The organism is Bacillus sp. JJ664 (genome assembly GCF_036962205.1).
Taxonomy (GTDB): domain Bacteria; phylum Bacillota; class Bacilli; order Bacillales; family Bacillaceae_G; genus Gottfriedia.
The window spans coordinates 1-46,014 of sequence record NZ_JBALMS010000027.1; the positions used below are offsets into that span (position 1 = coordinate 1).

Sequence of the window (46,014 nt, forward strand, 5' to 3'; positions counted from 1 at the left end):
GTGCATTAGTATTATCAGTAGGATATGCAAAAGACTTTGAAAATACAAAGGTATAACAGACAAATGGAGATCAATACAAACTGAAAGTAATGTAGTAGAAGCTAAAGATATCACCACTGTTATAACAGTAGAAGAACAAAATACGGTGGAAAAAAGTTCAGCAAAACAAGCTTATGTTGTACAAGAAAATGGGACAGGTTTTATTTTGAAAAGAATTAAGAATAAATTATTCGGTTCAACTAATACATGCATTAGTTGTTCAACAAATGATCGACTATTTGGTCATTTTTTTTTCGTTAAATTCCAGTTTAGTTTAAGAAGGACCAAATAGAACTAGCAAATCAAGCTCACATATTGCAACATCTAGTTTCATTATCTACACAACACATTACTTTAAAATTTCTCTCACCTCAAGTATCGGACAAACATAAAATGAGTAGACAAGCGACACCAACAAATCAATAATTCAGAGGGGAGACGATTAAACGTAACCGTTATCTTCTTTGGGAAAGCACTCGATATGAACTATCAATAGGGGGAAGTAAATGAAAATTACAATTGATCCAGGGCATGGAGGTAGTGATTCGGGAGCAGCGGCGAACGGATTAAAGGAAAAAGATATTGTTTTAAATGTAGCAAAGAAATTAAAGTCTATCCTGATAAACGACTATGAAAATGTAAGTATTCAAATGACAAGAGACTCGGACGTTTTTGTTGAATTAAATAAAAGAGCGGACTTAGCGAATGATTGGGGTTCGAATTATTTTGTTTCAATTCATGTAAATGCAGGTGGTGGACATGGCTTCGAAAGTTATATTTACAATGGGAATGTCTCAAGCAATACGATTAATTATCGTTCTATCATTCACGATGAAATTATTTCACAGTTAGGATTTTATGACCGAGGAAAGAAAGAAGCTAATTTTGCGGTACTTAGAGAAACAAATATGCCCGCAGTCTTACTTGAAAACTTATTCATTGATAACAAAGAAGATGCGAATTGGTTAAAAAGTGATGAGAATTTAAAAAGATTAGCGATCGCAACAGCGGAAGGCATTGCAAAAGCATTAAAATTAAAAAAGAAAACATCAACTGACATAAAAACTGGTTATTATCAAGTTGTTACAGGCTCATTTGAAGAAAAAACAAACGCGGAAAAAAGAGTAGAGGAATTAAAAAAAGCAGGTTTTGATTCTTTCATAGAGTTTGAAGAAAAATAAGTAGTTGAATGACAAAAAGATAATTATTTATATCAAAAGCCGCTCCACAATAATATTTGGATTAGAGCGGCTTTTTGTATAGTATTTGCTATTGTTAATATAAATAACATAAACACAATTTAATCATTACTTCAAGTAAGCAGGAAGTAATGATTTTTTTATTGAATAAGTGATATATAAAACTTCAGTAAAATAATGGAATTGATTAGTTCAATTTTACTCCCATTTTTTGTTTCCCCACATTCTTCACAAATAAAATAATAGTTTAATAGGTTTTATTAAAGATGTATCACGTCATATATTTACAATGAAGATAAACACCATGAGGATGTGTTTAGTATGAATCCTATTAAATTACTTAAACCAGTTTCTAATCGTTGGACGGTTTTATTGGCATTTGCTTCACTTGCTGGAATTAGTCAAATGCTTTGGCTTAATTTTGCTCCTTTAATATCTTATTTAAAGTCTCATTTTAATGTTTCAGAATCAGATATTAATTGGCTCTTAACAGTGTTTCCTCTAATTTATATTTTACTCTCGATACATTCTGGTAAAGTAATTGATCGTAGGGGATATAGGTACAGTATATTAATTGGTGGAATCTTTATGTCGGTTTTTGCATGTCTACGAGTTTTCGATTCTAGTTTTTCAATTTTGCTTATAAGTCAAATCGGTATTGCGATTGGACAGCCTTATATACTTAATGCAATTTCGAGGTTAGTTGTTGATTGGTTTCCTAAAAATCAACAGGCTACTGCTACAGGGATAGGGACTGTAGGAATGTTTATTGGAATGGCATTCGCATTAGCTACTACGCCTTATTTTGTAGATCATTTTGGATTTCAACAAACTTTAATGATAATGGCACTTCTGACAATCATTTCAACACTCATTTTCTTCCTTATTGGCATTCCAAATCAAACTACCGTCCAAGAAACTGAAAGCATTCCTAGTTTTCGCAATCAATTTACATTATTTAAGAATAAGCAATTTATTCTACTAAATATCATCTCGTTTTTGGGATTAGGTGTTTTTAATGGATTAACCTCGTGGATTGAACAAATATTAAAACCATACGGTGTTACATCCGAACAAGCTGGTTTAGTAGGTGGTTCATTAATTATTGGTGGAATCATTGGATCAATTATTATACCGGTACTCTCAGATTTAGTTGGGAAGAGAAAACCATTTATATTAATAACAATCATTTTTCCATTACTTCTAACTTATCCCCTTTGTACAAGTGGTCATTTAACGGTTCTTCTGATACTTGGTAGTTTGCTAGGATTCTTTTTCTTACCTGCTTTTGCATTATTACTTTCAGTTACAGAAGAATTAGTTGGTGAAAAACAATCAGGTGCAGCGACAAGTCTTTTATTAATGGCTGGGAATCTCGGAGCCGTCATTGTCATTGCAGCAATGCAAATTGTGAAAGGGGATCACTCTACTTGGATTCATTCAGTATATTTTGTTTTGATTCTGCTATTCATGTGTTGCGGCCTTACATTTTACTTTAAAGAAAAGCCCATTATATTTGATGATAATCATATTGAAATATAAAATTTATAAAATATGAACATCTACGTAATATCTCTTTAAGCTAAAGCTCTACTTAAATCAAATCAACTAAACTAATTTTCTCATTTTCCTTAAAAAATGATAAACTATCCTAAGCATAAACTATCTTCGAAAACATAATAAGGAATGAACTGATAATGAATATTTATAATATGATTGAAAACATGGCCAATAATAGACAAGCTAAAAATATTGCATATGTGTATGAAGGCGAGAGTTCAACTTATGATGAATTAATATTGCAAACGAATCGTTTTGCTAACGAATTAATCAATAGAAATATTAAAAAAGATGACAAGGTTGCTATTTTACTTGGAAACTCACCAGAGTTTATTCAGGCTTATTTAGCAGTTTTAAAGCTTGGAGCAATTGCGGTACCTTTAAATCCTGCATTTACTGAGCATGAATTAATATATATTATAAATGATGCGAATGTTAAGCTTGTTTTTGCAAAACAAGAACAACAAGATAAATTATTGAGTGTAAAGAGTTCTTGTCCAAAATGTGGGCATGTCATTTCAATTGAACAAGTAAACCAACAAATAATTAGTCATGATTCATATATCATGCCAGAATTAAGTGAAAATGATCCTGCAGTTATTTTGTATACTTCAGGGACAACTGGAAATCCGAAGGGGGCGGTTATTACCCATCATAATATTATAGAAAATGTGAATGATTTTTCTTCGATGATCGAGTTACATGAATCTGATAAAATGATAGCGGTATTGCCTATGTTTCACTCTTTTTGTTTAACAATTTGTGTAAACATGATTTTGTTAAATGGAGCGACAACAATTATCGTACCAAAATTCAATCCAATTGAATTAGTTGACATCACTAAAAATGAAAAAGCAACATTAATTGCAGCTGTTCCAACAATTTATAATGTTTTAGATCAATTAGCTAATGTCACACCTGAAGATTTTACAAGTTTAAGAGCTTGTATTTCGGGTGGTTCATCTATTCCGATTGAACTACTTGAATCTTTACAAGAAAAGTTTAAGATAAATATGTTAGAAGGATATGGTTTATCAGAAACATCACCAGTTTTAACATTTAATCCTTATGGTGGACTTTGTAAGCCTGGATCAGTTGGTGTTGATTTACCTAGTGTAAAAACAAAAATCTTCAACGAAAAAGGCGAGGAAGCTTTAGTTGGTGAAATAGGAGAAGTAGTAGCAAAAGGACCAAATGTAATGAAGGGTTATTACAATAAGGTAGAAGAAACTGAAAAAGCATTTAATAATGGCTGGTTCAAAACAGGCGACCTCGGTAAGAAAGATGAAGATGGTTATTTATTTTTATTAGATCGAAAAAAAGACGTAATTATAACGAATGGATATAATGTGTATCCAAGAGAAATTGAAGAACAATTATATAAGCATCCAAATATTATTGAAGCAGCCGTTGTGGGCAAGCCTGATATAGTAGTAGGGGAAATTGTTTGCGCGTATCTTGTAGTGAATCAAGATCTAAAAGAAGAAGAAATCAAAAACTTTTGTCATAAATATTTGATCCATTATAAAGTTCCAAAGCAAATTTATTTTATGAATGAGTTACCTAAAAATAGTACAGGGAAAATTTTAAAAAGAAACCTTCGATAAACTGATTGAAAACCGCAGTTATGATCTAGCTGCGATTTTTTTTTAGAATAATAATCTGAAAATATTGAAGTTTAGTAATTATTAGCATATAATTGAAATAGATACTAGTTTATTAGAGATTAAGCATAAGAGGTAATAGTACATGGCAGAGCAAAGTCTACGAATTGGTCGAACAGCAATGATGCTTGCTTTGACTGAAGAAGAAGAACTAATTAATCTTAATGAAAATGTCGTTTGGTGTGTTGGTAAAGTTGGTACAATGGATTCTCAAAAAATTGTAGCTGCAATTGAAACCGCTGCCAAACAAAATGGTGTAATAAATGGAGCTTTGTATAGGGAAGTTCATTCATTATATCATGCAATTTTAGAAGCTATTCAAGGTGTCACAAGAGGTCATTTGCAATTAGGTGGTGTACTCAGAACAGTTGGTCTTAGATTTGCTGTTGTTAGAGGAAAACCTTATAAAAATGCGAATGAAGGTGACTGGATTGCTGTAGCATTATACGGTACAATCGGTGCGCCGATAAAAGGATCTGAGCATGAATCTGCTGGTCTTGGTATCAATCATATTTAAATGCCCATAGTGTAGTAGAGATTATAGGGGGCTATGTTTCGTAAATTTTTATTTACGTTGCATAGCCTCTTTCTGTGTTTTTAACCAAATTTGGAGGTGCTGGAATGGTTACGTTAACAGGTAATAGTTTAACAATGGATCAAATGAAACGAATTTTATTTGAGAATGTTTATGTGCAAGCAAGTGATGACAGCTTACATGCTGTTAAAAAATGCAGAGAAAAAGTAGAGCAAATCGTTGATAATGGCGAGGTTGTTTATGGAATAACAACTGGATTCGGTAAATTTAGTGATGTATTTATTGCAAAGGAAAATGTTTCTGCTCTTCAATATAATTTGATTGCTTCTCATGCTTGTGGAGTAGGAGAACCATTCCCTGAGTTAGTTTCAAGAGCGATGTTAGTCCTTCGTGCAAACACAATGTTAAAAGGTCATTCTGGTGTTCGTTTAATTGTTGTTGAAAAATTACTTTCATTAATTAATGCACATATTCATCCTGTGATTCCATCTCAAGGATCACTTGGAGCTAGTGGAGATTTAGCACCATTATCGCACTTAGCATTAGTTTTACTTGGTGAAGGTGAGGTTTACTATAAAGGTAACAGAATGGACACAAAAGAAGCTCTAGCAAAAGAAGGAATTTCACCGATTACTTTAGAAGCTAAAGAAGGGTTAGCTCTAATTAATGGTACGCAAGCAATGACAGCGATGGGCATTTTAACGTATATCGAAGGTGAGGAACTTGCTTATCAAAGTGAATTAATTTCTTCGATTACATTTGAAGCTCTACAAGGAATTACAGATGTATTTGATGAAAGAATTCATTTTGCTCGTGGATTTAAGGAGCAAATCCAAGTAGCTGAGCGCTATCGAAACATTTTATCGACGAGTCAATTAACAACTAAACAAGGTGAAATTCGTGTGCAAGATGCGTATACATTAAGATGTATTCCTCAAGTTCATGGAGCAAGCTGGCAAGTACTTAATTATGTGAAAGAAAAATTAGAAATAGAAATGAATGCGGCAACAGATAATCCATTATTATTTGGTGATGATGTGTTTTCAGGTGGGAACTTCCATGGTCAGCCGATCGCATTTGCGATGGACTTCATTAAATTAGGTATCGCAGAATTAGCCAATATTTCTGAGCGTAGAATTGAGAGATTAGTTAATCCTCAATTAAATGATTTACCTGCATTTTTAAGTCCAGAGCCTGGTTTACAATCTGGTGCGATGATCATGCAGTATGTAGCAGCGGCGTTAGTTTCTGAAAATAAAACGTTAGCTCATCCTGCAAGTGTAGATTCAATTCCTTCATCAGCTAACCAAGAAGACCATGTAAGTATGGGAACAATTGGGGCGCGTCATGCTTATCAAATACTGCAAAATGCAAGAAGAGTATTAGCAATTGAATGTATTTGTGCAATGCAAGGTGTTGAGTATAAAGGTGTTGAAAAAATGTCTGTCATCACACGTAGATTTATGGAGGATGCACGTAAAACTGTACCTTCAATTACAAAGGATCGCGTGTTTTCAACTGATATTGAAAAATTAACTAGTTATTTAAAAGAGAATTTCGTCTCAGATCGTTTTGTCGGACAAAAACAAATATAAAAAAAGGTGGGTAATCAAATGGAACTGATTAAAGGAGCACTTAAAGCACCAACGGGAACTGAATTAAATACAAAAGGTTGGGTTCAAGAAGCAGCACTTCGTATGTTATTAAATAACTTAGACGAAGAGGTAGCAGAAAGACCTGAAGATTTAGTTGTGTATGGTGGTATTGGGAAAGCAGCAAGAAACTGGGAAAGCTTCGATGCAATTGTTGAGTCTTTAAAAAAGTTAGAAAATGATGAGACTTTATTAGTTCAATCTGGTAAACCGGTCGCAATTTTTAAATCACATGAAGATGCACCACGAGTATTATTAGCTAACTCGAATTTAGTTCCAAAATGGGCTACTTGGGAGCATTTCCGCGAATTAGATGAAAAAGGATTAATGATGTATGGTCAAATGACAGCAGGAAGCTGGATTTATATTGGAACGCAAGGTATTCTTCAAGGAACTTACGAGACATTTGGAGAAGCGGCAAAACAACATTTCGGTGGCAGTTTAAAAGGAACGATTACATTAACTGCTGGACTTGGTGGTATGGGCGGAGCGCAGCCATTAGCAGTAACAATGAATGGTGGAGTTGTAATCGGTATTGATGTTGATGAAACAAGAATTCAACGTCGTATCGATACAAGATATTGTGATGTTCTAACTCATTCATTAGAAGAAGCATTACAACTTGCAACGGAAGCTAAAAATGAAGGCAAAGCGCTTGCAATCGGGTTAGTTGGTAATGCAGCAGAAATTTTACCTGAATTAGTAGCAAGTAACTTTGTTCCAGATTTAATTACTGACCAAACTTCAGCTCATGATCCATTAAATGGTTACTTACCAATTGGAATGACGATGGAAGAAGCAAAAACACTTCGTAAGGAAAATCCAGATGAAATGATCAAACAAGCTAAACACAGTATGGCTGTACATGTTGAAGCGATGTTAGCAATGCAGCAACGTGGAGCAATTACTTTTGATTACGGTAATAATATCCGTCAGGTTGCATTTGATGAAGGCGTTAAAAATGCATTTGATTTCCCAGGCTTTGTACCAGCATTTATTCGTCCATTATTCTGTGAAGGAAAAGGACCTTTCCGTTGGGTAGCTCTTTCTGGAGATCCAGAAGATATTTACAAAACAGATGAAGTTATTCTTCGTGAGTTTGCAGATAACGAGCATTTATGTAACTGGATTCGTATGGCTCGTGAAAAGGTTGCATTCCAAGGCTTACCATCACGTATTTGTTGGTTAGGATACGGTGAGCGTGCTAAATTCGGAAGAATCATTAACGAAATGGTTAAAAATGGGGAATTAAAAGCGCCAATCGTAATTGGTCGTGATCACTTAGACTGTGGTTCAGTAGCATCTCCTAACCGTGAAACTGAAAGCATGAAAGATGGCAGTGATGCTGTTGCTGACTGGCCAATTCTAAATGCACTAATTAATGGAGTGAATGGCGCAAGTTGGGTAAGTGTACATCACGGTGGTGGTGTTGGAATGGGCTACTCTTTACATGCTGGTATGGTTATTGTTGCAGATGGGACAGATGCAGCAGCAAAACGTATCGAAAGAGTATTAACATCAGATCCTGGAATGGGTGTTGTTCGTCACGTTGATGCTGGTTATGATTTAGCAGTTGAAACGGCGAAAGAAAAAGGCGTAAATATTCCAATGATGAAGTAGGTGTAAATGATGAAAGCAGATATATTATTAACAAATATTGGCCAGCTTGTGACAATGGATCACGGTGACGGTCCAGTTCGTGGTAAAGAGATGAATGTTTTACCAGTAATAGAGAACGCAGAAATTGCTTGGAAAGATGGCCAAATTATTTATATTGGTCAAATGAATGAAAGTAAAATTGAAGCAAATGAAGTAATTGATTGCCAAGGTAAATTAGTGACACCTGGATTAGTTGATCCTCATACTCACGTGGTCTATGGAGGATCACGTGAGCATGAAGTAAGCTTGAAGTTACAAGGTGCATCATACTTAGAAATATTAGAAATGGGTGGAGGTATTCACTCTACTGTTAGTCAAACAAAATTGGCAACTCATGAAGAACTGAAACAAAAAACAATTCAACATCTAAATCGTATGCTTTCCTATGGTGTAACGACTGTTGAAGCTAAAAGTGGATATGGACTTGATGAGGAAACGGAATTTAAACAATTAAAAGTTGCGAAAGAGTTACAATCTGAGCACGTGATTGATATTGTTTCTACATTTTTAGGCGCACATGCTGTACCTAAGGATTATAAAGGTAACGAAGAAGCATTTTTAGAGAAAATGCTTTCGTTACTAGATCAAATTAAAGAAGAAGAACTGGCAGAGTTTGTTGATATTTTCGCAGAAACGGGCGTATTTTCAGTTGAACAATCAAGAGAATTTCTTTTAAAAGCGAAAGAAAAAGGATTTCTAGTTAAAATTCATGCAGACGAAATTGACCCGCTTGGCGGAACAGAAATGGCAACAGAAATTGGGGCTACTTCAGCTGATCATTTATGTGGCGCTTCATCTAAAGGTGTAGAAATGCTTGGTGATAGCAATACAATTGCTGTTATTTTACCGGGTACAACTTTCTATTTAAATAAACCTGAATTTGCACCAGCTCGAGAAATGATAGATCAAAATGCAGCAGTTTCATTGGCTACTGATTTTAATCCAGGAAGCTGTCCGACAGAGAATATACAATTAATCATGACCATTGCTATGTTAAAGTTAAAGATGACACCTGAAGAAATTTGGAATGCTGTAACGATTAACTCTTCCTATGCAATTAATCGCGGCGAACAAGCGGGTAAACTAAAAGTTGGACGTATGGCGGATGTTGTGATTTGGAATGCACCTAATTATACGTATGTACCATATCATTTTGGTGTAAATCATGTTCAAACAGTCTTTAAGAATGGAAACTTAGTTGTAAATAGAGGTGTATATGATGTCTCTATCACATCTTAAAAAAGCAGGAGATGCAGTTTTCGTTGATTCATCAGTTACAAAAGCTAATGAAATAGTTACTGCTTGGGATGGAAAAGATGCATCTAATTTTTCAATCATAGGCGTTCCATTATCTAAAACATCTATTAGTCACTCAGGAGCTAGCTTTGCACCTGCATCTATACGTAAAATGCTAAGTAGCTATAGTACGTATCATATTGAAGATGGAATAGACTTGAAAACGTTACGTGTTACAGATTTTGGTGATATCACGATGCATGTCACTGATTTTGAGGAGTCTAGAAATCGTATTAAATCGACGATTGCTGAACTATTGAACCAATTTACAGATACGATGCCGATTATTTTGGGTGGGGATCACGGGATTAGTTTTCCAAGTATCTCTGCATTTGCAGAAGCAAGAGGGAAAGTTGGGGTCATTCAATTTGATGCACATCACGATTTAAGAAATACAAATGACGGTGGCAGGTCAAACGGAACGCCATTTCGTAGTTTAATAGATGAAGGTATTTTAAATGGAGAACATTTAATTCAAATTGGTTTGCGTAATTTTTCCAATAGTGCACCTTATACTGAGTTTGGAATCAGTCATGGTGTCACTATTTATACAATGCGTGATGTGCGTGAATTAGGTATTCAAAAAATTATCCTTGATAGTTTAAATCAATTATCTCAGGAAGTTGATGCTATTTATATTAGTCTCGATATGGATGTGTTAGACCAAGCTTTTGCACCAGGATGTCCTGCAATTGGCCCCGGTGGAATGGATAGTCAAACATTGATTGACGGAATATGTTATCTAGCATCACATCCAAAAGTTTGTGGAATGGATATCGTTGAATTAGATCCTACAATTGATTTCCGTGATATGACTAGTAGAATTGCTGCTCATGTCATATTGAATTTTCTTGTTGAAAAAGTAAAATTGAACCGATAAAAAAAGCTCGTAAACAATAAAAATTGTTTACGAGTTTTTTATTATGTCTTACAAACGTTCACATATTCCTAACAAAAATGGTTTTTACATTCATGATTTTCTTATGATCAACATAGATTTGTAATGGAGTGTGATCATTTTGAAGTATTCAATTAACTTAAACTCAGCATTTAAAGCTTTACTCACTGTAATTGGGGTTAATATATTACTAGTCATTGTTTTATTTTCCTTAGGTTATTTTCTAGATATTCTTCCTGCTTTTACATTGTTTGGCTATAAAATCATTGTGTTCCCTTTGAGTCTATTTGTATTTGTTTTAAGCTTAATTTCTGAAATTAAAGTGAAGAATAAGAGATTGGTTGACATTGAAGGTGAATCAAGTGAAAAGAAAAGTAGAATGGATAAATACCATCAAACTTAAATATGTAAAGATTTGAGGTGAAACTGATGAACCTCGATAAAGAAGTTATTCAAAATGTAAATGAGCGCATTAATATATTAAGAAAAGATCAGAAAGCAGATGGGTCTTGGGAATATTGTTTTGAAGGTTCAATTATGACAGATTGCTTTATGCTCATTCTATTAAATGATTTGGCATTATTAGATAAAGAAAAAGTGTTATGTGAAAAAATTGCAAAAAGGTTAATCAAGTTACAAGAAGAAAATGGCTCTTGGAAATTATATGAAGATGAAAAAAGTGGCAATCTATCCGCGACAGTTCAAGCATATGTTGCATTATTAGTTTCTAAAACATTTGAAAAAGACCATCCAAATATGAAGAAGGCAGAAAAATTTATAATTTCTAACGGTGGACTGGGAAAAGTACATTTCATGACAAAAATGATACTAGCCATACATGGATTCATTGAATATCCATCATTCTTTCATTTTCCGATGAGTTACTTTCTACTCCCAGACAGTTTTCCTCTCAGTTTATTTGAACTAAGTAGTTATGCCCGAGTTCATTTAACCCCAATGATAATATGTATTAACAAACGATATATAATGAAATCAAATCAGCCAATTAATCTAGATTATCTAAATGCTACTAAAGAGATAGAGTGGTTTGATGATGAGAGAGATACATTTTTTCATTTTTTAGTAGAAGAGGGTAAGAAGCTTGCCTCATATCCGCTATATTTTCATGATAAAGGATATGAGAAAGCAGAAAAATTTATATTAGAAAGAATCGAAACAAACGGTACATTTTATAGCTACGCTAGTTCAACATTTTATCTAATTTATGCATTATTAGCACTTGGATACAAAATTAGTTCAATTGAAATCCAACAAGCATTAAGTGGTTTAATCTCATATTCATTTGAAACAGAAGATGGTATTCATATTCAAAATTCTCCCTCACAGGTTTGGGATACAGCGCTACTTTCCTATGCATTACAAGAAGCAGGTGTTCCCACGACAGATACATCAATTAAAAAGTCCGTTGATTACTTAAATAAAAAACAGCAAGTCTTAAAAGGTGATTGGTCGAAGCATGCAAAAAAAATCAGCCCTGGGGGTTGGGGATTTTCGGAAGTTAATTCATTTATTCCAGATAATGATGATACAAGTGCAGCACTAAGAGCATTAACAAGAAGTGCTATGTTAGACCCAACACAACTTGAAAAATGGCAAAAAGGGATTCAGTTTTTATTAGGCTTGCAAAATCATGATGGTGGATGGGGCGCATTTGAAAAAAATGTAACAAATAAATGGTTAACATATTTGCCAATAGAAAATGCCAAGGATGCCATCATTGATCCATCGACCGCAGATTTGACGGGTCGTGTTTTAGAATTTATTGGGAACTATACAACAGTTGAGCCAGAAGATGAACAGGTTAAAAAGACGATAAAGTGGATTTTAAATAATCAAGAAAAAAATGGTAGCTGGTATGGTAGATGGGGAATTTGCTATATTTATGGAACTTGGGCGGCTATTACTGGTTTAAGATCAATTGGCGTTTCCAAAAATCATGAAGCACTTCAAAAGGCAACTAAATGGCTCTTAAGTGTGCAAAATGATGATGGAGGATGGGGAGAGTCAGGTTTTTCAGCTATAAAAAAATGTTATGTACCGTTAAAATATAGTACACCTAGTCAAACGGCATGGGCAGTTGATGCATTATTAACGATTTTAGATAAAGATAATGATGTGATTAAAAGAGGTATTCAATATTTACTGTCACAAAAAAATAAAACCGCAAAAGAACTAAACTATCCAACAGGTCTAGGCTTACCAGGTGGTTTTGATATTCATTACCATAGTTATCAACATATATATCCTCTACTTGCATTGGCACATTATTATTACAAATAATATTATTATGTAAACTAGATAAATCGAAAAATAGTAAATTGTGTCCATTTTTCAAATTTTCATAAAATATGTTTCTTTAATTGGTTAAGTATAGTAAACTAGTCATATTAAAAATAACTGAATATTCCTTATCGAGAGTGGTGGAGGGACTGGCCCTTTGAAACCCGGCAACTTTAGCTTTAGCTAAAAAGTGCTAAATCCAGCATGTTTTTAACATGAGAGATAAGGCGTGGATTGTAGATAACGTCATTCTTTCATTTAGAAAGAATGGCGTTTTTATTTTTGTATGTAAGGGAAGTGATCGAGTGGGACTGTTGGAAAAATTAAGTAACGGAATTGTATTAGGTGATGGAGCTATGGGGACTCTGTTATATTCTGGTGGATTACATAGTTGTTTTGAAGAACTAAACATTACTGAACGAGATCGAATTATCCATATTCATGAACAATATATTAATGCTGGTGCAGAGGTCATTCAAACAAATTCATATGGAGCAAATGCTGGGAAACTAAGACAGCATGGATTGGAAAAATTAGTTAAACAAATCAATCAAATGGCTGTCAGAAATGCCAGAGAAGCATCTAAAGGAAGAGCACTAATTCTAGGTGGAATTGGTGGTATGAAATACATCGGGTCAACTTTTGCAACACCGTTAGAAAGAGAAATCATGTTGTTAGAACAAGCATCTGCCTTACTTGAAGAAGGTGTAGATGGCATCATGCTTGAGACCTTTTATGATGAACATGAATTATATGATGCTGTTACCTTACTTAGAGAACGCACGGACATTCCAATCATTGCCCAAGTGACATTACAAGAAATCGGTGTTATGCAAAGTGGCCAATATATAGAAAGAATTCTCCCGAAATTAGTAGATTTAGGAGCGGATGTAGTCGGAATCAATTGTCATTTAGGTCCACTGCATATGATTGAATCATTAAATACGGTTGCTTTACCGAAAAAAGGATTTTTATCGGCTTTTCCAAACTCAGGTCTTCCTTTGTATGAAGAAGGGAAATACGTATATAAATCAAATCCAGAATATTTTGAAGATATGGCAAAACCTTTTATTGAACAAGGCGTTCGTTTGATTGGTGGTTGTTGTGGTACAACACCCGCACACATTGCCGCATTACGCAATAAAATAGATAATTTAAAGCCTGTCACAAAAAAAGTAGTCAACAATCGAACGATTACAATTAAAATACCAAAGCAACCTGAACAAAAAAATGAAACGCTAGCTGAAAAAGCAAAACAGAGAACTACTATCATCGCTGAGCTAGATCCACCAAAAACGTTACAAACTAGACGATTTTTTGAAGGGGCAAAGGCTTTAAATAATGCAGGAGCAGATGCGATTACATTAGCAGATAACCCGTTAGCTTCACCAAGGATTTCTAATGTAGCCATTGCGTCCATGTTACAACGTTTAAATATTCCAGTACTAACTCATTTAACTTGCCGAGATCGAAATATGATTGGTCTTCAATCACATTTAATGGGGTTATCGACTTTAGGTTTAAATGAAGTATTAGCAATTACTGGTGACCCGGCAAGAGTAGGAGACTTCCCAGGTGCTACATCGGTATATGATGTTGCTTCGTTTGAACTTATTCGCATGATCAAAGAAATGAATGAAGGTAGATTGTATTCTGGAAAAAGCTTAGGAAACGGAACAAGATTTTCAGTCGCTGCTGCATTTAATCCAAATGTAAGAAAAATGGATGCAGCTATTAAAAGACTAGAAAAGAAGGTTGAAGCAGGTGCAGATTACTTTTTAACTCAGCCTGTTTATGATTTAGAAACAATCGATCGTTTGTATGAATCTACAAAACATATCAATCAACCAATATTTATTGGCATCATGCCATTAATTAGTAAAAAGAATGCAGATTTTATTCATTATGAAGTACCGGGAATTACCTTAACAGATGAAGTTAGAAATCGAATTGACATCAATGATCCTACATTAGCAATTGAAGAAGGTAAAAACATTGCAAAAGAACTTGTAGATTATGCAATTGATAAATTTAATGGAATCTACTTGATTACTCCATTCTTAAAATATGAAATTACTGAAGAATTAATCCAATACACTAAAACTCGTAAAAAAGAGGAGATTCAATTATGAAAGCATTAGAGGCAGCATTAAACGAACGCATTCTACTCCTAGATGGAGCAATGGGAACGATGATTCAACAACGAAATTTACAAGCCGAAGATTTTGGTGGTGAAGAATTAGAAGGATGTAATGAATACTTAGTTGTCACTCGTCCAGATATCATTCAAGAAATCCATAAAGAATATATATTAGCAGGTTCTGATATTATCGAAACAAACACATTTGGTGCTACAAATATCGTTTTATCTGATTACAATTTACAACACTTAGATATCGAATTAAATGAAAAAGCAGCAAAAATTGCGAAAGCCGCAGTAAATTCTTCCGGAAAAGATGTATTTGTAGCTGGAGCAATGGGGCCAACTACAAAAGCGATTAGTGTCACTGGTGGTGTAACGTTTGAGGAATTAATTACTGCATATTTCCGTCAGGCTATTGGACTGTTAAATGGTGGTGTCGACTTATTATTAGTTGAAACATGTCAGGATATGAGAAATGTTAAAGCCGCGTGTATCGGAATTAGTAATGCGTTTAAAGAGTTAAACAAAACAATTCCAGTGATGATTTCAGGCACAATCGAACCGATGGGTACTACACTTGCTGGTCAAACAATCGATGCATTTTATTTAGCAATCGAGCATATTTCGCCAATTTCTATTGGCTTAAACTGTGCAACAGGTCCTGAATTTATGCGAGACCATGTGAGGTCATTATCCGAGCTGTCTGAAACATATGTTTCTTGTTATCCTAATGCTGGTCTACCTGATGAGGATGGACATTATCATGAGTCGCCGGAATCATTAGCATACAAAGTACGTGATTTTGCCGAACAAGGTTGGGTCAATATATTAGGTGGTTGTTGTGGCACAACACCAGATCATATTAAAGCAATGAAAGAAGCGATTTCAGGAATCAAACCTCGTCAATTAAAAAAGAGAACAGATCATGCAGTAAGTGGATTAGAATCTCTTATTTATGATGATAGTATGAGACCATTATTCGTTGGTGAAAGAACGAATGTTATTGGTTCTAGAAAATTTAAGAATTTAATTGCTGATGGTAAATATGAGGAAGCAGCTGAAATCGCTAGAGCGCAAGTTAAAAAAGGTGCACATGTTATCGATGTTTGTATGGCTGATCCTGACCGGGAAGAATTAGCTGATATTGAAAATTTCTTGAAACAACTGGTGAATAAAATAAAGGTTCCAATTATGATTGATTCTACTGATGAAAAAGTCATTGAACTCGCATTAACATATATACAAGGTAAAGCAATTATAAACTCTATTAATCTAGAAGATGCAGAAGAACGATTTGAAAAAATCTGTCCCTTAATTCATAAGTATGGTGCTGCAGTTGTCGTCGGAACGATTGATGAAGACGGAATGGCAGTGACTGCGGAACGTAAATTAGAAATCGCAAAACGTAGTTATCAATTATTAACTGAAAAGTATCATATTCGACCTTCCGATATCATTTTTGATCCACTTGTATTTCCAGTAGGAACTGGGGATGTACAATACATTGGTTCTGCAAAAGCGACAATTGAAGGGATACGACTGATTAAAGAAGCACTACCTGAGTGTTTAACAATCCTAGGATTAAGTAATATTTCATTCGGTCTTCCAAATAGTGGACGTGAAGTCTTAAATGCAGTCTTTCTATACCATTCAACAAAAGCTGGTTTAGACTATGCGATTGTGAACACAGAAAAATTAGAAAGATTTGCATCAATACCGCAAGTCGAACGTGAATTAGCAGAAGAATTACTATTTAATACTTCTCAAGAAACATTAGATCGATTTGTAGAACATTTTCGTCTTTCAGTAAAGAAGGAAGACAAACCAAAGGAACAATTACCTATTGAAGAAAGACTTGCAGCATGTATTATAGAAGGTTCGAAGCAAGGGCTAATTGATGATTTGCAAATTTGCATTGATCGTGGTGATTCACCATTAAATATTATCAATGGACCTTTAATGAAAGGTATGGACGAAGTTGGAAGACTATTTAACAATAATGAACTAATCGTTGCTGAAGTACTTCAAAGTGCTGAAGTAATGAAGGCTTCTGTAACATTTCTGGAGCAATTTATGGAAGTAACAGAGAGTTCTCGAAAAGGTAAAGTGATTTTGGCTACTGTTAAAGGTGATGTTCATGATATAGGGAAAAATTTAGTTGATATTATCTTAACGAACAATGGGTTTGACGTCATCAATTTAGGAATCAATATTCGACCTGATGATTTAATTACCCAAATTCGTAAAAATGAACCAGATATTATCGGCTTATCAGGTTTATTAGTCAAATCTGCTCAACAAATGGTTATTACAGCAGGAGATTTAAAAAATGCCGGTATTGATACACCAATTCTTGTAGGCGGAGCAGCACTAACTAGAAAGTTTACAGATAATCGTATTCAACCAATCTATGATGGTTTAGTTGTTTATTCAAATGATGCGATGACTGGATTAGATTTAGCAAATAAAATCGTGAATCCAATTGAGCGTCAAAGTTTAATAGATCAAAAGAAGGTAATTAGTAATGAAAATCAATTCATTGAACTACCGCAAGCAGAAATTAATACGACTAGATCGAATATCCAACCATCTGATTGTCTAGTTCCTTCTTCATTAAAGAAGACTGTCATTAAAAATATTCCTGTGTCACAAGTTGCTCCATTTATTAACTATCAAATGTTGATTGGTCACCATTTAGGTGTCAAAGGTAAATGGGAGAAACAAGAAAGAGGTCAGGAATTATATGAATTAGTGCAGTTATTATTAAGAGATGGAAATGAATATTTTGACTGTCAAGTAATCTATCAATTCTTCCCTGCACAAAGTGAAGGGAATGACGTGGTTATTTATGATTCTATTACTTCAAAACCTATTGAACGTTTTCAATTCCCACGACAAAGAAAAGAGCCTGGTCTTTGTATTAGTGACTTCTTAAACCCTATTGGTGAGAAAATGGACTATGTTGGATTTTTCTCTGTTACTTCAGGACCGAGGGTAAGAAATATTGCTGAAAGATGGAAAGAAGAAGGAGAATATTTAAAAAGTCATGTTTTATTTTCCCTAGCATTAGAGCTAGCAGAAGGACTTGCAGAAAAAACGCATATGCTCATGAGAGAAAAATGGGGATTCCCAGACGCAGCTGATTTTACAATGCAGCAACGTTTTAAAGCGAAATATCAAGGGATCAGAGTTTCGTTTGGATATCCAGCATGTCCAAATTTAGAGGATCAAGAGAAATTATTTAAGTTAATTAATCCGAATGAAATCGGTATTAATCTGACGGAAGGTTTTATGATGCTACCTGAAGCATCAGTAACAGCAATGGTATTCTCACATAAAGACGGAAGATACTTCTCAGTGTAACAAATTAAAATACAGTAATACGCAGCATAAACCATCATTATTTGGCAGTTAATAGAATTGATGTAATGTCTATTTCTGCCAATTATGTATTCTACAATAGGAGAGATGATAAATGCCAATTATTATAAATAAGGATTTACCTGCCACTGAAGTGTTATCTAAAGAGAATGTATTTTATATGACGAAAGAACGCGCTGAAACTCAAGATATCCGTCCTTTAAATATTGGTATCTTAAACTTAATGCCAACAAAAATAGAAACTGAAACGCAAATATTACGATTAATCGCAAATTCCCCATTACAAGTAGATGTTGAATTAATTGGTACAGAATCATACAAGCCTAAAAATATTTCAGAGGAACATGTCACAAGTTTTTATAAAACACTTACACAAGTTCAAGATATGAAATATGACGGGTTTATCATAACCGGTGCCCCAGTTGAAACGTTAGAATTTGAAGATGTTGATTATTGGTCTGAATTAAAAGAAATTATGGATTATACGAAGGAAAATGTCACCTCAACTTTACATATATGTTGGGGCGCACAAGCCGGTTTGTATCATCATTTTGGTATACCTAAATACGATTTAGATCAGAAGATGTTTGGTGTATTTCCACATACTTTAGAAGACCGATTTGTAAAACTTGTACGAGGGTTTGATGATCAGTACTATGTTCCACATTCTCGTCATACTGAAATTAAAAGAGAAGATATTGATAAAGTAAGTGGTTTAAAGATTTTAAGTATGTCTAAAGAAGCTGGCGTACATTTAGTTTCAAGTGAGGATGGGAAACAAATATTTGCAACTGGACATAGTGAATACTGTGAGAACACATTAAAGAATGAGTATGAAAGAGATCGACAAAGAGGGTTAGCAATTCAAGTCCCTAAAAATTATTATGAAAATGACGATCCTACAAACTCACCAATTGTCCGTTGGAGAAGTCATGGTAATCTATTATTCTCAAATTGGTTAAATTATTATGTATATCAGGAAACGCCATATTCATTGTAATTCAATTAAATCTTTCACAAAAATTTCAAATAAAAAGTAAAATTGTTAGAAAATTTGAAATTATCATTGCTATTTTCATAAAACATTACCATAATGGTAATTATATCTAAAATTAAAACGGAGGAGTTATCATGAAGAACTGTATTTCTATCGGATTATTAGGACTAGGAACTGTTGGTAGTGGGGTTGTCAAAATTGTTGAAGCCCACCAAGATCGCTTAGCTCATCAAATTGGTTGTTCTGTCGAGGTTAAAAAAGTACTTGTAAAGAATCTTGAGAAGGAACGCGCAATTACGATTCATAAAGACTTACTAACGACAGATGCGACAGAAATATTAGATGATGCTGATGTTGATGTTGTCGTTGAAGTAATGGGTGGAATCGAAGACGCTAGAAGATACATTCTCCATGCTCTTCGAAATAAAAAACATGTAGTAACGGCAAATAAAGACTTGATGGCATTATATGGCACTGAGTTATTACGTGTAGCAAGTGAAAATAAATGTGATCTATTTTATGAAGCAAGTGTAGCAGGTGGCATTCCGATTATTCGTAGTTTAGTAGATGGATTAGCAGCGGACCGCGTGACGAAGCTAATGGGTATCGTAAATGGTACGACTAACTTCATTTTAACAAAAATGAGTAATGAAGGTAGACCTTATGAAGATGTATTAAAAGAAGCACAAGAACTTGGCTTTGCAGAATCAGATCCAACTTCTGATGTTGAAGGACTTGATGCAGCAAGGAAAATGACTATTCTTTCGAAACTCGGTTTCTCAATGGATGTTGAGCTTGAAGATGTTCAAGTTAGAGGTATTAGTTCAGTATCTGCAGAGGATATTGATTATGCAAGATACTTTGGTTATACAATGAAACTAATCGGATATGCAAAAAGAAGTGAAAATAGAATTGAAGTAAGTGTTGGACCTACTTTAATCTCTCATAGTCATCCACTTGCATCAGTTAGTAATGAATTTAATGCAGTTTATGTATACGGGGAAGCTGTAGGAGAAACGATGTTTTACGGACCAGGCGCAGGAAGCTTACCAACTGCTACTGCAATCGTATCTGACTTAGTTGCTGTTATGAAAAATATGCGTTTAGGTGTAAATGGAACAAGTGCTGTTTTACCGCAATACCCTAAAGAGCTGAAAGATGATCATGAAATTCATTTTAAATCATTTTTCCGATTTACAGTTCAAGATCAGTTAGGATCGTTTGCAAAAATAACGTCACTATTTACTGAGTGTGATATTAGTTTTGAGAAAATCATTCAAGTTCCTTTAAAACATCAAGGATTAGCTGAAATTATTTTAGTAACTCACCAAGCTTCAAGCGCTGCATTCAAGAACGTAATTCATGCTTTAGAAACATCAGATGTAGTAGATGAAGTTCGAAGTTATTATCGAATTGCAGGTGAAGAATGAGATGTATAAGGGGTTAATCAATCGATATACAGATTTTTTACCAGTTAGTGAAAATACACCACAATTAACTTTAAATGAAGGAAATACGCCATTACTTTATTTACCTACTTTATCAAATGAATGGGGTATTGAACTCTATGTGAAATTAGAAGGGCTAAATCCAACTGGATCATTCAAAGATCGCGGAATGGTGATGGCAGTCGCAAAAGCAAAGGAAGAAGGTAGTACTGCAATCATTTGTGCGTCGACTGGTAATACTTCAGCAGCAGCTGCAGCATATGCAGCAAGAGCGGGTATGAAATGTATCGTTATAATTCCGAATGGCAAAATTGCTTATGGAAAATTAGCGCAAGCTGTCATGTATGGTGCACATATTATTAGTATCGATGGAAACTTTGACCATGCATTACAAATGGTCCGAAAAATAAGTGAAACTGAACCAATTACATTAGTTAATTCTGTAAACCCTTATCGTATTGAAGGACAAAAAACGGCAGCATTTGAATTATGTGAACAATTAGAGGATGCGCCAGATGTTTTAGCTATACCAGTTGGAAATGCGGGGAATATTACTGCTTATTGGAAAGGATTCCTAGAATACAATCAAGCAAAAGGTTACTCTTTACCAAAAATGCATGGGTTCCAAGCTGAAGGCGCTGCTCCAATCGTCAATAATCAAAAAGTTGAAAATCCTGAAACTATCGCTACTGCAATCCGAATTGGAAACCCAGCGAGTTGGGATCAAGCTGTCAATGCAATCAATCAGTCGGATGGAAAAATCGATAGTGTATCAGATGATGAAATACTTGAAGCGTATAAATTAATCGCGTCAAAAGAAGGTGTCTTTGCAGAGCCAGGTTCGTGTGCAAGTATAGCTGGTGTTTATAAACACCTTCAAAATGGATTGATTAAGCGTGGATCAAAAGTAGTTGCTATTTTAACAGGAAATGGATTAAAAGATCCTGATATCGCGATCCAATCGAATCAAATTGAACCAATTTTATTACCAAATGATCAAAAAATAGTAGCAGAGCATTTACAAGGTGTGGTAACAGTATGAAAAAACTTTTTGACATCACAGTCCCCGCAAGTACAGCGAATGTAGGGCCTGGATTTGATTCAATTGGAATAGCGTTGGGTAGATTTTTAAATATTGAAGTTTTTAAACATGATTCATTCAGCTGTGAGGCGATTGGTGACTATTTAACAGGTATTCCGACTGATGAATCCAATTTAATTTTTCAGACGGCCCTTGATGTTGCAAAACAATATCATCAAGATTTACCTGCCTGCCATTTGAAGCTTAGGAGTAATATTCCACTAACAAGAGGTCTTGGGAGTAGTGCTTCAGCAATTGTTGGTGGTATTTTATTAGCGAATGAATTATGTCATCTAAACTTAGTTTTAGAGGACCAACTTTCGATTGCAACTTCGATGGAAGGGCATATGGACAATGTTGGCGCATCAATTTATGGTGGATTGGTAATTGGAACTTATATTGATGAAAAAGCTTATATTCAACATTCAACAATCAAAAATGTTTCAGTCATTGCCATCATTCCAACATATGAGTTAGAAACTAAACATGCTAGAAATATTTTACCGAAAGAAATTCTTCATAAAGATGCAATTTTATCAAGTAGCTTCAGTAATTTACTCGTTGCTGCATTGTTAAGTGAAAATTGGAAACTTGCAGGAGATATGATGAAACGAGATTTATTTCACGAACCATATCGAAGTAAAGTCGTAAATGAATTAGAAATATTAAAAAAACATAAACTCCCACGATATGTTTATGGTCATGTATTAAGTGGTGCTGGACCGACAATCCTAGCTTTTGTAGATAAAGAATATTGTCAAAATGCCAAAGAATTCTTTGGGAATTTATTCCCAAACTATGAAGTAAGCGATATAACTGTTGAAAATACTGGTGCAAAAGTAGAACATACTATCCATGTGAAATAATAAAACCACTCATTTATGCATTGCAACCAACTGTAGTCTGCTAACAGTAAGGTGCAGTACATATGAATGAGTGGTTTTATTTTTTTTGCTTCTTATTATATTGATCAGCTAGTAATTGTTTCACTTGATTATATGTTAATCCTGAATCTGCATTTTGTTTTTTTACCTCTTCAATATCAGTTCCAGCTATCGTTAATTTTTTCTCATCCACTAAAATCAACTCCAAACATTTGATGTATTCAGTTTATTATGTAGTATAGTTTGTTTAATTATTCTGATACTATAGGTGATTAATACATCGGAGGTAGAAAATTGTCTTTTTTATTTAGTGATCATTCTTTAACTTTTCTTGACTGGATGTTAAGAGCAACTGTAGGATTTATTTTTATGTTAATTAGTGTGAAAATATTAGGGCAAAGAACTATTTCACAAATGAGATTGCTGGATTTTGTTGTTGTCCTCATCGTAGGCAATATCATTGCACATCCTTTATCAGATGAACAATTATCATTAACAGATTCCTTTATTTCAATAGGTGTTTTAGTCATCTTATATTTAATTTGTAATTATTTAACGTTTAGATCAAATAAGTTTAAACATTTTGTGAATCCACATCCATTGCATCTAATCTCTAATGGAAAGATACAATATCAGAATTTAAAAAAAGCACGAATTACCATCGATGAATTACTTTCAGAGCTCAGAAAGGAAAAAATTGATGATCCGAAGAAGGTTGCTTTGGCATGTTGGGAAGCTGGTGGTTTTATTTCAACATTTTTATATCCGAAATATGAGCACCCAACAAAAGAAGATCTTCAAATAAAAGAGAAACCATTTCATTTTAATCAACCGATTATTAAAGATGGAACAATTGAACAAGAAGTTTTGACGAAAATGAATAAGGATTCAAGTTGGTTAATCGAAGAATTAAAACAGACATATCATGTTCAAATCAATGAAATATTACTAGCAACTTTAAATGAAAATGATAAGATAGATATATATTTATATAAATAAAATCGAGGTTGTTTTCATGTTTGAAGTACTACTTAGAGTTTGCGGATTTGTAATGGGAATGATTTTTAGATTCATAGCAGAGATACTAGTTGAAGTCATTTTCCATTTTTTATTTGAAAAACTGTTTGGAAAATTATTTGAGAAGCTAGGCTTTCCAATACAAAATAAAAATGAAGAGTTAGTGTTAGGACGAATAGCAGTACTTGAAGCCGAACCATGGTTTGACTCTTATAAAATTTATACGATGGAAATGTTGCAAAGAAACAGTATTCGAAAATACATTTTAAAATGTAATATGAATGAAATTCTTACAAATGAAGAAAAACGCATCGAATTCTTAAATGAATTAGATCGCAAGCTTTTTGATTTGAATAAAAATGGATTAAGAACAAAAAAAACGAGCCAGTATTAATGGCTCGTTTTTTATTATTTCTTATATACTTTTACCGTTACCGTTTTAACTCCCCAATTAAGGGCTTTTTTCTGATTTGGGATAAATACGTCGATTTTATTTCCTTTAAGTGCGCCACCAGTATCGCCTGCAATAGCGTAACCGTAGCCTTCAACATAAACCTTCGAGCCTAATGGAATAACCTTAGGATCAACAGATATAACTTTTAAATCAGGATTCTTTTTTAAGTTTAATCCTGTTGCTGTTTTACCACTGCAACCTTTACAGCTGCCTGTATAAGCAGACGCTTTCATTTTTAACACTTTAACAGGTTTTGCAGTTGTTGAAGTTGTTTTCGTAGTTGTGCTTTTCTTAGCTGGTTTAATTTGTAGTACCTGATTAATATTTATACGGTCTGATTTTAACTTGTTCCAATATTTTAATTGAGAAACAGTTACCTTATGTTTTTTTGAAATTTGCGATAAAGTATCACCAGACTTAACCTTGTAAGAGTAAGCATATGTATGATTTGTAAATCCCATTGTTAGAAAAACAGTAGTAACAAAACATGTTATCATTTTTTTCATATTTTTCGCTCCTGTCTCTTTCTATGTTTCATACTTTACCATGGAAATGTGACAGTGAGATTTCAAGAGTTTTTAGATTATATTACAATTATATTACTTTTGACATATTAGAAATATATGGAAGGGAGTGTAAATAGCCTTACAGTTTCGACATAAAGTAAAATAGTAAACAATTATTCTGTTCAAGTCAGATAATTAGACTAAATATTTAGAATAATGTATAATGTAGAATGTAAATACATAATCAATAAAGGTGGGATAGTATGTCAACGAATACGTATTCATTAACGTGGGATTTAGATGTGTTTTTTAAAGGCGGGAGCGAGTCTCCAGAATTTGCACAATACATAGAAGAGATTAGTAGTCTATTAGAAAATCTTGAACACCAAGTGTCACAATTTAAAGCACCAAACAGTAGTAATGAAGTAGAAGAATTACATAATGTTATTGTTAATATTCAAGCGGTTGGAAAAAAATTATCACAAGCCAGTGGTTTTGTAAGTTGCTTACAAGCTCAAGACATGGCCGATCAAAAAGCGAATTTGCTTCGTGGAACTTTAACAGCATTATATGCGAAATTCTCGACGACATTAACTACGTTCCATGATCAATTAACAAAGGTAAATGATAGTGTATGGACTGAAATTTTGGAAAGTGACGATTTTAAAGAAATTTCATTTGTATTAAATGAACGTCGTCAAAACGCAAAAGAATTATTATCAGTAGAACAGGAGTCGTTAATTACAGCACTTTCAGTAGATGGATACCATGGTTGGGGTCAAATGTACGACACTGTAGTTGGAAAAATGCAAATCGAGCATGATGGAAAAACATTATCTGTTGGTCAAGCATCGAATCTGTTTTCAGCTAAAGAGCGAAATGTACGTCAGGAGATTTTTGGTAAATGGGAAGAAACATGGGGTAGTGAAGCAGATTACTTTGCAAAAATCTTAAACCATTTAGCAGGATACCGTTTAAGCGTTTACAAACAAAGAGGATGGGATAATGTTTTAAGAGAGCCGCTTTCAATTAATCGAATGAGCCAGGATACACTTGATGCAATGTGGGGAGCCATTACTGACAATAAAGCTCCATTTGTTGAATATTTAGAACGAAAAGCAAAAATATTAGGTGTTGAGAAATTAAGCTGGTATGATTTAGATGCTCCAGTAGCAGATACAGATTCTAGCGTTTCTTATTCTGAAGGTGCAGAATTCATTTTAGATCAATTTAAACATTTCGGTGATGAATTAACTGATTTTACGAAAATGGCTTTTGAAGATTCATGGATCGAAGCTGAAGACCGTTCTGGAAAACGTCCAGGCGGATTCTGTACTGGATTCCCTGAGAGCAGTCAATCTCGTATTTTTATGACGTTCTCTGGTACTGCTTCAAATGTTTCAACTTTAGCACATGAACTTGGTCACGCCTTCCATTCATATGCAATGAGGGACGTTCATACACTTAATAGATATTATGCGATGAATGTAGCAGAAACAGCGTCAACTTTTGCAGAGATGATTGTTGCTGATGCAGCAGTTAAAAATGCAAGTACAGATGAAGAACGCTTAGCACTATTAGAAGATAAAGTACAACGTAGTGTTGCATTCTATATGAATATTCACGCACGTTTCTTATTTGAAACACGATTCTATGAAGAACGTAAAAATGGCATTGTTAGCAAAAATAGAATCAATGAATTAATGGAAGAAGCACAAAAAGAGGCATATTGCGGAGCTTTAGAAGAATACCATCCACATTTCTGGGCATCAAAGCTTCATTTCTATATTACTGGCGTACCTTTCTATAACTTCCCTTATACGTTTGGATACTTATTCTCATTAGGTATTTACGCGAAGGCGTTAGAAGAAGGTAAAAGCTACGAACAGAAATATATTGCTCTTTTAAAAGATACAGCTTCTATGACAGTTGAAGAATTAGCACAAAGACATTTAGGTGTGGATTTAACAAAACGCGATTTCTGGGAAAGTGCAGTAAAACTTTCATTGAAAGACGTTGAAGAATTCTTATCCCTTACTTAAATGATAACTTTTTGGAGAAGAGGACTCGTTTCATTGCGAGTTCTTTTCCTATTTGTATTACTTTTATTAAAAATAGATAAGAAAACACGGAGGGGTTTTAATGTTTGCCTCTTTAGTCAGGGAGTGACTAAATGATGAAAAGTTTATCGTTTTTAAAACCATATCGCTTAACAATGGGTGCTGCGATATTTTTTTTACTAGTCGAATTAGTAGTAGAACTATATCAACCATATATTCTATCGAAAATTATTGATAAAGGGATTTTAAACAATGACTTGGCCTACGTAACGAAGTGGGGAATTGTCATGCTGATTCTATCTATCGTCGCGTTTATAGGTGGAGTATTGAATACATTTTATTCAACCCATGTTAGTCAAAGCTTTGCGTTTGGAATACGTAAGTCATTATTTGAAAAGGTCCAAACTTTTTCATTTACAACCTTTAATTTTTTACCGACATCTTCCTTAATTACAAGACTCACAAATGATGTAACACAATTACAGAATACTGTGTTTATGAGTTTGAGAATTATCCTAAGAGCCCCGCTCATGGTAGTGGGTAGTGTAATCATGGCACTTATTTTAGATTGGAAACTTTCGTTTATTTTATTCTTTATATTGCCATTATTATTTTTCTTTTTAAATTGGATGGTTCAAAAAGGAAGAGAACTGTTTAAGAGGGTACAAGAAAACGTAGATTCAGTGAATAGTGTTCTTCGAGAAAATTTAATGGGAATGAAATTAATTAAAGCATTTGTGCGAAATGATTTCGAAGACGAAAAATTTCAAGTGATTAATAATGATTTAAAAAGGAAAACAGCTACTGCACTTAAAACGATGGAAGTGACAATGCCGGTTCTATTACTATTTATGAATGCTTCAATATTAGTCGTATTGTGGTATGGGAATAGTAAAGTTCATTCTAATCAATCTAATATTGGTGAGATTGTTGCAATCGTTAACTATATATCAAGAATTACATCTACTTTTTCTGTATTTTCATTTATCATCATGGCTTTTTCAAGAGCTAGAGCATCTTCAGAGCGAATTGAAGAAGTACTTACAATTGAAGAAGACTTTATTGAAAAGAATGAAGGAAATAAGCTAAGAAATCGAATTGAAGGTAAAGTTCAATTTCATGACGTTTCATTTCATTATCCAAATACAGAAAATGATGTATTACAAGATATCTCTTTTGTTGCATATCCGAAAACTTCAATTGCGATTCTAGGATCTACAGGTGCTGGGAAAACTTCATTATTTCAATTAATTCCACGTTTATATGATGTAAGCGAAGGGAATATTTTAATTGATGATCAAGATATTCGTAAAATGAATAGTAAAGAGCTACGCGGTCAAATTGGTTATGTTCCTCAAGAAGCATTATTATTTACTGGAACAATTAAAGAGAATTTATTAATGGGTAGAGAAAATGCCTCAGATGAAGATGTTTATACCGCTGCAAAACACGCTCAAATACATGAAACAATTCTTTCGTTCCCTTACGGATATGAAAGTAAAATAGGTCAAAAGGGTGTTAATTTATCTGGTGGACAAAAGCAAAGACTTGCAATTGCAAGAGCATTATTAAGAAAGCCTAGTATTCTATTATTGGATGATAGTACGAGTGCGTTAGATTTAAAAACAGAAGCAAAATTAATTCAATCTTTAAAGGAATATGATTGCACTATTTTTATCATTACGCAAAAAATCAGTTCAGCTAAAAATGCAGATAATATATTGATTATTGATGATGGATGCTTAGTTGAAGAAGGTACACATGATTCACTGCTGGATTCGTCTAAGCTGTATAAAGCAATTTATTATTCACAATATGGAAGGGAGGATATTCCTAATGCTAAAGGAGCTAACTAAACCTTTCCAATATAAACATATTCCGTTACAACTAAAGAAAAATGATAAGGAAAAGTCGAGAGCAAGAAATGTTTCTGGAACCTTAAAACGAATATGGAGCTATTTATCATTTATGAAAGCAAAACTTGGCCTTGTTTTATTTTTAGTTTTCATAAGCTCTGTATTAGGTTTACTTGGGCCGGTATTAGTGGGATATGCAATCGATCATTTCATTATTAAAAATAATTTACATGGTTTAAATATGTTGATTGTTTCGCTTGTTTTTATTTATTTGGGTTATTCAGCATCTTTATTTCTTCAAAACTATTGGATGATTGAAATTGCTCAAAATACAGTTAATAAAATGAGAACAGAGCTATTTAAACAATTTCATAAATTACCAATATCGTTTTTTGAAAAAAGACAGCATGGGGAATTAATGAGTCGCGTTACCAATGACTTAGAGAATGTAAGCTCAACTTTAAACAGTTCTGTGATTCAAATTTTCTCGAGTGTATTGACTTTAGTTGGAACAGTTTCAGTCATGATTTATTACAGTCCCCTCTTAACTCTCTTAACATTATCAATTGTACCTATATTAGTAGTTGGCATTAAGTGGATTACAAATCGGACGGGACAACTATATAAGATTCAACAAAGAAATCTTGGTGAAATGAACGGGTTTATCGAAGAAACGATTTCGGGTCAGAGAATAATTAAAACCTTCTCTCAAGAAGACAAAATGATTCGCGATTTCCTTGTTAGAAATGAAAAACTAAAAACGTCAGGATTTTGGGCGTTGATTTTTGCAGGTTTCATTCCAAAGTTTATGAATGTATTAAATAATGCAAGCTTTGCAATAATAGCAGGTATTGGTGGATATTTTGCATTTAAAGACATCATTTCAATTGGTACGATTGTTATTTTTACTGAGTATTCAAGACAATTTACGCGACCCTTAAATGATTTATCGAACCAATTTAATACGCTACTGTCTGCAATTGCTGGAGCAGAACGTGTATTTTCAATTCTTGATGAGGATGTTGAGGCAATCGATGAAACAAATATTATCGAACATCGCAAAGAAATTAAAGGTGATGTTGAGTTTAAGAATGTTTGTTTTTCATATGGAAAAGATAGTAATACTTTAACAGAAGTCTCATTTAATGCGAACTCAGGAGAGACAATTGCCTTAATTGGACCAACTGGCGCTGGAAAAACAACGATCGTAAACTTACTTTCGCGCTTTTATACAATCAATAGTGGTGATATACTCATAGATGGTGTGAAAATTGAAAATTATTCAAGGAAAAATTTGCGTGAACAAATGGCGTTTGTTCTTCAAGACTCATTTTTATTTAAGGGTACCATTCGTGAAAATATTCGATATGGCCGCCTTAATGCTTCAGATGAGGAAGTAGTAGAAGCTGCAAAACAAGCAAATGCCCACAATTTTATCACCAAAACTCCTAATGGATATGATACAATTTTACAGCAAGATGACGGACAAATTAGTCAAGGGCAAAAACAACTTCTCTCTATTGCAAGAGCCATATTAGCAAATCCTGCAATTTTAATTTTAGACGAAGCGACAAGTAGCATCGATACAATTACAGAAATTAAAATTCAAGAAGCATTGCTTAGACTAATGGAAGGTCGAACTAGCTTTGTCATTGCACATCGATTAAATACTATAAAAAATGCTAATCAAATTCTAGTTTTACAAGACGGAATGTGTATTGAGAGAGGAACACATGACGAATTACTAAATCAGCAAGGATTTTACTATGAATTAGTGAATCATCAAGGGATGAATGAAGATCAGCATATACAATAAAGGGTGGAAATATGGACTACAATTCATTTAAAGAAATTATTCACGGTAGAAGAAGTATTCGTAAATATACTGATCAGCCAGTTTCGAATGAAATCATTGAAGAGATTATTGATTGTGCACGCTATGCTCCAAGTGACACAAACTCACAAACTTGGGAATTTATTATTATTAAAAACACTGATAAAATTAAAAAGATTGAAGAAATGACATGGGATTCATTGCATGAAGTCGCAGAAAAAGCGAAGGAAAAAGGATTAGAAAAAGAAGGGAAACTGTTAGTCCGTTCTTTTGGTCCCTATGCTACAGCGTTTCGTGAAGCACCAGTTTTAATTATTTGTTTAGCAACACCATACGAGTCTAAGTTCCGTACAAAAATCTTTGATCCGATTGGATTTGTTGAACCAGAGGTTTGGACAGAAGAAGGAATTAAAAGTAGTTGTTTAGCATCACAAAATTTAATGCTAGCAGCCCATGCATTAGGATTAGGTACTTGCCCAATGACTGGTCCGGTTTTATTAGCACAAGATAAGCTAAGAAATTACTTAGATATTCCAGAAAATCGTGAAATCAATATGGTTATATCACTAGGGTATCCTTCTGAAGCAGCTAAAAAATTAGCTCGTAAAGAAGTATCTGAGATTATTCGTTATGTTGAATAAATATTTATATTGATAAAAGAGAAGATAAATTCTTCTCTTTTTTTTGTTGTTTTTCTATATCAAATACAAAGAAATCGGTATTTTGGAATAATATTACAATTGAATTTATATTTACACATATGTATAATGATTCGAGTGAATTATAAATAATAGATTTTGTTATTCGAAAGGTGTTAACAACATGGGTCAATCAAAAAAATTAGGGGTACTAGCCTTATCATTTCTAAGCATAAATTCAATACTTGGATTACGAAACATTGCATTTGCTTCGACAATTGGACCATCTGCCATGTTTTATTGGATTATTGCAGCAATAATCTACTTTATACCGCTTGGTTTAATTGTCGCAGAACTATCAACTACTTATCCAAATCAAGGTGGAATGGGAGTATGGGTTCGTAAAGCTTTTGGTGAAAAAGCTTCATTTTTATGTTCATGGTTTTTTTGGATCGCAAATTTTACTTATTATCCATCACTTTTATTAACTACTACAATTGCAATTGCATATGGAATCAATCAACCTGGCATCGCAAATAATCCTATGATAACAGCAATCATATCAAGTATTATATTTTGGATTGTCACTTTACTAACTTTAAAAGGTACTAAGATGAGTGGGAGACTAGCTGCAATCGGAGCTCCATTAGGTGTATTAGTACCTGCTATCTTAATTTTCGGATTTGGAATTTACAGTATGCTTAGCGGAGAGACAAGTGCGACTAACTTTACAAGTGAAACAATTATGCCAAATAATTTATCATTTGGTACAATTATGTTTTTATCTACACTAATGTTTGGTTTTTCTGGCGCAGAAATGTTAGGAACAATTGCAGGTAATGTAAAAAATCCTCAAAAAACATTTCCTAGAGCAATCTTGATTACATCAATTATTATTGCGACTGTTTATATACTTGCAACGATTGCTTTCCAATTTGTTATAACGATTTCTTCAGATCAAACGGCAACGGCATTGTATTTATTTGCTGATAAAATTACGAATCAATTTGGACTTAATATCTCATTATCTCAGATTTTAGGTATTTGTTTCGTTTTAGCATTTGTAGGGTCTCTATCATTTTTAATATTAAATCCAAGTGTAATGATTGCGGAAAGTGCAAAGGAAGTTTTACCTAAAAATCTACTGAAAAAAAATAAAGATGGTATGCCAGCAACTCTTGTGAAGGGACAGGCGATTGCAGTAACACTGATCTTATTACTATCGGCATTTGTTCCAAGTGTTTCATCTGCATTAAATATGTTAATTTTAATGTCCACTCTAGCATTTTTTATTCCTTATGTATTCTTAATCAGTGCATATATCAAGCTTAGAATAACAGAAAAAAACATTGAAAGACCATTTAAAATAAAAAACAACAAAGTTGCCATCACGGTTGCTTTAGTTGGGATACTATCAGTTGTTGGGACAATATTATTAACGTTAATTCCTGCACCTGGAACGACTTTATTAGAATATTTACCAATCGTATTAGGGCCTGTTCTATTTGGTTGCATTGGATTTATTTTATATAGAAATGGAAATTTAGCTAAAAGTAAAAAATAAGAATTAGAAAAACACCCAAATTAGTTAGTAATTTGGGTGTTTTTTGATTGTTTTATAATAAAGAATCTAATTCATCTACTAATGAACCAACATATTCAACCGCTTCTTTAATAGGGGCACTAGTTGTTAAATCAACCCCAGCCATTTTTAATAATTCTTCAGGTTTTTTTGATCCACCAGCTTTTAAGACTTCAATCCATGCATCAATGACAGGTTTGCCTTCACTCGCAATTCTTCTTGAAATAGCAGTAGATGCAGTTAATCCTGCAGAATATGTGTAAGGATATAAGCCCATATAATAATGAGGTTGACGCATCCAAGTTAAACTTGCCCCTTCATCAATAACGACAGAGTCACCCCAGAATTCTTTTAACACATTACCTTTTACTTCACAGAATGTATTAGCAGTTAAAGGAGTGCCTTTTTCAGCAAGTTCATAAACTCTTCTTTGGAATTCACCCTCTAACAGGTGTGTAACAAAATTATGATAGTAAGTACCAAGTAATTGAAGGATGACCCAACGTTTCATTTGTGGATCATTTGTATTTTTAAGTAAATACTGTCCTAATAGCATTTCATTAAATGTAGAAGGGGCTTCAACAAAATACATAGAAGGACGTGTATTGACGACTCTTTGATGTTTGTTTGCATAATAAAAATGTCCCGCGTGACCTAGTTCATGAGCTAGCACAAACGCATTACGCATATTATCTTGCCAGCTAATTAAAATGTAAGGATGAACTCCATAGGGGCTTGAGCAAAATGCACCTGTAGATTTTCCGACATTATCGGAATAATCAATCCAACGCTCATCAAATGCTTTTTCCATGATTGATAAATACTCAGGACCCATTACCTCTAAAGATTTTAAAATGGTTTCTTTTGCTTCTTCATATGTAGTATTTGGATTAAAATCTACATCTAAAGGTGCTTTTAAATCATAAAAATGTAGAGTATCTAGTCCTAGTTGTTTTTTCTTTAAATTAGCTAGTTTGCGCATATGAGGGGCTAATTCATTGAAAATCACAGATAGTTGGTTATGGTACATTTCTAATGTTACTTTATGAGAATTTAATAACATATGAGTCACGCTCTCATATTTGCGTAATTTACTTAAAGCAACTTGTTTCTTTACTTCTGTAGCATAAACAGCTGCATATGTATTTTTATATTGGTTTAAAGTTTTTGTGAAAGATTGATATGCTTCTTTTCGTACAGTATGATTTGGAGAAAATTCATATAAATTTTCAAACATTGCAAAGGAGTTTTCTAATTCTTTACCATTATCATCTACAAAAGAATCAAAAGTTAAGTCTGCTGCTTTGCTTGTTTGGTAAATTCGGTATGGAGCAGAAGTAACTTCGCCTAGTGCAGCTAATGCTTCTTCGGTTTCAGGAAGTAATTGATGTGGTTTTGACTTAAGAATTTCCTCAACATATAATTTGAACACTTCTAATTCATTTTCTTCATTTACATATGTTTCAAATAATGCATTATCTAATTGTAATAGTTCTGATTGAATAAACGTTAAGGTTGTATTTACTTTTGTGCTTAATGCAGAATATTGAAGGCTATCTGATTGGTTTTGAGAATTTGTACCATCCTCAGATTGTCGAAGACCTACATATGCACCGGTTCTTACTAATTTAAGCATAAGAGATTCATATCCTAAAAGCGTTTTAATCAAACTGCTTGCAGATGAAATAACTGAACCTTTAAAAGTAGTTAATTCTACTAAATCTTTCTCTATGTCTTCTAATGCATCAAGCCATTCCAAGCGAGTTTGGAATAAATCTTCAAGCTTCCAAGTCATTTCAGTAGGTACTTCTGAGCGATTAAGGCGTTTGTCTAATGTTTTTTCCATCAAATTTCCTCCTCAAAAATGTATTCTTACGAGTCTATTATACTTTAATAAATGGACAACCTGTGTAAAATTATTCGATAAAATAGAAAATTTAAATAATTTTTGTGCATCTTTTGTCATAATTTTGGTAGAATTATATGTATCTGTTTCAGAATTGTAACAATTTGTCATTTTTTAGAGATTGTTAGAAAGGAGTTAGTTACCATATGAAGAAGAAATTTAGTATTATACTGATTATGTCGATTGCGATATTGGCGCTTACTGCATGTACAATTAAAAAGCCGCCTAAAAATTTACAAATTCAAGGTAGTGGAACATTTGATGAGAAAACATTTACTTTTCAAGTAACTTCTTCTCTTCCAAAAAATGCAAAACTAGATTTTATGATTAAAGATCAAGATAGCAAAAAATCAGTTTATGAAACTACTTTAGTTACGGATGAAAAAGGGTCCGTCGATAAAAGAATCGCTTTTGTTGTTGGAAAGCAAAATTTAGAAAGTCTGATCCTATTTAAACCGGAAAAACAAACAAAGGATATTCAATCGATTTATGGTAAATACGGTCAAAATATTAGAAACAACGCTTTCGGATATCAAACGGGAAAAAAGGATCATGAAAACTATTCATTTATCAAGTTATATGGGACTTTTATAAAGTATGGATCTCTATTAAAAGGAGGAGATGTTATATTTGATAAAAAACCTCTAAAAATAGAAGTAGGAGGGTAGATGCACAATTTTTATAAAAAGATTGTGTAAGTGAATATGATACAAACTAGTAAATTAATTACAAAACATATCCTTCAATTTTTGTTAACGATTGTCGGAATTGGATTCATTACTGCTTTATCATTTAGTGTTTTTTTACCAAATGGTGACCGGTTAGCTGAATTATGGAATCAATTACAAATATTTTTTTGGAGCTTTTTTTATTTTAAAGATTTAGAAGTTCTCATGAATGTCCAAGAGCTGGTTTATGTACCATTTTATACTGTTTTGAAAGATCCTTATGTCTATTCTTTAACAATCTTATTTGCTGCGTTTATTTGTTCAATCATCGTGGCTTTACTACTTTCTTATATGACATACTTGGCACCTAAAATTGTGAAAAAAATAATTCATAGTTTACTATTTTTCCTTCAATCAATCCCAGATGTTGTGATGATTGCAGGCTTACAAATATTTTTATTTTGGCTATTTAATAAAACAGGAGTCATGATTATTGATCCAGTAGCGGGTCTTGAGAGTAATGTTTACGTGCTACCAATTTTCGTGGTTTCTATCATTCCAACAATCCAATTATTTCAAATGATTTACTTATCAATTAATGAAGAAGAAATAAGAGAATATGTTGAGTATGCAAGAGCAAAAGGATTATCGAGATCGTGGGTTTTAGTAAGACATATTTTACGAAACGTAACAATAACTTTACTTACTAATACGAAATTAATTTTTTGGGTGATTATTTCTAATCTATTCATTGTAGAGTATTTATTAAACATGAAAGGGTATTTTTCATTTTTATTTAAAAATATGAATTCCCCAGAAATATTTTTTATGTCGCTTGTTTTACTATTTATTCCTTTCTTTATATTAGACGTATTCTTTAAATATATCGTAAATCGATTGAGAGGAGTAAGTGAGTACATATGAAAAATTTAAAACAGTACTTACCAATTTTAATTGGTTGTTTTATGATTATCGGTTTAATCGCATTTAGTTTTATATATACTTACTTTATTAAGGATACATTAAAGCCACCACCAACATTTCTGTATAATGATGAAGGGAAAATGATTGGCACTTACGGATATCCGCCAAGTTTAACCTATCCATTTGGTGTTGATCGTTTAGGTAGAGATGTATTTTGGATGGTAGTAGACGGTGCAAAATTTACAATTGCAATTGCTTTAGTCGTTGCTTTTATACGTGTTGTTTTCGGTATTTTATTTGGTTTATTTTTTGGATTTACAGGAAAGAAATTTGAAATGATTGTCAGTCCATTGATCAATGCATTTCGTTTCGTACCTGCTGTAATCATCGTTCTTCCAATATTTCAAATGCTGCAATTTGGAATAGGTGAAAATCAGTTTAAAACAATCAGCCTCCAAATATTATTGATATCTTTTATTGCGATACCGATTTTGACTAGTACGATCGGAGACGAGGTAAGGGAATTTTTGAAGAATGATTTTATCTTAAGCTCAAAAGTTATTGGTGCAGGTAATATGTGGTTGAGAAGAAAGCATGTAATTCCATTTCTTCGTACAAGAATATTGTTATTGTTCGTCCAACAAACAATTCAAGTATTATTCTTATTAACTCAATTGGGTGTTTTTAGATTATTTATTGGTGGAGTTGTTACTTATTATTTAGATGATGGCGATGGAAGAAAAATGTCAAAGGCGAATGAGTGGGCAGCAATGATTGGCAGTAATTTCTTTGAACTGTCAATTGATCCTTGGGTCATTATTGGACCAAGTATCGCATTTATTGTAACGATTTTTGCTTTTAATTTAATTAAATTAGGAATTGAAAGAATCATTCATAAACAACCAGCACCAACTACACAATTAAAACATAATTCTGTTAAGGATTTTGGTTCATTGAGTGATTTCGATTTTGTAAACAAAACTGAAGTAAAAACAGATTTAATGAAGGAAGACCAATCTTCGTATATATTATCAAAGTAATAAACAGCGATTATTCGCTGTTTTTTTTTTGGGTTCTTTTTATTCAGTTAGTTTCAATAAAGTGTTGTAGCTTTGAAGTCTGTACTTAGCATTTTAACGAAACATCTATTTATGAGAGTATTAAATGCAAAGTGCCATAAACTCTTGATTCCGCAACAGTCACAAATAAAACCAGAAATGCGGTATTTTAGAACGGGTGAACTTTTAATAGACCAAATAATAGGTATTGCATTGGGCTTATTTACTTTACTTTTTTCATTAATTTGTAGAAGTACTAACGGATGATCTTGAACACAAACGTTTCTCTTCGGTTTACAACTTTATTTATACATTTCTAATTCAATTAACGGATGTATGAGTTGAAGAATGTTTTCGGTAGTCTATATTATTGCAGATTTGTTAACAAAAAAATATAAGATATCATTGAATAGCAAATATACAAATATGAGACTAAGTGAATCATTGGATAGGTTACTTCTTTTGGGGATAATATAAATTATTAACAATAAGAGAGGTATCTCATGGAGAAAAATTGGTTCACTGACAAAGAACTTGAAGATTACTCAAACAAGGGGATTTTGTCTGATAAAATAGTGAAAGAATTGCGCGAATTAAGAGAAAAGGATAAACAGAAAAAATCATCAAAGAGCCCTTAGTTCTTTACAAAGCATTAGTTGTATAACTTTTAGAGGATCATCACTTGATGATCCTCTATTATATTAAAAAGGACTATTTGACTGTAAAAAAGAATAATAAAAAAGGGTACGATAAAATTTAATTTTATGAGAGGTGGAGATCCTTGAAAGTACATGACTGCCCTAAGTGTAATACCTATAGTGGAGAATGTGTGATTGTCATTCAAAATGCTCCGACTTTTACAGATGAGTTATTAAAGTGCAGCAATTGTTTATGGAGCGGTAAGTGGTCTGACATGATAGTACGGGAGCTCAAATTGCCGGAAATTCCAGGCGGGAAATCTAACACTGATGTCGAACCAATTACTGATTATTATGTAATTCATTCAGATCAAATCCGAATTACATATACAGGAGGTTGTTGTCCTCATTGCGGTGGAGGTGATCCCTTATGTTGGTGCATGACGTTATAAACGATTTCTGAGAGCGTTTAACTCGAAATTGTCATTTAGAGTAGTGAGGGTGAGAAATCATCCAATTAATTCAAGAACGGGCAAAAACTTATTATGTTGACTATATACCCCTCGTGGTATATTATGTGTTTGTAAGTTGTTTGTTGCTGATGAATAAAATAAGTAGACCTTTAATAATTAGTTTTTAGTTTATCTTTTTAAAATGAGTAGTTAATTCTTTGATAGAATATTCTATGAAGGAAATGTTACCGGAAAAGGAGGGATATAAGAATTGGAATATAATGATCAAATGAAAAATAGAGTAAAGCGTATTGAGGGACAGCTTAGAGGGATTTTAAGGATGATGGAAGAAAACCAAGACTGTAAGGAAGTCATTACACAGTTGTCTGCAACAAGAACTGCAATTGATCGAACAATTGGAGTAGTCGTTAGTTCAAATTTAGTAGAATGTGTTCGACATGCTGAAGAAACTGGTGAGCGAAGTACAGAGGAATTAGTTAAAGAAGCAGTAAACTTACTTGTAAAGAGTCGATAAAAAAAAGAGTGATCACGCTCTTTTATTTAATTTCTTATATACCCTTATGGGTAATTGTGGTATCGGAATTTAGAAGATTAGTCTTTAAATTACTGATTTTAAGGAAAAAAATTTAGAATTAAAAATACCCTATAGGGTAAAAAGAGGAGAAGTAAACATGACAGATATGAAAAGGACAACAATTGTGTTATTCAGTGGTGATTACGACAAAGCGATGGCAGCCTATATAATCGCAAATGGTGCAGCTGCGTATGATCATGAAGTGACAATCTTTCATACATTTTGGGGATTAAACGCTTTACGAAAAGACGAAGATATTCTCGTGAAAAAAAGCTTTATGGAAAAAATGTTTGGTAAAATGATGCCTAAAGGTGCAGAAAAGATGGGATTATCCAAAATGAACTTTGCAGGAATTGGTCCTAAAATGATTAAGGGTGTTATGAAAAAACATAATGCAATACCACTTATTAATTTGATTGATATGGCTCAAGAACAAAATGTAAAACTAGTTGCGTGTACAATGACAATGGATTTACTTGGTCTTCAGCAAAAAGAATTATTAGATAATATTGAATATGCAGGGGTAGCTGCATACCTTGCAGATGCCGAAGAAGGAAATGTAAATTTATTTATCTAAAACGATGAAACAAATGTGAAATTAAGGAGGAAGTACGTTGGAAGTCATCAAATATTTAGTTATTGGAATATCCATATTTCTTATCATAAAGCAGTTTTTTCCTGTAAAAGGGCTCAGACATATTTCAACAATTGAATTGAAAAGTGAACTAAAAGATAGAAATAAACAGTTTATAGATGTTAGAACTTCAGGGGAATATAATGCAAATCGGATAAAAGAATTCAAAAATATTCCGCTTCATCAGCTTAGTCAGAAGGCTGAAAAGGAATTATCCAAAAATAGGGAAGTGGTAGTCATTTGTCAAAGTGGAATGAGGAGTCAAAAAGCGGGCAAAATGTTAAAAAAAATGGGCTTTAAAAAGATTACAAACGTAAAAGGCGGCATGAATACATGGAAATAGGAGGAGATCTAAGATGAAACAAATAACACCAAAAGAAGTGGAAGAATTATTAAGTAAAGGCGAAAAATTAAATATTGTTGATGTGAGAGAAGTAGAAGAATTGGAGTCTGGTAATATACGAGGGATATTAAATATTCCACTTGGTTTATTGGAATTCCGTATGCACGAACTTGATAAATCAAAAGAATACATTCTTGTATGTCGATCAGGTGGTAGAAGTGGTCGTGCCTGTCAGTTATTGGATAGTCAAGGATATAATGTGATGAACATGACTGGTGGCATGTTGGAATGGGAAGGCGAATTAAACTAATTTTTTATCAATTAAAATACCCATATGGGTAAATGGAGGCGTAATGAATGAGCTTAATAAAAATAGATTTATTAGTCGATGCAAAAGGATTAGCATGCCCAATGCCAATTATCAGAACAAAAAAAGCAATGAATGAAATCGAAAAAGGTCAAGTAATTGAGGTGCAAGCAACGGATAAAGGCTCAAAGGCAGATATTCAAGCATGGACGAAAAGTTCCGGTCACCAGTACCTTGGTACACTTGAAGATGGGGGAATACTTAAGCATTACTTACGTAAATCCTTAAATGAAGAAGAAATAGAAAGAAAACATCCTAATGTAACTAGTAACGAAGGGCTTCAGAAAAAAATAGAAGACGGAGAAAAAATCATAATTCTAGATGTAAGAGAATCAGCAGAATATGCTTTTAATCATATCCCAAATGCAATTTCGATTCCTTTAGGTGAATTGAATGAGCGTATGGTTGAATTAAGAAAAGACAGTGAAATTTATATTGTATGTCGAACAGGTAATCGTAGTGATCTCGCATCTCAAACATTAGCTGAGTATGGATTCACAAATATTTATAATGTGGTGCCCGGTATGAGCGCATGGTCAGGTAAAACGAATTCTTTGCATCTATAAGTGAAGGATCAGTTGCAGTTTAACATTCGAAAATGATGGAGACATAACATTTTCTTTTAACAAAGTTTAATTTTTTTACTTTCAAACATACCGTAGGGGGTAATGGTAGTGACAGTTAAATTAATGAATTCAAAAGAAGTGACTAGAAAAGTAATTCAAAAAGAAGCGTTATTTATATTAGATGTCCGTAATGAAAGTGACTTTCAAGATTGGAAGATTGAAGGTGAATATTTTGAATATCTGAATATCCCATACTTTGAACTACTTGACGGTGTTGAAGATATTTTAGGAAAGATACCTTCAGATAAAGAAGTGTTAGTTGTATGTGCAAAAGAAGGTTCTTCAATTATGGTAGCAGACATGTTATCTGAACACGGGATAAATGTTTCATATTTAGAAGGTGGAATGAAGTCTTGGAGTGAGTATTTAGAACCAGTAAAAATTGGCGATTTAAGAGGGGGAGGTGAACTATATCAGTTTGTCCGAATTGGAAAAGGGTGTCTATCCTATATGGTGGTGTCAAATGGTGAGGCAGCAATTATTGATGCATCTAGAATGACATCTACCTATTTAAACTTTGCAAAAGAGTTGAATGTCACAATTAAGCATGTATTTGATACCCACCTTCACGCCGATCATATCTCAGGAGGTCGAGAGATTACGGCTAGTACAGGTGCATCTTATTGGTTACCGCCAAAAGACGCAACAGAAGTGACATTTGAGTATCAACCGCTAGAAGACGGTAATTCAGTACAAATTGGAAGTACTGCAATTGACATTCATGCAATCTATTCACCAGGTCATACAATTGGATCAACCTCATTTATTGTTGACTCATCTTACTTACTGTCAGGAGATATTCTATTTATTGATTCAATTGGTAGACCAGATCTTGCAGGAATGGCTGATGATTGGGTAACAGATTTGAAAGAAAGTTTATATTCACGTTATAGAAAACTTTCAGAAGACTTAATTGTTTTACCAGCACATTTTATGATTATTGATGAGTTAAATGATGACGGTAGTGTTGCAGAAAAATTAGGTGCTTTATTTTCAAAAAATCATGGTTTAAATATCGAAGACGAAAAAGAGTTTAGAAAGCTTGTTACAGAAAACTTACCACCTCAACCAAATGCATATAAAGAAATTCGCGAAACTAATCTGGGGAAAATCACTCCAGATGAGGACAGAAAACGTGAAATGGAAATTGGCCCAAATCGCTGTGCGGTTCGTTAATTAAAAAGACTGATAGGAGGATTAAATAGATGGAATCAACAAAAGTATTAGATGCAAAAGGATTAGCATGCCCTATGCCAATCGTTAAAACTAAAAAAGAAATCAATGAATTAAAATCAGGTGAAGTTCTAGAAATTCATGTAACAGATAAAGGAGCTAAAAATGATCTAACAGCTTGGTCAAAATCAAGTGGTCATGAGTTAATTAAGCATGAAGTAGTCGATGATCATATTTTAAAATTTTGGATCAGAAAAGGCTGAACTAAGAAGGGAACCTACAAATGGTTCCCTCATAAACGGGAGGGAGAATAGATGGAATTAGGATTTATTATAACAATATTTTTAATTGGATTTGTCGGGTCATATATTTCAGGCATGCTCGGAATTGGGGGCTCGATTATAAAATATCCAATGTTATTATATATACCGCCATTATTTGGCATAGCCGCATTTAGTGCACATGAAGTCTCGGGAATCAGTGCAATACAAGTCTTTTTTGCAACAATCGGAGGAGTTTGGGCATATCGTACGGGTGGTTTTTTAAATAAGACATTAATCGCCTATATGGGAGGAAGTATATTAATAGGTAGTTTTATTGGCGGGTTTGGATCGAAATTAATGTCTGAAGGTAGCATTAATCTTATTTATGGGATTTTGGCTTTAATTGCTGCTGTTATGATGTTTATCCCTAAAAAAGGGATCGACAATATTCCACTAGATCAAGTGACATTTAACAAATGGCTCGCAGCGGTTTTAGCATTAATTGTCGGTATTGGTGCAGGAATTGTTGGTGCAGCGGGAGCCTTCCTACTAGTACCAATCATGCTTGTTGTCCTGAAAATACCAACACGTATGACAATTGCATCATCTCTAGCAATCACATTTATCTCTTCGATTGGAGCAACTATCGGCAAGATTACAACTGGACAAATTGAGTATGGTCCAGCAGCAATTATGGTAATTGCGAGTTTAATTGCTTCTCCACTTGGAGCAATGGCAGGAAAAAAAGTAAATACAAAAATATTACAAGTTATTCTAGCATTATTAATTTTTGCAACGGCATTGAAAATTTGGCTTGATATTATATAGAAAACTATTCTTTAACAGCGAACAAACATTTGCTTAATCAATAGTTATATTCTATTTTTTAACATAACACTGCGTTTATTGTTCAATATGAGTTGCTCCGGCAGCTCTTTTTTTGTTAACTCATAATTCGTAATATCTTTTTGAATAATACCAAGAAAGTAAATAAGAATGTTATTTGATATTCATCACATATAATAAGTAAGTTTAGCAATAGATTCTCTAGTCCTATAAATGGAAAATACTCAAAAGAGGTATATAATGGAAATTATATTATAGATAAAATGGATGTGTACTACTGCATGGGGTTTGAGAAAATGAAATTTATTACTGAACATACATATACGAGAGACCGATGATTTTAACGACAGGTGGTGTTGAGTATATATTAGATGCAGTAAAGAATGTCGTAAAATAACGATGATTAATTTTATATGATAGGTGTGAATAGGAATGCGAATAGAACATGTGGCTATTTGGGTAAATGATTTGGAAGGTATGAAGTCGTTTTATGAAAAGTATCTTGATTGTAAGGCAAACAATAAATATCACAATATTGAAAAGAAATTTGAATCCTATTTTCTAACTTTTAAGTCAGGTGCAAGATTAGAAATTATGCGAAAAGTAGGTATTGATCAACCAAATAGAAACAATCAGTTGGGTTGGGCACATATAGCAATCTCTTTAGGAAGTGCGGAATCTGTAAATCATCTGACATCAAGATTAAAAAACGATGGTTACTCTATTGTGAACGGTCCACGTGTCACTGGGGATGGATACTTTGAGAGTGTAATAGAAGACCCGGAAGGAAATTTGATAGAGTTGACTATTTAAGGAAAATAATGTTTTAGCTAGTTAAACAAGAACACATTTCACAGATATTGCATTTTTTTTAACAAATTGTGAATGATTGACAACTAATTTAGTATTTGAAAATAGTATTAAAATGGTATAATAAGTAAAAAAGTGTGAGGTTTATATGGTGAATATCGGGGATATAATCTATCAGTTAGTTGTATTGCTTGTTCTTATTTTTTTTATAATCTTTATTGTATCATTTGTACGTAACTTTAAGAAACGAAATAACCAATTAAAACGTATAGAAGATAAGTTGGATAAATTATCAGAACTAAAATCAAAAAGAGTTGACTAGACCCATTGAACTTACACATGTGTTAGCAATCGATGAACCTAGAATTCTCTGGCCGTGAATGTAAGGATTATTCGATCATTCTTTTGAATTAATAAGCAGACGTAAGGTTCTTCCATTTGGAAGGATCTTTTTGTTTCATTTAATATTAATCCGACATGAACTAATTCCCCAAAACATATACTTTATTGGTTTGTTCACAAAAATGACAAAAAATCTTACTGGAAGATTGAATAGCAAAATCCAAAAAAAGGAAAATAATAGAATTAAAACGAATGTATTACAGTATTAACTAATCGAGGTGATCATTATATGAGTGATAATGAAAAATATGTAGACTGGTTAGATGAAATTGTGAAGCGTCATGAAAAAGAAGGTGGTTTTGACAATTTACCTGGAATTGGAAAACCTTTACCAAAAGAGCATTTAAAGGATGACTTATTAACAACTGTCATTAAAAGATCAGGTTATAAGCCAGATTGGTTATCTAAGCAGAAAAAAATATATGATAAGCTTGAACATATTATGTCGCAGATTAAGTCAGAAGAACATTCTTCAATCATTTCAAAGTTAATAAATGAAGTGAATTATGAAATCAAACAATATAATTTGGGTTGCCCATTTGCGATGCAAAAAAATTATGTAACGAGAGAAAATATTGAACAGCAGCTTTTATTTTGGAAATAGGTAAATTATCAAATTGTAAAAGGGAGTTTGAAATGAACGAACAATTAATTCAATTAAATAGTTTAATCAATTGGTATAAATCATTGCCCTTGAATGATTTAGAGTTAATGAATAAACCAATTGCTGAAGGCAAATTCTCAGTGAAAGAAATTATTGCACATCTTTATAGATGGGATGAATTTTTACTAAACTTCGGTATCCCTTCAATTATTGAAAGTGGCAAAATAGATTTTCCAAATTTTCATGACTATAACCATGAATCTGCAAAACTAGTATCAGAAAAAGGAATTGAAGAAGTCATCACACATGCGATAAAAACTAGAGGAAATCTCGTAAAATGTTTTAATGATCATCAGGAATTTGCACAGAAAGAAATCAGCATGAATGGCAAAACACATAATCCAAATACAGATCAGCATTATACTTTTTATTACTTAATTGAAGATTTTAGTGAGCATGATCAGCATCATAAAAAGCAAATCGAGGATTTTTTACATATTCAAAATTAGAGTCCCAGCAATTGATGACGCAATAGTTATGAATGAACGAATGATGAACGCCCATCGTAAATTGATGTAAGTTAATTTGATGAAGGTGATTTAGAAAATTGAAAGTCAATTGTAAAAGGGAACTGGGCTAGTAAGAATAAATATTTATATAGTATTAGGTGAGGTTATGAAAAGAGAAAGAGTGATATTTGTATTAATCCTATGTATTTTGTTCCTTACGAATGTTCCGAGTATACTGTCTAGTTCAACTGTCATTTTACGCGAAGAAAAAGCAGGTGGATATCAATATCAGATTACACAGGAACAAAAAGAATTTAAATGGAAAATAGGTCACAAAGAAAACATGTTCTACATCATCGAGAGTAAAGAAAATGCTGATTATTTAGATCGTTTTAGAAGAACGGTTAATGATCTTAGTTTGCAAAAATTAGAATTTATTCTTAGTATTTCATATTTAGCTTTTGTTATTATTATTATCTTCATAGTAAAAAGAAAGAAAAAAACAATGCCTT

General features: G+C 33.2%; 44 protein-coding genes and 1 riboswitch. Of the genes, 41 read left to right on the plus strand and 3 right to left on the minus strand.

All coding sequences use genetic code 11. The features are described 5' to 3' along the window. Positions 1–545 precede the first annotated feature (545 nt). The 16 genes from V7056_RS04430 (at position 546) to thrB (ending at position 22,719) form a co-directional block, all read left to right on the plus strand. Positions 546–1,220, plus strand: coding sequence for an N-acetylmuramoyl-L-alanine amidase (locus V7056_RS04430; RefSeq protein ID WP_499699649.1), 675 nt, complete (start codon positions 546–548; stop codon positions 1,218–1,220). Positions 1,221–1,559: 339 nt separating this feature from the next. Next, entirely contained in the window at positions 1,560–2,780 is a 1,221-nt protein-coding gene (locus V7056_RS04435; protein ID WP_499699651.1) for an MFS transporter, read from the plus strand. 155 nt (positions 2,781–2,935) lie between these two features. After that, on the plus strand, positions 2,936–4,405 hold the full coding sequence (locus tag V7056_RS04440; protein ID WP_499699653.1) for a long-chain-fatty-acid--CoA ligase: 1,470 nt from the start codon (positions 2,936–2,938) through the stop codon (positions 4,403–4,405). Between the two features lie 142 nt (positions 4,406–4,547). Next, positions 4,548–4,979, plus strand: coding sequence for a histidine utilization transcription antiterminator HutP (hutP, locus tag V7056_RS04445; protein WP_087998142.1), 432 nt, complete (start codon positions 4,548–4,550; stop codon positions 4,977–4,979). 104 nt (positions 4,980–5,083) lie between these two features. Next, positions 5,084–6,592: a histidine ammonia-lyase gene (gene hutH, locus V7056_RS04450; RefSeq protein ID WP_499699655.1), complete on the plus strand. Its 1,509-nt coding sequence runs from the start codon at positions 5,084–5,086 to the stop codon at positions 6,590–6,592. A gap of 18 nt (positions 6,593–6,610) precedes the next feature. Next, the gene (gene hutU, locus V7056_RS04455) at positions 6,611–8,269 is read left to right on the plus strand and encodes a urocanate hydratase (RefSeq protein ID WP_499699657.1); all 1,659 of its coding nucleotides are present in this window, start codon (positions 6,611–6,613) and stop codon (positions 8,267–8,269) included. 9 nt (positions 8,270–8,278) lie between these two features. Next, positions 8,279–9,547: an imidazolonepropionase gene (hutI, locus tag V7056_RS04460; RefSeq protein ID WP_499699659.1), complete on the plus strand. Its 1,269-nt coding sequence runs from the start codon at positions 8,279–8,281 to the stop codon at positions 9,545–9,547. Further along, the gene (hutG, locus tag V7056_RS04465) at positions 9,525–10,484 is read left to right on the plus strand and encodes a formimidoylglutamase (RefSeq protein WP_499699661.1); all 960 of its coding nucleotides are present in this window, start codon (positions 9,525–9,527) and stop codon (positions 10,482–10,484) included. The genes hutI and hutG overlap by 23 nt, the downstream gene beginning before the upstream one ends. A gap of 139 nt (positions 10,485–10,623) precedes the next feature. Then, the gene (locus V7056_RS04470; RefSeq protein WP_499699663.1) at positions 10,624–10,905 is read left to right on the plus strand and encodes a hypothetical protein; all 282 of its coding nucleotides are present in this window, start codon (positions 10,624–10,626) and stop codon (positions 10,903–10,905) included. Positions 10,906–10,931: 26 nt separating this feature from the next. Then, positions 10,932–12,803: a squalene--hopene cyclase gene (shc, locus tag V7056_RS04475; RefSeq protein ID WP_499699665.1), complete on the plus strand. Its 1,872-nt coding sequence runs from the start codon at positions 10,932–10,934 to the stop codon at positions 12,801–12,803. Between the two features lie 125 nt (positions 12,804–12,928). After that, positions 12,929–13,032: riboswitch (SAM riboswitch) on the plus strand. 76 nt (positions 13,033–13,108) lie between these two features. Further along, entirely contained in the window at positions 13,109–14,935 is a 1,827-nt protein-coding gene (locus V7056_RS04480) for a bifunctional homocysteine S-methyltransferase/methylenetetrahydrofolate reductase (protein ID WP_499699763.1), read from the plus strand. Next, positions 14,932–18,309: a methionine synthase gene (gene metH / locus V7056_RS04485; RefSeq protein WP_499699667.1), complete on the plus strand. Its 3,378-nt coding sequence runs from the start codon at positions 14,932–14,934 to the stop codon at positions 18,307–18,309. The genes V7056_RS04480 and metH overlap by 4 nt, the downstream gene beginning before the upstream one ends. Positions 18,310–18,421: 112 nt before the next feature. Continuing rightward, a complete protein-coding gene (gene metA / locus V7056_RS04490; protein WP_499699669.1) occupies positions 18,422–19,327 on the plus strand; it encodes a homoserine O-acetyltransferase MetA in 906 nt (301 codons plus the stop codon). Positions 19,328–19,458: 131 nt separating this feature from the next. Then, positions 19,459–20,754 (plus strand): homoserine dehydrogenase, encoded by a 1,296-nt coding sequence (locus tag V7056_RS04495; RefSeq protein ID WP_499699671.1) that lies wholly within the window; start codon positions 19,459–19,461, stop codon positions 20,752–20,754. A 1-nt stretch (position 20,755) separates the two neighbouring features. Beyond that, the gene (gene thrC / locus V7056_RS04500) at positions 20,756–21,814 is read left to right on the plus strand and encodes a threonine synthase (protein WP_499699765.1); all 1,059 of its coding nucleotides are present in this window, start codon (positions 20,756–20,758) and stop codon (positions 21,812–21,814) included. Beyond that, on the plus strand, positions 21,811–22,719 hold the full coding sequence (gene thrB / locus V7056_RS04505) for a homoserine kinase (RefSeq protein WP_499699673.1): 909 nt from the start codon (positions 21,811–21,813) through the stop codon (positions 22,717–22,719). The genes thrC and thrB overlap by 4 nt, the downstream gene beginning before the upstream one ends. 76 nt (positions 22,720–22,795) lie before the next feature. On the opposite strand, the gene V7056_RS04510 is transcribed toward thrB, so the two are convergent. Continuing rightward, the gene (locus V7056_RS04510) at positions 22,796–22,930 is read right to left on the minus strand and encodes a hypothetical protein (RefSeq protein ID WP_499699674.1); all 135 of its coding nucleotides are present in this window, start codon (positions 22,928–22,930) and stop codon (positions 22,796–22,798) included. Between the two features lie 101 nt (positions 22,931–23,031). On the opposite strand from V7056_RS04510, the gene V7056_RS04515 reads away from it, so the two are divergent. Next, positions 23,032–23,736, plus strand: coding sequence for a DUF421 domain-containing protein (locus V7056_RS04515; RefSeq protein WP_499699676.1), 705 nt, complete (start codon positions 23,032–23,034; stop codon positions 23,734–23,736). Positions 23,737–23,752: 16 nt separating this feature from the next. After that, positions 23,753–24,148, plus strand: a complete 396-nt coding sequence (locus V7056_RS04520) for a hypothetical protein (RefSeq protein ID WP_499699678.1) — start codon at positions 23,753–23,755, stop codon at positions 24,146–24,148. Between the two features lie 14 nt (positions 24,149–24,162). Here V7056_RS04520 and V7056_RS04525 read toward each other — a convergent pair whose 3' ends face one another. Continuing rightward, positions 24,163–24,714: a 3D domain-containing protein gene (locus V7056_RS04525; protein ID WP_192601769.1), complete on the minus strand. Its 552-nt coding sequence runs from the start codon at positions 24,712–24,714 to the stop codon at positions 24,163–24,165. 263 nt (positions 24,715–24,977) lie between these two features. Here V7056_RS04525 and V7056_RS04530 point away from each other — a divergent pair, with 263 nt between their 5' ends. The 5 genes from V7056_RS04530 (at position 24,978) to V7056_RS04550 (ending at position 32,666) form a co-directional block, all read left to right on the plus strand. After that, positions 24,978–26,756 carry a M3 family oligoendopeptidase gene (locus V7056_RS04530; protein WP_499699680.1) on the plus strand — a complete coding sequence of 593 codons (1,779 nt, stop codon included), beginning with the start codon at positions 24,978–24,980 and terminating at the stop codon, positions 26,754–26,756. Positions 26,757–26,887: 131 nt separating this feature from the next. Further along, positions 26,888–28,630 carry an ABC transporter ATP-binding protein gene (locus tag V7056_RS04535; RefSeq protein WP_499699682.1) on the plus strand — a complete coding sequence of 581 codons (1,743 nt, stop codon included), beginning with the start codon at positions 26,888–26,890 and terminating at the stop codon, positions 28,628–28,630. After that, entirely contained in the window at positions 28,611–30,446 is a 1,836-nt protein-coding gene (locus V7056_RS04540) for an ABC transporter ATP-binding protein (protein ID WP_499699684.1), read from the plus strand. The genes V7056_RS04535 and V7056_RS04540 overlap by 20 nt, the downstream gene beginning before the upstream one ends. A gap of 11 nt (positions 30,447–30,457) precedes the next feature. Beyond that, the gene (locus V7056_RS04545; RefSeq protein ID WP_499699686.1) at positions 30,458–31,105 is read left to right on the plus strand and encodes a nitroreductase family protein; all 648 of its coding nucleotides are present in this window, start codon (positions 30,458–30,460) and stop codon (positions 31,103–31,105) included. A 181-nt stretch (positions 31,106–31,286) separates the two neighbouring features. Further along, a complete protein-coding gene (locus tag V7056_RS04550) occupies positions 31,287–32,666 on the plus strand; it encodes an amino acid permease (RefSeq protein ID WP_499699688.1) in 1,380 nt (459 codons plus the stop codon). Positions 32,667–32,718: 52 nt separating this feature from the next. Here the strand turns inward: V7056_RS04550 and pepF are convergent, their stop codons facing one another. Then, positions 32,719–34,530: an oligoendopeptidase F gene (gene pepF, locus V7056_RS04555; RefSeq protein ID WP_499699690.1), complete on the minus strand. Its 1,812-nt coding sequence runs from the start codon at positions 34,528–34,530 to the stop codon at positions 32,719–32,721. A gap of 206 nt (positions 34,531–34,736) precedes the next feature. Between pepF and V7056_RS04560 the strand changes: the two genes are divergently transcribed. The 18 genes from V7056_RS04560 to V7056_RS04645 all read left to right on the plus strand — a co-directional run. Further along, entirely contained in the window at positions 34,737–35,258 is a 522-nt protein-coding gene (locus tag V7056_RS04560; RefSeq protein WP_499699692.1) for a hypothetical protein, read from the plus strand. Between the two features lie 36 nt (positions 35,259–35,294). Then, a complete protein-coding gene (locus tag V7056_RS04565; protein WP_499699694.1) occupies positions 35,295–36,182 on the plus strand; it encodes an ABC transporter permease subunit in 888 nt (295 codons plus the stop codon). After that, on the plus strand, positions 36,179–37,222 hold the full coding sequence (locus V7056_RS04570; protein WP_499699696.1) for an ABC transporter permease: 1,044 nt from the start codon (positions 36,179–36,181) through the stop codon (positions 37,220–37,222). The genes V7056_RS04565 and V7056_RS04570 overlap by 4 nt, the downstream gene beginning before the upstream one ends. Before the next feature lie 521 nt (positions 37,223–37,743). Next, complete coding sequence (locus V7056_RS04575) at positions 37,744–37,878, plus strand: hypothetical protein (protein WP_499699698.1); 135 nt, start codon at positions 37,744–37,746, stop codon at positions 37,876–37,878. Between the two features lie 296 nt (positions 37,879–38,174). Then, positions 38,175–38,330 carry a hypothetical protein gene (locus V7056_RS04580; RefSeq protein ID WP_499699700.1) on the plus strand — a complete coding sequence of 52 codons (156 nt, stop codon included), beginning with the start codon at positions 38,175–38,177 and terminating at the stop codon, positions 38,328–38,330. Positions 38,331–38,601: 271 nt separating this feature from the next. Continuing rightward, positions 38,602–38,865 carry a metal-sensitive transcriptional regulator gene (locus V7056_RS04585; protein WP_499699702.1) on the plus strand — a complete coding sequence of 88 codons (264 nt, stop codon included), beginning with the start codon at positions 38,602–38,604 and terminating at the stop codon, positions 38,863–38,865. A gap of 157 nt (positions 38,866–39,022) precedes the next feature. Continuing rightward, a complete protein-coding gene (locus V7056_RS04590; protein WP_499699704.1) occupies positions 39,023–39,502 on the plus strand; it encodes a DsrE/DsrF/DrsH-like family protein in 480 nt (159 codons plus the stop codon). 37 nt (positions 39,503–39,539) lie between these two features. After that, positions 39,540–39,902 carry a rhodanese-like domain-containing protein gene (locus V7056_RS04595; RefSeq protein ID WP_499699706.1) on the plus strand — a complete coding sequence of 121 codons (363 nt, stop codon included), beginning with the start codon at positions 39,540–39,542 and terminating at the stop codon, positions 39,900–39,902. A gap of 13 nt (positions 39,903–39,915) precedes the next feature. Continuing rightward, on the plus strand, positions 39,916–40,212 hold the full coding sequence (locus V7056_RS04600) for a rhodanese-like domain-containing protein (RefSeq protein WP_499699708.1): 297 nt from the start codon (positions 39,916–39,918) through the stop codon (positions 40,210–40,212). 47 nt (positions 40,213–40,259) lie between these two features. Continuing rightward, on the plus strand, positions 40,260–40,835 hold the full coding sequence (locus V7056_RS04605) for a sulfurtransferase TusA family protein (RefSeq protein WP_499699709.1): 576 nt from the start codon (positions 40,260–40,262) through the stop codon (positions 40,833–40,835). 102 nt (positions 40,836–40,937) lie between these two features. Continuing rightward, the gene (locus tag V7056_RS04610; RefSeq protein WP_499699711.1) at positions 40,938–42,071 is read left to right on the plus strand and encodes an MBL fold metallo-hydrolase; all 1,134 of its coding nucleotides are present in this window, start codon (positions 40,938–40,940) and stop codon (positions 42,069–42,071) included. A gap of 29 nt (positions 42,072–42,100) precedes the next feature. Further along, complete coding sequence (locus tag V7056_RS04615; RefSeq protein ID WP_499699712.1) at positions 42,101–42,331, plus strand: sulfurtransferase TusA family protein; 231 nt, start codon at positions 42,101–42,103, stop codon at positions 42,329–42,331. Between the two features lie 51 nt (positions 42,332–42,382). Further along, positions 42,383–43,159: a sulfite exporter TauE/SafE family protein gene (locus tag V7056_RS04620; RefSeq protein WP_499699714.1), complete on the plus strand. Its 777-nt coding sequence runs from the start codon at positions 42,383–42,385 to the stop codon at positions 43,157–43,159. Between the two features lie 450 nt (positions 43,160–43,609). Continuing rightward, positions 43,610–43,990 carry a VOC family protein gene (locus V7056_RS04625; protein WP_499699715.1) on the plus strand — a complete coding sequence of 127 codons (381 nt, stop codon included), beginning with the start codon at positions 43,610–43,612 and terminating at the stop codon, positions 43,988–43,990. 145 nt (positions 43,991–44,135) lie between these two features. Continuing rightward, entirely contained in the window at positions 44,136–44,309 is a 174-nt protein-coding gene (locus V7056_RS04630; protein WP_499699717.1) for a DUF4083 family protein, read from the plus strand. A 309-nt stretch (positions 44,310–44,618) separates the two neighbouring features. Then, positions 44,619–44,993, plus strand: coding sequence for a DnaJ family domain-containing protein (locus V7056_RS04635; RefSeq protein WP_499699719.1), 375 nt, complete (start codon positions 44,619–44,621; stop codon positions 44,991–44,993). Between the two features lie 32 nt (positions 44,994–45,025). Continuing rightward, positions 45,026–45,502, plus strand: coding sequence for a DinB family protein (locus V7056_RS04640; RefSeq protein ID WP_499699721.1), 477 nt, complete (start codon positions 45,026–45,028; stop codon positions 45,500–45,502). 166 nt (positions 45,503–45,668) lie between these two features. Further along, on the plus strand, positions 45,669–46,014 hold a 346-nt coding region (locus V7056_RS04645), incomplete at its 3' end, for a hypothetical protein (protein WP_499699723.1).

Coding starts and splice junctions, on each gene's coding strand:
- V7056_RS04590 (WP_499699704.1), top strand. CDS start 39,023: ATGACAGATATGAAAAGGACAACAATTGTGTTATTCAGTGGTGATTAC.
- hutU (WP_499699657.1), top strand. CDS start 6,611: ATGGAACTGATTAAAGGAGCACTTAAAGCACCAACGGGAACTGAATTA.
- V7056_RS04635 (WP_499699719.1), top strand. CDS start 44,619: ATGAGTGATAATGAAAAATATGTAGACTGGTTAGATGAAATTGTGAAG.
- V7056_RS04430 (WP_499699649.1), top strand. CDS start 546: ATGAAAATTACAATTGATCCAGGGCATGGAGGTAGTGATTCGGGAGCA.
- V7056_RS04640 (WP_499699721.1), top strand. CDS start 45,026: ATGAACGAACAATTAATTCAATTAAATAGTTTAATCAATTGGTATAAA.
- shc (WP_499699665.1), top strand. CDS start 10,932: ATGAACCTCGATAAAGAAGTTATTCAAAATGTAAATGAGCGCATTAAT.
- hutP (WP_087998142.1), top strand. CDS start 4,548: ATGGCAGAGCAAAGTCTACGAATTGGTCGAACAGCAATGATGCTTGCT.
- V7056_RS04440 (WP_499699653.1), top strand. CDS start 2,936: ATGAATATTTATAATATGATTGAAAACATGGCCAATAATAGACAAGCT.
- hutG (WP_499699661.1), top strand. CDS start 9,525: ATGATGTCTCTATCACATCTTAAAAAAGCAGGAGATGCAGTTTTCGTT.
- V7056_RS04530 (WP_499699680.1), top strand. CDS start 24,978: ATGTCAACGAATACGTATTCATTAACGTGGGATTTAGATGTGTTTTTT.
- thrC (WP_499699765.1), top strand. CDS start 20,756: ATGTATAAGGGGTTAATCAATCGATATACAGATTTTTTACCAGTTAGT.
- V7056_RS04520 (WP_499699678.1), top strand. CDS start 23,753: ATGTTTGAAGTACTACTTAGAGTTTGCGGATTTGTAATGGGAATGATT.
- hutH (WP_499699655.1), top strand. CDS start 5,084: ATGGTTACGTTAACAGGTAATAGTTTAACAATGGATCAAATGAAACGA.
- V7056_RS04565 (WP_499699694.1), top strand. CDS start 35,295: ATGATACAAACTAGTAAATTAATTACAAAACATATCCTTCAATTTTTG.
- V7056_RS04550 (WP_499699688.1), top strand. CDS start 31,287: ATGGGTCAATCAAAAAAATTAGGGGTACTAGCCTTATCATTTCTAAGC.
- V7056_RS04605 (WP_499699709.1), top strand. CDS start 40,260: ATGAGCTTAATAAAAATAGATTTATTAGTCGATGCAAAAGGATTAGCA.
- V7056_RS04620 (WP_499699714.1), top strand. CDS start 42,383: ATGGAATTAGGATTTATTATAACAATATTTTTAATTGGATTTGTCGGG.
- V7056_RS04540 (WP_499699684.1), top strand. CDS start 28,611: ATGCTAAAGGAGCTAACTAAACCTTTCCAATATAAACATATTCCGTTA.
- hutI (WP_499699659.1), top strand. CDS start 8,279: ATGAAAGCAGATATATTATTAACAAATATTGGCCAGCTTGTGACAATG.
- metH (WP_499699667.1), top strand. CDS start 14,932: ATGAAAGCATTAGAGGCAGCATTAAACGAACGCATTCTACTCCTAGAT.
- V7056_RS04495 (WP_499699671.1), top strand. CDS start 19,459: ATGAAGAACTGTATTTCTATCGGATTATTAGGACTAGGAACTGTTGGT.
- V7056_RS04610 (WP_499699711.1), top strand. CDS start 40,938: ATGGTAGTGACAGTTAAATTAATGAATTCAAAAGAAGTGACTAGAAAA.
- V7056_RS04575 (WP_499699698.1), top strand. CDS start 37,744: ATGGAGAAAAATTGGTTCACTGACAAAGAACTTGAAGATTACTCAAAC.
- V7056_RS04435 (WP_499699651.1), top strand. CDS start 1,560: ATGAATCCTATTAAATTACTTAAACCAGTTTCTAATCGTTGGACGGTT.
- V7056_RS04545 (WP_499699686.1), top strand. CDS start 30,458: ATGGACTACAATTCATTTAAAGAAATTATTCACGGTAGAAGAAGTATT.
- V7056_RS04625 (WP_499699715.1), top strand. CDS start 43,610: ATGCGAATAGAACATGTGGCTATTTGGGTAAATGATTTGGAAGGTATG.
- metA (WP_499699669.1), top strand. CDS start 18,422: ATGCCAATTATTATAAATAAGGATTTACCTGCCACTGAAGTGTTATCT.
- V7056_RS04615 (WP_499699712.1), top strand. CDS start 42,101: ATGGAATCAACAAAAGTATTAGATGCAAAAGGATTAGCATGCCCTATG.
- V7056_RS04560 (WP_499699692.1), top strand. CDS start 34,737: ATGAAGAAGAAATTTAGTATTATACTGATTATGTCGATTGCGATATTG.
- V7056_RS04600 (WP_499699708.1), top strand. CDS start 39,916: ATGAAACAAATAACACCAAAAGAAGTGGAAGAATTATTAAGTAAAGGC.
- pepF (WP_499699690.1), bottom strand. CDS start 34,530: ATGGAAAAAACATTAGACAAACGCCTTAATCGCTCAGAAGTACCTACT.
- V7056_RS04570 (WP_499699696.1), top strand. CDS start 36,179: ATGAAAAATTTAAAACAGTACTTACCAATTTTAATTGGTTGTTTTATG.
- V7056_RS04630 (WP_499699717.1), top strand. CDS start 44,136: ATGGTGAATATCGGGGATATAATCTATCAGTTAGTTGTATTGCTTGTT.
- thrB (WP_499699673.1), top strand. CDS start 21,811: ATGAAAAAACTTTTTGACATCACAGTCCCCGCAAGTACAGCGAATGTA.
- V7056_RS04535 (WP_499699682.1), top strand. CDS start 26,888: ATGATGAAAAGTTTATCGTTTTTAAAACCATATCGCTTAACAATGGGT.
- V7056_RS04525 (WP_192601769.1), bottom strand. CDS start 24,714: ATGAAAAAAATGATAACATGTTTTGTTACTACTGTTTTTCTAACAATG.